Below are 46,555 nucleotides of genomic sequence, written 5' to 3'. Positions count from 1 at the left end.
ATACTCCGCAAGGGGATCGTGAAGCTGCTGGAAAACCCGGACCAGCCGGTCAAGGTGGGCGTGTCGGATCTGCAGAGTTATCTGGGGCGGCCTTCGTTCAAGAAAGAGAAATCCCTGAAAGGCACCGGCGTTGTCACTGGCCTGGCCTGGACCGCCATGGGCGGAGCCACCCTGAGCATCGAGGCCTCCAGGATTCACAGCGCACAACGCGGCTTTAAACTGACGGGCCAGCTGGGTGATGTCATGAAAGAGTCCGCAGAAATCGCCTACAGCTATGTGTCCTCAAACCTCAAGCGCTTCAAAGGCGACCCGACGTTCTTCGACAAGTCCTTCGTGCACTTGCACGTGCCCGAAGGCGCCACGCCGAAGGATGGCCCCAGCGCCGGTGTCACGATGGCCACCGCCCTGCTGTCGATCGCACGCGGAGAGGCGCCACAACAAAACATCGCCATGACCGGAGAGCTCACCCTGACCGGACAGGTGCTGCCGGTAGGCGGCATTCGAGAGAAGGTCATTGCGGCGCGTCGGCAGAAAATCAGTAACCTGATCCTGCCGGAAGCCAATCGGGGGGATTATGAGGAGCTGCCGCAGTACCTGAAGGAAGGCCTGGCGGTGAACTTTGCCAAGCATTACAGCGATGTTTTCCAGGTGTGCTTCGCCAATAAGCCGAGGAAAGGGTCTTCGGTGCACTAATGGCAGGAGAAAGCCTGGCTCATTGAGGTCAGGCTTTCTCCTTCCACCCGTCATCCTTCAGAACCGACCCAACGGTTAGCACCGGTGATGCATCAATATCATCGGCATCCATCATGTTGGCCACCCGCTGAAGCGAGGCCAGAATCATGGTTTGCTCCCACTCCGCCAGGCTCTGGAATTTCTGAATGAAATCCTCTTGCAACGGATTGGGCGCCCGGGCCAGAAGATCTGCACCTTCCTCGGTCAGGTGCGCGTGAACCTTACGTTTGTCCTGGGTGCTGCGTACCCGATAAACCAGTTTCCGATGCTCGAGGCGATCCAGGATGGTGGTTACCGTCGCCTGGCTGAGACTGACCTTTTCCGCAATGGTGCCGATAGTCACCTCGCCCAGATCCCGAATCGTTCTCATGATCAGCAGCTGGGGCCCCGTGAGCCCGGCATGCTTGCTGAGACGCTTCGAATGAAGGTCCGTCGCCCGGATAACCCGCCTGAGAGCTACCAGTACATCTTCATAACTGTTCACAGCAATACTCCGATTCGGTCATGGGAATTTCTTTATACCCCTAACTATTAGAGGTCTTTGCACCCATGATTGCAAGTCAGGGAGATTCCCGGCATTTCTTCGGCCTTCCACTATGCTAAGGTTTCCCACTTGTTCCACTTACGACAGACGGACGGAATGCGCCCGATGATCAAGTATTTCCTGCCTTTTCTTTTGATGACGACGTTCGCCGGTACCCTCTTCGCCCAGGATAAACTGGGGCCAGAGGGAGAACTCACCTCAGAAGACCTGAGAGAGAGCATCAAGACGCTGGAAAAGCCGATGTATACCCCTTTCATCGAGCTTTACCTGTTAGAAGAGAGCAAAGCGTTGCGCAAAGAAATGCAGAACACCCGCGCAGAACTGATCGAAAAGGTGGTAGACAAGGAACTGTCCGTTGCCGACAAAACCATGTCCTATGCCACCGATACCGTTACCTACTTCTTTTACTTGATCGCCGGCGCCACCTCCATTCTCGTGGTGATCGGCTGGAACTCCATCCGGGACATGCGCAATCAGCTGACCAGTCTGGCCGAAAAACGGGTCAACGAGCTGGTGATCGAGTATGAGCAACGGCTCGAGTTCATCGAGGACCAGCTCAAGCAGAAATCCGACATCATTCACCAGAACCAGGCCGAGATCGAGCGCACCAACGAAGTGCATTCCCTGTGGCTGAAAGCCAGCCAGGAAACCTCACAGCAGAACAAGATTTCCGCCTACGACCAGATTCTGGATCTTCGCCCGGATGATGTGGAAGCTCTGAGTTACAAGGCCGACGCTGTCCTGGAAATGCAGGAACCGTTGTGGGCCATCAGTCTCTGCCAACGCGCGCTGAAGCTTGCACCGGATAATGGCCACGCGCACTATCAGCTGGCATGCGCCTATGCGGAAATCGGCCGCTGGGAGGACGCAGTAAGCACCTTGAAGAAAGCTATTGAAATTTCCGAGGCATACCGCGACGATGCTTCCGTAGACGTTAGTTTTGATCAGCTGCGCGAACATGAGAGCTTCCGCGAGCTGGTCTACCAGGATGAAGAAAACAGCACGGATGCGTGACACCGCTCAGAGCGGCACGGGATTTGCCTCTGCAGACAGGCCCGTGTTCCGGACCAAACCCCAGACTCATCCAGTTGACAAGCAGCGGGGTGTGGTGCTTGTTTAACTCTCTGAGAACACAAGAATAACCCTGAAATAAAACAGGACAGACTCAATGAGAACTTCAGTAAAAAAACTCGTAACTGCTGTTAGCACTTCCGTAGCCCTGATGGGCGCCGGCCATGCCGCTGCTGAAATCCAGATCGGTATCGCCGGACCCATGACTGGCCCCGTTGCCCAGTATGGTGACATGCAATTCTCCGGTGCCCGCATGGCGATCGAACAGATCAACGCCAATGGCGGTGTCATGGGTGAAGAACTTGTTGCCGTCGAGTACGACGACGTGTGTGACCCGAAGCAGGCGGTAACCGTTGCCAACAGCCTGGTCAACGATGGCGTACGCTTCGTTATCGGTCACCTGTGTTCCAGCTCCACCCAGCCCGCTTCTGACATCTACGAAGACGAAGGCATCCTGATGGTGACCCCGGCTTCTACCAGCCCGGAAATCACCGAGCGTGGCTATGAACTGGTGTTCCGTACCATCGGCCTCGACAGCATGCAGGGCCCGGTTGCAGCCAACTACATTGCTTCCCAGAATCCCGAGCGCGTCGCTATTGTTCACGACAAGCAGCAGTACGGTGAAGGCATTGCGACTGCGGTTCGTGACACCCTGAAAGACGCCGGCGTTGAAATTGCCATGTTTGAAGGCATCACGGCCGGCGACAAGGACTTCTCATCGCTGGTAACCAAACTCAAACAGGCTGATGTGGACTACGTCTACTACGGCGGTTACCACCCGGAACTGGGTCTGATCCTGCGCCAGGCTGACTCCGCTGGCCTGGACGCCCGCTTCATGGGCCCCGAGGGCGTGGGTAACAAGGACATCAACACCATCGCCGGCGAAGCCGCTGAAGGCCTGCTGGTAACCCTGCCACCGGCATTCGACCAGAAAGCCGAAAACCAGGCGCTGGTTGAAGCGTTCGAAGAGAAAGGTGAGGATCCCTCCGGTCCGTTCGTTCTGACCTCCTACACCGCTGTCCAGCTGGTTGCCGAAGGCATTGAAGCCGCCGGCTCCACCGATCCGTTCGACGTTGCTGCCGCCCTGCGCGAAGGCACCTTCCAGACTCCGATCGGCACCGTTGAGTACGACAAGTCCGGCGACATGAAGTCGTTCGAGTTTGTTGTGTACGAATGGCATTCAGATGGAAGCAAAACTCCGGTAAACTGAGCCAAAATCGTTAACAAACGGTAATCATGAGAGCACCTTCTCACCGCGATCCGGGAGAAGGTGTTTTTCTAGGCTCCTGTTGATCCTCCCCACCTCCTGCCCGGATATCCCGGGCACGGGGTGTGGTCGTGGAGGGGGCAGGCTTTCGGAGTCCCATAACAATGCAAGACCTCCTGTATTTTTCTCAGCAGCTCATTAACGGGCTGACGATCGGGAGCACCTATGCCCTGATCGCCATCGGCTACACGATGGTTTACGGCATCATTGGCATGATCAACTTTGCCCATGGTGAAATCTACATGATCGGTGCCTACACGGCGCTGATTGCCATTACCGGCCTCACCGCCCTCGGCCTTGCCTGGCTGCCGCTGATACTGATCGTCGCCCTGCTGTGTGCCATGATCGTTTCCAGCTCCATGGGCTGGGCAGTGGAACGGGTGGCTTACCGGCCAGTGCGGGGGCGTCACCGCCTGATCCCGCTGATCTCCGCCATCGGCATGTCCATCTTCCTGCAGAACTACGTTCACCTGGCACAGGGATCCCGCAACATTGGTTTCCCGGCCCTGATTGACGGTGGTTTCAACTTCGGTTCCGGTGACGGTTTCCAGATGTCCCTGTCCTATATGCAGATCACCATCTTCATCACCACACTGATCTGTATGACAGCCCTGTCCCTGTTTATTTCCCGTTCACGGACTGGCCGCGCCTGCCGGGCCGTGTCACAGGACCTGGGTATGGCCAACCTGCTGGGCATCGACACCAACCGGATCATCTCGGCAACCTTTGTGATCGGTGCGGCACTGGCAGCCGTTGCCGGCCTGCTTCTGGGCATGTACTACGGTTCGGTTGATCCTCTGTTCGGCTTCATTGCCGGCTTGAAAGCCTTTACCGCAGCGGTACTTGGCGGCATTGGCAGCATACCCGGCGCGATGCTGGGAGGACTGATATTGGGCGTGGCAGAGAGCATGACCTCCGGCTACCTCAGCGGTGAGTACAAGGATGTGATCTCATTCAGCCTGCTGATTCTGATTCTGCTGTTCAAACCCACCGGCCTGCTCGGCAAACCGGAGGTTGAGAAGATCTGATGGCTGCTAACAATTTCAGACACGCACTTTTCTGCGCGTTCATTACACTGATCATTTCCTACCCGATCATTGGGTTCAATCTTGAGGCCCAGGGCATCAACGTGACCCTGACCGGCGCCGATGCCACCACCATCGTGATGGTATTGCTCGCGGCAGTGATCGTATTCCTGTTCCAGATGTTCCGGGAACAGATCATGGGAGGCCTGAAGAGCATTCCCCATCCTCTGCCCCAATCCAACAAAGAGCCGATGGCGGAAAACCGTCGGGCAAAGATTGAGTCCTGGGTACTGACCGGCATCGTGGTTCTTGCACTATTCTGGCCCTTCTTCGTGTCCCGCGGTTCCGTGGATCTGGCCACACTGGTGCTGATCTATGTGATGCTGGCCCTTGGCCTGAACGTCGTGGTCGGTCTGGCCGGACTTCTGGATCTTGGCTACGTGGCATTCTACGCCGTGGGCGCCTACACCTTTGCCCTGCTCTCCCAGTACACCGGCATTTCGTTCTGGCTGGCACTGCCTATCGGTGCTCTGCTTGCCGCCCTGTTCGGTCTGGTGCTGGGCTTTCCGGTACTCCGGTTGCGGGGGGATTATCTGGCCATCGTAACCCTCGGGTTTGGCGAGATCATCCGGATACTCCTGAACAACTGGACGACGCTGACTGGCGGCCCCAACGGCATTGGTGGCATCCCCGATCCAACCCTGTTCGGCATGGAATTCGGGCGCCGGGTGAAGGAAGAGGGCAACACCTCGTTCCACGAAACCTTCGGCATCGCCTACAGCGGTGAGCACAAGGTTATCTTCCTGTACCTCATTGCCCTGGTTCTGGCGGTATTCACCGCGCTCGTAATCCGTCGATTCATGCGGATGCCCGTGGGCCGGGCCTGGGAAGCACTGCGGGAAGACGAGATCGCTGCCCGCTCCCTGGGTCTCAGCCGCACCGCAGTGAAGCTGTCCGCCTTTACCATTGGCGCCTTCTTTGCCGGTTTTGCCGGCACTGTGTTCGCCTCCAAGCAGGGCTTCATCAGCCCGGAATCGTTTGTTTTCCTGGAGTCTGCCATCATCCTGGCGATCGTGGTTCTCGGCGGCATGGGTTCCCAGATCGGTGTGGTACTGGCGGCAATCGCTGTCACCATCCTGCCGGAACTGGCCCGTGAGTTCTCCGAATACCGCATGCTGATCTTCGGTGCCGCTATGGTGCTGATGATGGTCTGGCGTCCGCAGGGCCTGATGCCCATGCGCCGCATTCATATTGAACTCAAAAGGCAGGAGTGACAGACGATGCTTGAAGTACAGAATCTGTCCATGCGCTTTGGCGGCCTGCTGGCGGTAGACGAAGTGTCTCTGGACGTTCAGGAACACGAGATTGTGTCCATCATCGGCCCCAACGGGGCTGGAAAAACCACTGTATTCAACTGCATGAGCGGTTTTTACAAGCCCACGGGCGGCAAGATCCTGTTCGAGGGCAAGGAAGTACAGGGTAAACCCGACTACAAGATCTCCCGACTGGGTATGGTGCGCACTTTCCAGCATGTGCGGCTGTTCAGCCAGATGACGGTGGTGGAAAACCTGCTGGTGGCTCAACACCGCCACCTGAACACCAACCTGATTTCGGGCCTGATCAAAACCCCCAGTTACCGGACCAAAGAGCAGAAATCCCTGGATCGGGCCGCCTACTGGCTGGATCGGGTTGGCCTGCTGGATCTGGCCAACCGGGAAGCCGGCAACCTCGCCTACGGTCAGCAACGGCGTCTGGAGATTGCCCGCTGCATGGTCACCGAGCCCAAGCTGTTAATGCTCGACGAGCCGGCAGCCGGCCTCAACCCGGCGGAAACCAAGGAACTCAACCAGCTGATCATCAGCCTGAAAGAGGACTACAACGTTTCCGTAGTGCTGATTGAGCACGACATGAGCCTGGTAATGGATATTTCCGACCGCATCAACGTCATCAACCAGGGCCGCCCCCTGGCCAGTGGCACACCGGAAGAAATCCGCCAGAACGACGACGTGATCAAAGCCTATCTGGGCGAGGCCTGAGGTAAACACATGTTAGTACTAGAAGATGTCCATACCCACTACGGCAAGATCGAGGCCTTGCACGGGGTGTCTGTCGAAGTCAAAAAGGGTGAGATCGTCTCGCTGATCGGCGCCAACGGCGCCGGCAAGACCACGCTGCTGATGACCGTCTGCGGTAACCCCCGGGCCAGTTCAGGACGCATTTTCCTGGAGGGCCGGGAAATCACCAACGAATCCACGGCGCAGATCATGCGCTCCGGCATCGCCATTGTTCCGGAGGGGCGTCGGGTGTTCTCGGGCCTGACCGTGGAGGAAAACCTCCACATGGGTGGTTTCTTCAACACCAAGGCCGAAATCCGCAAGAGCCAGGAGCACGTCTACGAGCTCTTCCCGCGCCTCAAGGAACGTGAACATCAGCGTGCCGGCACCATGTCCGGCGGCGAGCAGCAAATGCTGGCTATCGGGCGGGCCCTGATGAGCAGGCCAGAGATGATCATCCTTGATGAACCATCACTGGGCCTGGCACCGCTGATTATCAAGCAGATCTTCGAGATCATCGGCCAGCTTCGCGAGGAAGGCATTACGGTTTTCCTCGTCGAGCAGAACGCCCACCAGGCCCTCAACCTGGCAGACCGGGGTTACGTGCTGGAAACCGGAAAGATTCGCCTGCACGACACGGGCAAGAATCTGCTCAACAACCCGGATGTCCAGAACGCCTATCTGGGCGGCTGATCCTGGATCCTTGCCTCGAAGCATAAAACCGGAGCATGCACGCTGCTCCGGTTTTTTTTTGGGCTAAATCAAATACTCACCAATCTTTAAACTTGCGTTGGCTGGATTTCAACTATACTCAGATCAACGGTCAACCTGTCTCCACAAGACCAGTCAGGGCCGTTTTCGCAATGCTGCTCCACGTCAGGAGCAGCATTGTGTATTGCGACGACAGCTTTAAACCACAGGAAGGAGTGGATAATGAAAAAACTGATCGCAGGTGCAATTCTTCTTGGTGCCTCTTCCATGGCCTTTGCCCAACCGGGCTGTGGCGTCGGTGCCATGATCTGGAAAGGACAATCCGGCATTGCCCCCCACGTACTCGCTGCAACCACCAACGGTACCTTTGGTAACCAGACGTTTGGTATGACCACAGGTACCCTTGGCTGCCAGACCAACCAGTCTGTTCAGTCCATGGCCATGTACATGGACAGCAACATCGACAAGGTGGCCCGGGACATGTCCCGCGGTTCCGGCGAGAACCTGGACACCCTGGCAGTACTTCTGGGTGTTGACGAAGCGGATCGCGATGCGTTCCGCAAGGTGCTGCAGGACAACTTTGCCACCATTTTCCCGGACTCTGACACCACCTCCGGCGAAGCCGTGGACGCCATCGTCGCGCTCCTGGAGCAAAACGAGTCACTCAGCAAATACGTAGCAGCCTGATCCAGGCTCCTTGAAGGGACTCTCATGCGCCAGGGACGGCGCATCGTTCCATTCTCTACCCTGTTCAACCCCGGATGCAGCACCAACCCATGGGCAACATGCTTCGCATTGGGCCAGCCCTGATCTGGCTTGCAGTCAGCCTGCCGACCCAGGCCAATTCGCCTGAACACGCAACCGAGCTCCATCTCGACCCTGCCTGGCTCACACTCATTCATTATCAACCCGACAGGTTTGGTAGCGGATATACCAGCCAGGCCGATGATCCGGCCTTTTTCCTGAGCGAAAATGGCAAGCACTCCCCCCGGGCAGAGCTCAAAGCCACCCTGGATGCTATCCAGATAGACGGGGAAGGCGACGACCACGCCCTCTGCCGCTTCCCGGCACGGGCGACCTGGCTCAGTCAGCAACTCGATCTGTCGCTACCGGAAATCGAGTGTCCCGGCTTCCAGGAATGGTCGGAAACATTGAACACCGAGACGGTGACCCTGGTGTTTGCCGCCTCTTACCTCAACAGCCCGTCTTCCATGTTCGGCCACACGTTTCTGCGCCTGGACCCACCCCAGGATGACGACGAAACCAACCTGCTGCTGGCCAACACAATCTCCTATGCCGCTGATGCCGCCGCCCACGACAGTGAACTGCTGTTCGCGTACAAGGGCATTTTCGGCGGCTATCCCGGCATCACTACGGTCCAGCCGTACTACGAGAAAATTCGGCTTTACTCCGACATCGAACATCGTGACCTGTGGGAGTACAAACTGAACCTTACCCAGGATGAAGTGGACCTGATGATTGCCCACGCCTGGGAAATACGGGATCGGAATTTTGATTATTACTTCTTCGATGAAAACTGCGCCTATCGCCTGTTGGCGCTGATAGACATTGCCCGCCCGGGCACGGACCTTTTGGGGGAAGTAAGCACTCACGCCATTCCGTCGGACACGGTTCGCTGGGTGGTCGACAAGGATCTGGTCAGCGAAGTCTACTACCGCCCCTCGGCTGCCACGTCGGTGGCCTACAGTCTCTCTAGCCTGCCCGACGATCAACAGACCCTTGCGGCAGCCGTCGCCAACGGATATGTAGCCGCTGATGGTAGCGAAGTGAAGTCACTGCCAGCCGAGCAAAGAGCACATGTTCTGGACGCCACCTACGATTATGTTCGATACAAGAGCGAGGCCGACGGCTGGCCCCGTGAAATCGCCGCACCACTCTCCCATGACCTGTTGAGAGAGCGCAGCCAGATCAGCGACGTCGCACCGCCCGAGGAACCACCCGAACCGGTAGTTCGGGATGATCAGGGCCACGACACCTTCCGACTGAGCCTCGGAGCAGGCCAGCAGGCACACAGGGAATTCACCCAGTTGACCCTGCGCCCGGCCTACCACGATGTGCTGGACCCGCCGGCCGGCTACCGTACCGGTGCCCAGCTGCAGTTCCTCCGACTCGACGCGCGCCTGTATACCGACAACGACGAACTTCAACTGGAACAGCTTACCGGCGTGGAAATCCGCTCCCTGAGCCCGCGGAACGCCTTTTTCTCGCCACTGTCCTGGCAGGTAGGTTTTGGTGGCCGCCGCACGGATACTGGCAACGATCGGGTCCTGACGCCCTATCTCGAGGGCGGAGCTGGCGGCAGCTGGCGCCTTGGCAACCAGACCCAGGCCTTTGCCATCGCCACCGCCGACCTTGAAATCGACGACGACCTGCGCCGAGGCTACGATGCTGCCCCCGGCGCCGACATCGGCCTGCTCCATCAGAACAACCAGTTCAGCCTGCTCGCCGGTGCCAAAACCAAGGCCTGGATCGTTAGCAGCCAACACCGCCAGGATCAGCTTTACGCCAAAGCCAACTGGCACATCGGCCGCGAGTTCAGTCTGTTTGCCGAGTTCACCCGGGAAGACCACTACGACAGGTATCAAAGCCTATGGCACGCCGGAATCCACGCGTATTTCTGACTGCCACCACGGCCCGGTTAAGCGGGCTTCTGGTTGCGCTTCTGCTGCTATCCGGTTGCAGCAGCGTTTTCTTTTACCCGGATCGGGTGACTTACATCACCCCGGACCGACTGAACCTCGAATACGAAGACATCTACCTCGACACGGCCGACGGCGAAACCCTCCATGGCTGGTGGCTGCCCGCAGAAGCCCCTGAGAACAACGCCAGGGGCACAGTCTATTTCCTGCATGGCAACGCCCAGAACGTCAGCAGCCACATCCTCAACGTAGCGTGGCTGCCCGAGAGAGGCTACAACGTCTTTACCATCGACTACCGGGGCTACGGCAAATCCACCGGTGACCCGGACATCGAAGGCGCGCTGCACGACGTGGAAACCGGCCTGCGCTGGCTGGCCAAAAAACCTGACGTGACCGACCGCCCCCTATACATCCTCGGCCAGAGCCTCGGCGGCGGTCTCGGAATCGCCCTGGCCAGTGAATGGACTCAGAGGGAGGAACAGCCCCGGCTGGACGGTGTAATCCTGGATGGTACCTTCTCCGGCTTTCGCAAGATCGCCCGGGAGAAATTAGGTGGGTTCTGGCTTACCTGGCCGTTGCAGATCCCGCTAAGCTGGACCATACCCGACGACTACGAAGGTGTGGATCATATTCCTAGGATCAGTCCGGTGCAGGTGATGGTAATCCACAGCGTTCGAGACGGGATTATTCCCTTTCATCATGGAGAGGCGCTGTTTGAGGCAGCACAGGAGCCCAAAGAGTTCTTGCAGACGGATACGCCTCACGGGGCGACGTTTGTTATTCCCGGGTACCGGAGAGAGGTGCTTCGCTTCATGAATGCTGGGCGATAGAGTGTGGGCGGCTGTTGGGTTTCCCTTTTCAAAAGTGTTGAGGGCCAAGGACGGCCCGAAACAAGCGCACATGGATGTGCTCGTAGCGTCTTTTGAAAAGGGAAACCCAACAGCCGCTTGCAACCAAGCCAAGCGCAAGAAAAAACCCGCCAATCCAGAGGAAAGGCGGGTTTTTATCAAGCCCGAAAACGATCAGGCAGAGAAATCGGTCGGCTGATCGCCTTCCTTGATTTCCTTCATGGACAGCTTCACGCGACCACGGTTGTCCACATCCAGCACCTTCACCAGAACTTCCTGACCTTCGCTCAGCTCGTCAGTCACGTTCTCGATGCGGCGATCAGAGATCTGGGAGATATGCACCAGACCATCCTTACCAGGCAGGATGTTAACGAAGGCACCGAAGTCTACAATGCGCTCTACGCGGCCCTTGTAGATAGCACCCACTTCGATCTCGGCCGTGATTTCCTTGACCCGGTTAACCGCCGCCTGGGCAGCTTCCTGGTTGTCGGCGTAGATCTTCACGTTGCCATCATCATCCAGATCGATGGAGGCGCCGGTCTCGTCACAGATCGCGCGGATAACAGAACCGCCCTTACCGATAACGTCGCGGATTTTCTCCGGATTGATCTTGATGGTGGTGATGCTCGGCGCACGGGCAGACAGCTCGGCACGCGGCTCGGAGATCACCTTGTTCATCTCGCCCAGGATATGCAGACGCGCAGCGTGAGCCTGCTCGAGAGCGATTTCCATGATCTCGTCGGTGATGCCGTTGATCTTGATATCCATCTGCAGGGCGGTCACGCCCTCCTGGGTACCGGCCACCTTGAAGTCCATGTCGCCCAGGTGATCTTCGTCACCCAGGATATCAGTCAGGACCGCGAACTTGTCGCCTTCCTTGACCAGACCCATGGCGATACCGGCAACCGGTGCCTTGATGGGTACACCCGCGTCCATCAGCGCCAGGCTGGAACCACAGACAGAGGCCATGGAACTGGAACCGTTGGACTCGGTGATCTCGGAAACCGCACGGATAGCGTACGGGAATTCTTCCAGTGTCGGCATAACAGCCAGAACACCACGCTTGGCCAGACGACCGTGACCAACTTCGCGGCGGCCCGGGGTGCCTACACGGCCAGCTTCACCCACGGAGTACGGAGGGAAGTTGTAGTGGAACAGGAACGGATCCTTGCGCTCACCTTCCAGTGCATCAATGATTTGCACATCACGGGACGTACCCAGAGTAGTGGTCACGATGGCCTGGGTCTCGCCACGGGTAAACAGGGCGGAACCGTGAACGCTGGGCAGAACACCCACTTCAATTTCGATCGGACGGACAGTCTTGTTGTCACGACCATCGATTCGCGGCTTGCCATCAATGACCTGCTGGCGAACCACACTCTTCTCGATCTTGCCGAAGTACTTTTTGACTTCGTCTTCGGAAGGTTGGCCTTCCTCTTCACCGGCCAGTTTCTCAACGGCAGCGGCTTTTACTTCGCCAAGCCGCTCGTAGCGGGCCATCTTGTCACGGATGCCGTAGGCTTCCTCGATAGCACCGGCAAAGTCGGCCTTGATGGCATTCAGCAGCTCGGTGTTCTCGGCGGCCGGCTGCCAGTCCCAACGGGGCTTGCCGATTTCAGCAGCAAATTCCTTGATGGCGGTAACCGCTGTCTGCATTTCCTGATGACCATAAAGCACGCCGCCCAGCATCTGGTCTTCGGTCAGGCCTTTGGCTTCGGATTCAACCATCAGAACCGCGTCTTCAGTACCGGCAACGACCATATCCAGCAGGGAGGTCTGCAGTTCTTCAAACGTCGGGTTCAGGAAGTAACCGCGCTCGTTGGTGTAACCCACGCGGGACGCACCGATGGGGCCATCGAACGGAATACCGGAGATGGACAGAGCGGCAGACGCCGCCAGCATCGCGGCAATATCCGGGTCCTGGTTCTTACTGGAGGACATGACCGTGGTGATGACCTGAACTTCGTTCATGAAGCCGTTCGGGAACAGCGGACGAATCGGACGGTCGATCAGGCGTGAGGTCAGCGTTTCCTTTTCGGAAGGACGACCTTCGCGCTTGAAGAAGCCACCGGGGATTTTGCCCACGGCGTAGGTCTTCTCGAAGTAGTTCACGGTCAGCGGGAAGAACGGCTGGCCGGGCTTGGCTTCTTTGGCGCCAACAACGGTGCCGAGAACGGAAATATCATCCACGGTTACCAGTACGGAACCGGTTGCCTGACGGGCAATACGGCCGGTCTCCAGAGTGACGGTTTTGCCGCCAAGCTCAAATGATTTCTTGAAAGGTTTCAGATCCACAAAAAACTCCTGGTCTATCTGTTCCAGATTGATTCGTTCCGGGCGCCCCTGCGCTCGAAACCATAGTTCTGCAGATGATGTGCTGTGGTCTGAAGAGCAACCCGTCTGAAAGCTAACAGGCTGTTGCAAAACCCCGGTCTGGGAGGCGGCAGTTCCGGAGGCCGCCAGGCCCGGGCTTTTCAACAACCTGCTATCAATTTCGGCTTTCCATTACGACAGGGAATCCTTCGAACACACAGACAATCCAACTGCAGTGGGAAAAAACACAACCAGCAGTCCCCGCGAGGAGGACTGCTGGTTGACGACTGCCGCCGGACGTACCGGCACAGCCCTCAGGTCGTAAAGACCCGGATTAGCGACGCAGACCCAGGCGCTGGATGAGCTCCAGGTAACGATCGGCGTTCTTGCGCTTGAGGTAGTCCAGCAGCTTACGACGCTGGTTTACCATCCGGATCAGGCCGCGGCGGGAATGGTGATCCTGCTTGTTGGCCTTGAAGTGATCCTGCAGCTTGTTGATGTTCGCGCTCAGCAGTGCCACCTGAACTTCAGGGGAACCGGTATCGCCATCACCTTGCTGAAAATCCTTAACGATCTGTGCTTTCTCGTTGGCAGAAAGTGCCATAACTCACCTCATTGTTTGCGATGCTTTCGAATACGGCCGAACCGCGCATCTCTACAGCCCGGCTAGACAGCGACGCGCCTAACGCTTTCCGCTGCTTTTCACCAGTCGGCGTGGGACCAGATTGGTCTGCTCGCCTTCCGGGAATGCTTCTGCAAGCCCGACGAAGCTTTCGTTAGCGCTCTCATTCGCATAGAGACGCACGAACCCGTCGTAAGCCTGACCCGGTATTCTAACCGGTTGTCCGTTCAAGATCGATACCAGCGCCTGCCCCGCCAGACGGTGCTCGGGGAACATGGACAGCGCGGCATCCGGTGCCACGAGGAGACCATCAAGGCTTTCACCCCGCTCACGCATCGCCTCCAGATCACTCACGGCATGGGCATCGGCCAGAGTGAACCCGGAAGCCATGGTACGGCGCAGCGCCGTTACATGGGCTCCGCAGCCCAGGGCTTCACCGATATCCTCAACCAGTGAGCGAATGTACGTACCCTTGGTGCAGCTGACCGCGATATCCAGTTCATTCTCGCGAATATCCAGGAGCGTCAGTTCGTAAATGGTCACCGGTCTTGCCGGACGTTCCACCTCGATACCTTCGCGAGCATATTCGTAGAGCGGACGCCCTTTGTGCTTGAGCGCCGAGTACATGGAGGGAACCTGTTGGATATCACCCCGGAAACCGTCAAGTACCGGCTCCAGGACCTCGGCGGTGAGACCGGCCGGTACCGGTTTCTCGGCAACGACGGCGCCCTCACTGTCACCGGTTTCGGTTTGGACTCCGAGCCGGGCGGTGGCAATGTAGGCCTTGTCGCTGTCGAGCATCATCTGGGAGAACTTGGTGGCCTCACCGAAGCACAGCGGCAGCACGCCCGTGGCCAGGGGATCAAGAGCACCGGTGTGGCCCGCCTTGGCGGCCCCGAACAGGCGCTTCACCTGCTGCAGGATGCCGTTGGAGGTAACACCTGCCGGCTTGTCGATAACGAGGATACCGTTAACGTCACGGCCTTTGCGTCTGCGGCTCAAGCGTTACGCTCCGGGTCATCCTGATCATCGTCGGTGCGGTCAACGGCCGGCTTGTCGCCGACCGCTTCCCGAATGAGGCTATCCATTTTGCGGCTGTATCCCTGCAGCGTATCGAAGTGGAAACGCAGCTGTGGCACAACCCGCAGCTTCATTGCGCGACCTACCTGGCCCCGCAGAAAGCCCGAGGCTTTGTTGAGCACCGCAATCGATTCCCGGACCTCCGGAGACTCTTCCGTCAGTTCTTCGGTGGAAAGCAGGGAAACATAGATATCGGCGTAGCCAAGATCACGACTGACCTTGACTGCGTTGACCGTGACCATACCCACCCGCGGGTCTTTGACTTCCCGCTGGATGAGCTGGGCCAGTTCCCGTTGCATCTGATCGCCGATGCGATCAATACGACTGAACTCTCTTGGCATTAGGCTTCCTTCAAAATCGGGCGCATCACGCGCCGGTGGACTCAAGCTTGCGCTCGACCCGGACGCGATCGAAAACCTCGATCTGGTCGCCGACTTTCACGTCGTAACCCTTAACGCCAATACCGCATTCCATACCGTTACGGACTTCAGGTACGTCGTCCTTGAAGCGACGCAGGGATTCCAGCTCGCCTTCAAAGATAACCACATTGTCCCGCAGAACCCGGATCGGCTTGTTACGGTAAACCGTGCCTTCAGTAACCATGCAACCGGCCACCTGACCAAACTTCGGCGAACGGAACACATCACGCACGTCGGCGATGCCAACAATATCTTCGCGGAATTCCGGTGCCAGCATGCCAGTCAGGGCTGCTTTCACATCATCAATCAGGTTATAGATGATGCTGTAGTAGCGCAGATCCAGACCTTCCTGCTCAACCAGGCGCTTGGACGCTGTGTCGGCACGGACGTTGAAACCGAAGATAACCGCATTGGTTGCCATGGCCAGACTGACGTCGGTCTCGGCAATACCGCCAACACCGGACGACACGATCTTGACCTGGACCTCATCGTTACCCAGGTCCTGCAAGGCCTTGGTGATGGCTTCCAGCGAACCCCGAACGTCGGTCTTGAGCACAACATTGAGGGTTTTGACCTCGTCCTTGCCCATGTTCTCGAACAGGTTCTCAAGCTTGGCGGCCTGCTGACGCTGGAGACGCTGCTCCCGCTCGCGGCTCTGACGGAACTCGGCCAGCTCTTTGGCCTTCTTCTCGTCAGCAACGGCGAAGAACTCGTCACCGGCATCCGGTGTTCCGTTCAGACCGAGGATCTCGACCGGAATAGACGGGCCTGCTTCCTTGACCTGCTTACCGGCTTCATCGGTCATCGCACGGACCTTACCGAAGTAGGAACCGGCCACAACCATGTCGCCCTGACGCAGGGTACCGTTCTGTACCAGGACAGTCGCAACGGAACCGCGGCCACGCTCAAGGCTGGATTCTACGACCACGCCCTTGGCAGGCGCATCGGTTGCCGCCTCAAGCTCGAGCACTTCTGCCTGAAGCAACAACGCCTCCAGCAGATCTTCAATGCCCTCACCGGTGTGTGCTGAAACAGGCACGAACTGAACGTCACCGCCCCAGTCTTCCGGAATGACTTCCATGCCCGCCAACTCGGTCTTGACGCGATCGGGATCGGCCTCTTCCTTGTCCATCTTGTTGATGGCAACAACGATCGGCACCCCGGCGGAGCGCGCGTGCTGGACGGCTTCCTTGGTCTGTGGCATCACGCCGTCATCGGCGGCAACAACCAGGACAACGATATCCGTGCACTGGGCACCGCGGGCACGCATGGCGGTAAAGGCCGCGTGGCCCGGGGTATCCAGGAAGGACACCATGCCGTGATCCGTTTCTACGTGATAAGCACCAATGTGCTGGGTAATACCACCAGACTCACCGGAGGCCACCTTGGTACGGCGGATGTAGTCCAGCAGGGAGGTCTTACCGTGGTCAACATGACCCATCACGCTCACAACCGGAGCCCGCTTGGTCTTTTCGCCGCCCTCGAAGGAGAATTCGCTCAGAACCTCTTCCTCGAACGCATCGTCGCTGACGGTCTTGGCTTTATGACCCAATTCCTCGGTCACCAGAACGGCAGTTTCCTGGTCCAGTGCCTGGTTGATGGTGGCCATGACGCCCATGCCCATCAGGGTCTTGATAACATCAGCCGATTTGACTGCCATACGCTGGGCAAGGTCACCGACAGATATCGTTTCCGGAATCTCTACTTCTCTGACCATTGGTTTGGTCGGCCTCTCGAAAGCATGACGCTTCTCTTTGGGTTTCTTTTTCGCACGCAGCGGCTTGCGCAGCGTGGTCTCTTCCTCATCCTCGGAGATAACCAGCGGCTCTTCCACCGGACGACTGCGAGGACCACGATGGCCTGCCTGCTTCTTCTTCGGCTTGCCCTCTTCGATCTCGTCGCCGCGCTCGCGAACTTTCTCTTTCTTTTTCTTCGGCTTCCGATCCTTGCCCTCGCCCTCGGGCGGCGGCATAGGCATATCTTCCGGAGCGGGAACCGGCTCGGGCTCAGGCTCTTTCTTGGGCTCGGCCTTCTCTGTCGGTTCCGGCTGCTCTGATGTCGCTGCCTCGGCCGGCTTCTCTGCCTCTTTCTGCGGCGCCTGCTCGGCGGCCACCTTCGGCGCTTCTTCCACCGGCGCTTGCTCAGGCTGCTGCTCTGCTACCGGCTCTTCCGGTTTCGGCGCTTCGGCCTCAGGCTGCAATTCAGCCCGCTTGATGTAGGTACGGCGCTTGCGAACCTCAACGTTGACGGTCTTTGCCTTGCCGGCCTTGAGCGTGGTGGTGGTCTTACGCTTCAGGGTAATCTTGCGCGGCTCGGCGTCAGCCTCACCGTGGGTCTTTCTCAAATAGGCCAGCAACTGCTGCTTCTCATCGCTGGAGACAGAGTCATTCTCGGAGCGGGCTTTCAGGCCAGCCTCCACAATCTGCTTCAGCAAACGATCCACGGGAGCGCCTACATCTTCGGCCAGTTGTTTTACCGTTACTTCAGCCATACTGGTCCTCCTCCCGAATTAAGCCTGGTCTTCAAACCAGGGGGCACGTGCGGTCATGATAAGCTGACCAGCACGCTCTTCATCCATACCTTCAATCTCAAGCAGGTCGCCAACCGACTGCTCTGCCAGATCTTCCATGGTGCGCACACCCATGCCGGCCAGTTTGAAGGCCAGGCTGCGGTCCATGCCGGCCATTCCCAGAAGATCGTCTGCCGGCTCGGCGCCCTCGAGCGCTTCCTCGCTTGCCAGGGCCTGATTCAACAGGACATCCTTGGCACGGCGGCGCAGCTCGGTGACGGTCTCTTCGTCAAAGCCCTCGATCGCCAACATCTCTTCCATCGGCACATAGGCCACCTCTTCAATAGAGGTAAAGCCTTCCTCGATCAGCACACCGGCAAATTCTTCATCAACATCCAGATTGCCAATGAAATGCTCGACAAGCCGGCTGTATTCCTGTTCCTGACGCTCACCGGCTTCTTCCTCGGTCATCACGTTCAGGGTCCAACCTGTCAGGTCGGTGGCCAGGCGGACATTCTGGCCGTTACGGCCGATTGCCTGTGCCAGGTTGTCTTCCGCCACTGCCACTTCCATGGTGTGCCCGTCTTCGTCCATCACGATGGACGCCACTTCTGCGGGGGCCATGGCGTTGATCACCAGCTGTGCCGGGTTGTCGTCCCACAACACGATATCAACGCGCTCACCGCCCAGCTCATTGGACACGGCCTGAACCCGGGAGCCACGCATACCAACACAGGCGACAACGGGATCAATACGGCGATCGTTGGTCTTCACCGCAATCTTGGCCCGGGAACCGGGATCACGGGCAGCGCCGCGGATCTCGATCAGATCTTCAGCAATCTCGGGCACTTCGATGCGGAACAGCTCGATCAGCATCTGCGGAGAGGTGCGGCTGAGAATCAACTGGGGACCGCGGTGATCCGTACGGATCTCCAGCAGCAGCGAACGCACCCTGTCACCCATCCGGAACGTCTCGCGGGGGATCAGGAATTCGCGGGGCAGCAGCGCCTCGGCATTGGCGCCCAGATCGACAATCACGTTGTCGCGAGTAACCTTCTTGACGGTACCCGACACCAGCTCACCAACGCGGTCGCGGTAGCTGTCCACAATCTTGGTGCGTTCAGCTTCACGAACCTTCTGGAAGATAATCTGCTTGGCAGCCTGGGCGCCAATGCGGCCAAAGGCTTCGGATTCGATTTTCTCCTCGTGGATATCGCCAGGCTTCAGGGCCGGGTCGATTTCCTCGGCTTCCTGCAGGGTGAGCTCAGTGCCCAGCGCAGGAACGGCATCGTTATCCACCACCAGCCAGCGGCGGAAGGTTTCGTATTCGCCGGTTTTCCGGTCGATTGATACGCGGATATCCGCCTCTTCGTCTTCAAAGCGTTTTTTGGCAGCGGTGGCCAGTGCCAGCTCGATCGCTTCAAAAATCACATCCTTCTCGACACCTTTCTCGTTCGAGACGGATTCAACCACCAGCAAGATCTCTTTACTCATTGGATTGCCCTGCCCTTAAAATCAACTGTGCGTCCACGGACTTTATTCAAATCGTTCACTCAAATACCGGCACGATGTGGGCTTTTTCAATGCTGTCGAATGGCAGCAGATACTCGTGATCATCAACGACCACAACCACATCATCACCTTCCACGCCTTTGATCAGCCCCTGAAACTTCCGGCGACCTTCAAATGCCATCCGGAGACGAATCTGAACCTGATGACCAACAAAGGCCTCGTATTGCTCTAGACGAAACAGCGGGCGATCCATCCCCGGGGATGAGACCTCCAGTGTGTATTCGGTCTGGATGGGATCTTCCACATCCATCACACCGCTGATCTGGCGACTGACTTTCTCACAGTCGTCGACTCCGATGCCGTTTTCGGCATCGTCAATAAACACCCGTAACAGGGAATGATGGCCCTGCGAGCGGAATTCAATGCCCCAGAACTCATACCCCAGACCTTCCACCACGGGCTGAAGAATGTCTTCCAGTTGCTTAAGCTTGGCTGACAAGTTGTGCCTTCTCCGTTATCAATTTACCGGCCCCAAAAACAAAAAAAGGGCTGTTTTATCAGCCCTTTTTATGCACCAGGGCCCTTTGCGCCAGGCCCCTTAATCAAAAAGCCCCTGACAATGGGGCCTTTTGTTGCAAGAACTCGCAGGAAGCAAACCGGTGTACCGCTTCCTGCTGACAGACACCTGGCCTGCCAGAAACCCGCCAGCACCAAGCGGCAGGTCCCAATATCCGCCGGAGTATAGAGACGCCGGACAGACTGGTCAAGGACTAACCAAAAAAAACGGCCTGGAAACTCCAAGCCGTTTTTCTTCTAATATGGTGCCCGGGGCCGGACTCGAACCGGCACGGCTTTCGCCACTACCCCCTCAAGATAGCGTGTCTACCAGTTTCACCACCCGGGCAACATTCTTACTCGAGTTCAGGGAGATCAGACTCCCCACCCTCGGCTTCGCTGGCTGCGGCTTCGCCATTGTCAGCAGCGGTATCAGCAGGGGCTGCGCTGCTGGATTCCTGAACAACAGGAATACCGGCTTCGCCTGCCACTTCGGCACGCTGCTTGGCAAAAATCGCCAGCGAGAAACTTGTTACAAAAAATACCACTGCGAGCAGAGTCGTGAAGCGGGTGAGAAAGCTACCGCTACCCTGACTACCAAACACAGTCTGCGATGCACCACCACCAAAGGCAGCGCCGGCATCTGCGCCTTTGCCCTGCTGGATCAGCACCAGACCCACCAGCGCCACCGCGATCACCACGTGCACAACGACTACCAGCGTTTCTACCCAATCCATAACGACTCTCGCGAACCTTTAAATTCAGGTACCCGCCGGAACACTCCGGCAAATACTTACAAAATCTTCTGCTTTGAGCGACGCTCCGCCGATCAAACCGCCGTCAATATCCGGCTCGGCAAAAAGAGCGGCTGCATTATCCGCTTTTACACTGCCCCCGTAAAGGAGGGAAATCTCATTGGCCGGCGCGCCCATCTCTGAAAGCACCTGCCGAATCGACGCATGCATTGCCTGCGCGTCCTGTGCCGTAGCGGTTTTACCTGTTCCGATCGCCCAGACAGGCTCATAGGCAACCACTACACGCTGCCACTGCTCGCTTGTGACCGTCGCAAGGCCGGCCTTTACCTGGGCGGCAACAACGGTCTCGGCCTTACCAGCCTCACGCTCTTCCAGGGTTTCACCAACACAAACCATGGCCTGGAGCCCGGAAGCGAGAATGCGACCGACTTTTTCGGCCACTGCAGCGTCTGTCTCAGCGAAGAGCTGGCGACGTTCGGAATGACCGACCAAGACGTATTGACAGCCCTGATCCAACGCCATGTCCGCGGAAATCTCACCGGTGTAGGCTCCGGACGCCCATTGCGCCACGTTCTGAACACCGACCGACAGTACATCGCCTGCGCTGGCAACTACGTCCGGGACGTAAATAGCGGGAGGAATGATAACAACCTCAACGCCATTATCAAGAGAGGCCGCCTGGGATCGCACATCGCTTACCAGCGTTTGTGCCAGGTCTTTTGACCCGTTCATTTTCCAGTTTCCGGCTACAATCTTCCGACGCATAACAGTTCCCGAACGTTAGGGAGGGCGAACTATACAGCACTCCCTCCCGGCAGACAACCGCCTGAAAACACAAAATTAAGCGGTGGATTTCTCCACAACTTTTGCCAGTTCCTCGACTACCCGAAGAATCTCGCTGGCGTCCTGCCCCTCCGCCATCACACGGATCAGCGGCTCTGTGCCAGAAGCCCTCAACAGAATCCTGCCGGAACTGCCCAGCTCGGTTTCGGCCTTGCGCACCGCAGCTACGATATCATCACGACTGAACGGATCGAAACGCTGCGCCACCCGAACGTTGATCATTTTCTGGGGGAGCTTGCTCATCCCCTTCCGCAGATCCGCAAGGGTTTTCCCGGACTTCCACACCGAAAGAAGGACCTGCAGCGCCGAAACAATACCATCACCGGTACTGGTGCAGTCGCGGATAACCATGTGGCCAGAGCCTTCGCCACCGAGCACCCAGTTGTTGGCGAGCAGCCGCTCCATCACGTAACGGTCGCCGACTTTTGCACGCTCGAACTCGATTCCGATTTCATTCAAAGCAAGCTCGACACCCAGATTGGTCATCAGCGTACCGACCACACCGCCTTTCAGGCGATCCTCGGCAAAGCGTTGGGACGCGATGACGTAGAGCAGCTCATCGCCGTCGACCTCGGATCCGTCCCGATCCACCATCAGAACCCGATCGCCATCCCCATCGAATGCGATCCCCAGATCAGCGTTTTTTTCGATCACTGCTGCCTTGAGCGCCTGCAGATGAGTGGAGCCAACGTTAAGGTTGATATTGAGCCCATCGGGATCGCCACCGATAACCGAAACCTTGGCCCCAAGCTCCCGAAATACCTTGGGGGCCACGTGATAGGTGGCGCCATGGGCACAGTCCAATACGATATTCATGCCGTCGAGCGTAAACTCATTGGGCACAGTGCTCTTGCAGAATTCCACATACCGGCCCGGCGCGTCGTCAACGCGGGAGGCCTTGCCCAGCTCAGTCGGGCCACAAACCTCAATGGGCTTGTCCAGCCAGCGCTCGATCTCGGCTTCAAGAGCATCGTCCAGCTTGGTGCCGGCCGCTGAGAAGAACTTGATGCCGTTGTCGTGGTGGGGATTGTGGGAGGCGCTGATCACAATGCCGGCCGAAGCGCGGAAAGTGCGAGTCAGGTAAGCGATTGCCGGCGTTGGCATCGGACCAAGCAGCTTTACATCCACACCCGCCGCCGCAAGGCCAGCCTCAAGGGCCGACTCAAACATGTAACCGGACAGGCGAGTATCCTTGCCGATCAGTACGCTGTTGCGCTGACCATCGCGCTTGAAGGCCTGGCCCGCAGCCCAGCCAAGTTTCAGCATGAATTCCGGCGTTATCGGAAACTCACCCACGTGCCCGCGAATACCGTCCGTACCAAAGTACTTTCTCTCGGACATTAACCTGCCTCCTTCACTGCCGCCACCACACGGATAGCGTCCACTGTTTCCCTGACATCGTGCACACGAATAATACTGGCACCCTTCATGGCCGCTATTGTCGCGGCCGCAAGGCTCGCAGGCAACCTTTCATTCACCTCACGGCCAGTGATATGGCCCAACATGGACTTCCTGGAAACGCCAACCAGCAGGGGATGCCCGAGGATGTGCATCTGCTCAAGGGAGGCCAGCAACTGCAGGTTGTGCTCAAGGCTTTTCCCAAAACCGAAGCCGGGATCCAGCAGGATGTTTTCAGGGCGAATTCCGGCCTGCTCCGCAACGCGGATGCGCTCGGTCAGAAAAGCACTGACTTCCCGACGCACATTCCGGTACTCGGGACGATCCTGCATGGTATCCGGCTCCCCCTGGATGTGCATGATGCAAACCGGTATGCCCGCTTTTGCAGCCACTTCCGGAGCACCGTCACGCTGCAGGGCCCGCACATCATTGATCAGGCCGGCCCCGAGTTTTGCCGTTTCAGCCATCACTTCCGGCGCACTGGTGTCTACCGAGATAACCGCGTCGAGCTCCCGGGCTGCTGCCTCAACCACCGGGCAGACCCGGTCCAGCTCTTCCTGCAACGACACGGGCGTGGCACCCGGGCGCGTGGATTCACCACCGATGTCGATAAACGTGGCGCCATCGGCAACCATTTGCCTGGCCCGGACGAGAGCCGCATCCGGCCGGTTATATTGGCCACCATCGGAAAACGAATCCGGTGTTACATTCAGAACGCCCATCACGTGGCAGCGGGACATATCCAGTTCCCGCCCGGCAAAATTCATTTTCATGGCAAACCTTTTTCACAATGACAAAAACAAACGCCGCCCGGAATCCGGGCGGCGCAGGGAACTACACTCTTTTTATAACCAAAAGCTGCTAGCCGTCAGTGCTCTCCGGCCGGCCGGCCAACGCCGGGATGACGACCGTCATCGGAAGCCTTTGGCTCCGGCGCCGTCTCAGGCTCGTCGGCCTTGACACCACCAGCGGGACCACTGTCTCCCCAACCTTTCGGCGGGCGAGGTGTGCGGCCTTCCATGATGTCATCAATCTGGTGACGGTCGATGGTTTCGTACTTCATCAACGCGTCGGCCATCATGTCGAGCTTGTCCCGGTTATCGACCAGAATCTGCTTGGCTTTTTCGTAGCAGCTGTCGATGATGTTGCGAACTTCCTCATCAATGCGCTGGGCCGTTTCCGGTGAGTACACCGTCTGGGACTGACCCGCAGACCGGCCGAGGAACGGCTCTTCGCTGTCGGTATCATACTGCAACGGACCCAGCTTCTCGGACAGACCCCAACGGGTCACCATGTTGCGGGCCAGACTAGTCGCCCGCTCGATGTCGTTCGAAGCGCCGGTCGTCACACCATCAAAGCCCAGCGTCAGTTCTTCCGCGATGCGGCCACCGAACAGACTGCAAATCGAGCTGATCAGGAAGCGCTTGCTATGGCTGTACTTGTCTTCCTCGGGGAGGAACATGGTGACACCCAGAGCGCGGCCGCGCGGAATGATGCTCACCTTGTACACCGGATCATGCTCCGGCATCAGACGACCCACAATAGCGTGGCCAGACTCGTGATAAGCCGTATTCCGCTTTTCTTTCTCGCTCATCACCATGGACTTGCGCTCGGCGCCCATCATGATCTTGTCTTTGGCAAGCTCGAACTCTTCCATGGACACGAGACGCTGGTTGCGACGGGCCGCGAAGAGCGCCGCCTCGTTGACCAGGTTTGCGAGGTCCGCACCGGAGAATCCGGGCGTGCCACGAGCGATCAGAACCGGCTCGACGCCGTCCGCCAGGGGCACTTTCTTCATGTGCACCTTGAGGATCTGCTCACGACCAATGATGTCTGGCAGGCCAACAACAACCTGACGGTCGAAACGGCCCGGGCGCAACAGTGCCGGGTCGAGAACGTCGGGACGGTTGGTAGCGGCAATTACGATAACGCCTTCATTACCCTCAAAACCGTCCATCTCAACGAGCAGCTGGTTGAGCGTCTGTTCACGCTCGTCATGACCGCCACCCATGCCGGCGCCACGGTGGCGACCAACAGCATCGATCTCGTCGATGAAGATAATGCAGGGGCTTTGCTTCTTGGCCTGTTCGAACATGTCACGAACCCGGGAAGCACCCACGCCCACGAACATTTCGACAAAGTCAGAACCGGAGATGGAGAAGAAGGGCACCTTGGCTTCGCCGGCAATAGCCTTGGCGAGCAGGGTTTTACCCGTACCCGGCTGACCAACCATCAGGACACCTTTGGGGATGCTGCCGCCAAGACGCTGGAATTTGCTGGGATCTCGCAGGAAATCCACCAGTTCCTTAACATCTTCCTTGGCTTCATCAACACCGGCCACGTCCGCGAAGGTGGTCTTGATCTGGTCTTCGCTCATCAGACGCGCTTTACTCTTGCCGAACGACATGGGGCCTTTGCCGCCACCGCCCTGCATCTGGCGCATGAAGAACACAAACAGTGCGATGATGATCAGTATCGGAAACGCGGCTACCAGAAGCTGTGTCCACAGGCTCTGGCGCTCAGGCTCCTTACCGATAACCTCAACGTTGTTCGCGAGCAGATCGTCCATCAGCTTGTTGTCAGACACTTGAGGACGGATTGTCTGGAACTGGGAGCCGTCACCACGGGTACCCTGAACCTGCAACCCATCGATTGTGACCTGACGGACCTGGCCTTCCTGGACCATCTCCACAAACTGGGAATAGTTGACTTGTTGGCCGGTGGTGGTGGGAGAAAAGTTCTGAAACACCATCAGCAGCACGGCGGCTATAATTAGCCAGAGAACCAGATTTTTTGCCATATCGTTCAAGGATCATCACCTGTGAATTGTAGGGTTAACCTTTCTCAAAGCACCCTTTTCTGACACCTTACACCAATTGTACGCCCGTCCACCAGAAACGGCCCATCCGTATCGGCCACACGCAGCACACAGTTTTTTAATGAAAAGTCGCCTTAACCTTCATATTGGGCGCCATATCTGAAATTACAACAGCAACCCTCAATACGCCCCCAATTCCGCGAACCTTTTGACCCTTGCCACCCGGATTGGTTCCTTCTGCTTGCTGCCCCCACGTCGATACGTGTTAACGGCCATTCTTACAGCGGAACGATCTGTTACAATTCGTCGATTATACGTTCAAGTCAGCCTTTCCGCCGCTGACCTTTTGTTAATTGCACCAATAAAGAGATTACATCATGAGTCTTTCACCGGAACAGCGCCGGGAATACCGGGCGATTGCCCACAACCTCAAGCCCGTCATCATTGTTGGCGACAAAGGCCTTTCCGAGGGACTGCAGGAAGAACTCGAGCGCGCACTGAATGATCATGAGCTGATCAAGATCAAGGTGGCGAGCCAAGACCGGGAAACCCGGCACGAGGCGATCACCGCGCTGTGCGAATCCTCTGGCGCCGAGCTCGTCCAGACCATCGGCAAGATCGCCGTAATACTGCGCCGGGCCAAAAAGCCGAATCCCAAGCTCTCCAACCTGTTGCGCCACAAACACTGATCCGCCCGGAACACAGAAACAAAAAAGCCGGCTCGGGAAAACCCCAGCCGGCTTTTTTCGTTCAGCACAGACGAGATCAGATGTACTCGACCTGCTCAATCTCGTATTCCACGGTACCGGAAGGCACGCGAATGGCGACCACATCGCCCTCGCTCTTGCCTACCAGCGCCCGCGCAATCGGTGAGGAAATCGACAGCTTGCCTGCCTTGATATCCGCCTCATCCTCACCAACGATCTTGTAGATCACCTGTTCGTCCGTATCCATGTTAAGCAGGTGTACCGTGGTGCCGAAGATCACCTTGCCGGTATTCTCGATGGTGGTCACATCGATTACCTGAGCGGCTGAAAGCTTGCCCTCGATTTCCTGGATACGGCCTTCAATAAAGCTCTGCTGCTCGCGGGCAGCATGATATTCAGCGTTCTCTTTCAGGTCGCCGTGCTCCCGGGCATCGGCAATCGCCGCAATAACCCGGGGACGATCCTCGGACTTCAGCTTCTGAAGCTCCTCGCGGAGGCGGGTCTCGCCCGCCTTTGTCATCGGTACTCTGTCAGCCATAGTCTCACTTTCCTGCGTGAAGATCCTGGAGGCGGCGTACAGTGCGCTCCGGGCCGAACTTGATGGCCCGGCAGAAGGCTTCGCCGCCCGCCAGTGTTGTTGTGTAGGTTACCTTGGTCTGCAACGCCGACTGGCGGATCTGGGCCGAGTCGGAAATGGCCTTGCGACCTTCAGTGGTATTGATGATCAGCTGAACCTGTCCGTTCTTGATGGCGTCCACAATATGCGGACGGCCTTCACGGACCTTGTTCACCCGATCAACCTTGATTCCGGCCTCTTTCAGGGCCTTGGCGGTGCCGGTGGTAGCCACAAGCTTGAAGCCGGCTTCGACCAGATCCCGGGCCACTTTTGCGGCGCCGGGCTTGTCAACATCCCGCACAGACATGAACGCAGTGCCCTTGGCCGGCAGACGCTCACCAACAGCCAACGCGGCTTTGGCGAAGGCTTCGTCGAAGCTGTCACCCAGGCCCATGACCTCACCGGTCGATTTCATTTCCGGCCCAAGGATCGGATCCACCGCCGGGAACTTGTTGAACGGGAACACCGACTCTTTCACCGCATAATAGCTGGGGATGATTTCCTGGGTGAACTCCAGCTCTTTGAGGGTCTTGCCAGCCATCACCCGGGCCGCCACCTTGGCCAGGGACACACCGATGGCCTTGGACACGAACGGCACGGTACGCGAGGCCCGCGGGTTTACCTCGATCACGTAGATCTCGCCGTCCTGCCAGGCCAGCTGCACGTTCATCAGACCGACCACATCCAGCTCGATGGCCATCTTCTTGACGGCATCGCGCATTTCGTCCTGAACCTGCTGGGACAGGGTGTACGGCGGCAGCGAGCAGGCGGAGTCACCGGAGTGAACGCCGGCCTGCTCGATATGCTGCATGATGCCACCAATGACCACGTCTTTACCGTCGGAGATGGCGTCGATGTCCACCTCAATGGCGGCGTTCAGGAAGTGGTCGAGCAGCACCGGGCTGTCGTTCGAGACCAGCACTGCGTTGCGCATGTAGCGAACCAGTTCTTCCTCGTCGTAGACGATTTCCATGGCACGACCGCCCAGCACGTAAGACGGACGCACAACCAGCGGGTAGCCGATCTCTCTGGCTGCCAGGATGCCTTCCTCGTGGCTGCGCACGGTAGCGTTTTCCGGCTGCTTCAGGCCCAGGCGGGTGATCATCTGCTGGAACCGTTCCCGGTCCTCGGCACGGTCAATGGCGTCCGGGCTGGTGCCGATGATCGGCACACCGGCCGCTTCCAGGCCACGGGCCAGTTTCAGCGGGGTCTGGCCGCCGTACTGCACAATCACGCCCTTGGGCTTCTCGACGTGAATGATTTCCAGCACGTCTTCCAGGGTGATCGGCTCGAAGTACAACCGGTCGGAGGTGTCGTAGTCGGTGGACACGGTCTCCGGGTTGCAGTTGATCATGATGGTTTCGTAGCCGTCTTCACGCATGGCCAGGGCCGCATGCACACAGCAGTAATCGAACTCAATGCCCTGGCCGATCCGGTTGGGGCCACCACCGATCACCACGATCTTCTCGCGGTCGCTGGCGTCCGACTCGCACTCTTCCTCATAGGTGGAGTACATGTACGCGGTGTCGGAGGCAAACTCGGCGGCGCAGGTATCCACGCGCTTGTACACCGGGCGGATATCCAGATCGTGGCGCAGCTTGCGCAGGCTTACCTCGGAGATGCCCAGCAGTTTCGCCAGGCGGGCATCGGAGAAGCCCTTGCGCTTGAGACGGAACAGGGTGGCCTGGTCAATGTCGGCCTTGCCGGCACTCTTCAGCGCCTGCTCTTCCCTGATCAGGTCCTCGATCTGCACCAGGTACCAGGGATCCACGTGGGTATGCTCGTGCAGGTCCTCCACCGTCATGCCAGCCCGGAAAGCGTCGCCGATGTACCAGATGCGGTCGGCACCGGGCACGTTCAGTTCGCGGGTCAGGGTTTCCCGGGAATTCTCGGAATCCAGGTCTTCGAGTTTCTCGTCAAAGCCTTCGGAGCCCACTTCCAGGCCGCGCAGGGCTTTCTGCAGGGATTCCTGGAAGGTGCGGCCAATGGCCATGACCTCACCCACGGATTTCATCTGGGTGGTCAGGCGGGCATCGGCCTGGGGGAATTTCTCGAAGGTAAACCGGGGGATCTTGGTGACCACGTAGTCGATGGACGGCTCGAACGAGGCCGGGGTGACGCCACCGGTGATTTCGTTGCGCAGCTCATCCAGGGTGTAGCCTACCGCCAGCTTGGCCGCGACCTTGGCGATCGGGAAGCCGGTGGCCTTGGAGGCCAGCGCCGAGGAGCGGGACACACGGGGGTTCATCTCGATGACGACCATGCGGCCGGTGTCCGGATTCATCCCGAACTGCACGTTGGAGCCGCCGGTTTCCACACCGATTTCACGCAGGACTGCCAACGAGGCGTTCCGCATGATCTGGTATTCCTTGTCGGTGAGGGTCTGGGCCGGGGCCACGGTGATGGAGTCACCGGTGTGCACACCCATGGCATCGAAGTTCTCGATGGCGCAGACAATGATGCAGTTGTCGTTCTTGTCGCGGACAACTTCCATCTCGTACTCTTTCCAGCCGATCAGGGATTCGTCGATCAGCAGTTCGTTGGTCGGGGACAGATCCAGACCACGGGTACAGATTTCCTCGAATTCGTCGCGGTTGTAGGCGATACCGCCGCCGGAGCCGCCCATGGTGAAAGACGGGCGGATGATGCACGGGAAGCCGATGTCGTCAGCCACTTTCCAGGCTTCTTCCATGGAGTGGGCGATGGTGGCCCGCGGACACTCGAGGCCGATCTTCTTCATGGCCTTGTCGAAGCGGTCCCGGTCTTCGGCTTTATCAATGGTGTCGGCGTTGGCGCCGATCATTTCCACGCCGTGCTTTTCCAGAATGCCGTGGCGCTCGAGGTCCAGGGCGCAGTTCAGCGCGGTCTGGCCGCCCATGGTGGGCAACAGCGCATCCGGCTGCTCTTTCTCGATGATCTTCTCGACGGTCTTCCAGGTGATCGGCTCGATGTAGGTGGCATCGGCCATGACCGGGTCGGTCATGATGGTTGCCGGGTTGGAGTTAACCAGAATAACCCGGTAACCCTCTTCGCGCAGCGCCTTGCAGGCCTGGGCTCCGGAGTAATCAAACTCGCACGCCTGCCCGATCACGATGGGGCCGGCGCCCAGGATCAGGATGCTTTGGATGTCGGTACGTTTTGGCATGTCTTGGTAAACCTGTCAGCAACTTTTGAATTCTGGCAGCGCAACACGCGGCGCCCGTGAGCTTTCCGTAGCGATCGGTCTCAGGCCGATCGCGCCTCCATCAGGCGGATAAACTCGTCAAACAGCGGGGCCACATCATGGGGGCCGGGGCTGGCTTCCGGGTGGCCCTGGAAGCTGTAGGCCGGCTTGTCGGTCCGGCGAATGCCCTGCAGGGTGCCGTCAAACAGGGACTTGTGAGTCGCCTCGACATTGGCCGGCAGAGTTGCCTCATCCACGGCAAACCCGTGGTTCTGGCTGGTGATCATCACGGTGCCGGTGGCGATATCCTGAACCGGATGGTTGGCTCCGTGGTGGCCATGCCCCATCTTCATGGTCTTGGCACCGCTGGCCAGGGCCAGCAACTGGTGCCCCAGACAGATACCAAACACCGGAATCTCGGTTTCCAGCACTTCCTTGATGGCGGTGATGGCGTAATCACAGGGCTCGGGGTCCCCGGGACCATTGGACAGGAACACACCGTCCGGGTTCATCGCCAGAACCTCGGAGGCCGGAGTCTGCGCCGGCACCACGGTGATGTCGCAGCCCCGGGAGGCGAGCATGCGCAGGATGTTCAGCTTGACGCCGTAATCCCAGGCAACCACCTTGAACCGTGATTCCTCACGCTCACCGTAACCCTCGCCCAGGGTCCACTCCGTCTCTTTCCAGGACCAGATCTTGTCGGAGGTAACCTCTTTTGCCAGATCCATACCCTTGAGGCCCGGGAAGGCTTTTGCCAGTTCCAGAGCCCGCTCGGCAGTGGCGTTTTCACCGGCAACGATGGCACCGTTCTGGGAGCCCTTGTCCCGGAGGATGCGGGTCAGACGGCGGGTATCGATGTCGGCGATCCCAACAATGTTGTTGCTTCGCAGGTAATCGTCCAGAGTTCCCTTGCTACGCCAGCTGCTGGCCAGCAGAGGCAGATCGCGGATAATCAGGCCGGCGGCCTGGATGCGGTCTGACTCAATGTCTTCTTCGTTCACACCGGTGTTACCGATATGCGGGTAGGTCAGGGTCACGATCTGGCGGGAGTAGGACGGGTCGGTCAGGATTTCCTGGTAGCCGGTCATGGCGGTGTTGAACACCACTTCGCCGCTGGTTTCTCCGTCAGCGCCGATGGCTGTGCCGTAGAACAGGCTTCCGTCTGCGAGTGCAAGGATTGCTGGTGTGCTCAAGGCTTGTATCCTCATCGAGTGGCGTATCGGTTCGTCACGAACAGGAACGCAAGCGCAAATTCAGGTTGCAAAAAAGCGAGACGGAGTCTTAACTCGGTCCCGCTTTTTCAGAATCTTTGTGCAAAGGTACGCTTGGTGCAGTCAAACCGCCTTATTGTAAAAAATATGGCGCTTTGTGTCCACGAGAAATGGCCTCACTTGAGGTCCAGCACGTCCTGCATATCATAAAGCCCGGCCGGCTTATCCTTCAGCCATAAAGCGGCCCGCATGGCACCCTTGGCAAAGGTCATCCGGCTGCTGGCCTTGTGGGTCACCTCGATACGCTCACCCTCGGTGGCGAACAAGACGGTGTGATCACCCACCACATCCCCCGCCCGAATCGTTTCGAAACCGATTTCCTTGCGGGTTCGCTCGCCGGTGAAGCCCTCACGACCATAGACGGCACACTCTTTCAGGTCACGACCGAGGGCATCGGCGACGACTTCACCCATGCGCAGGGCCGTTCCCGAGGGCGCGTCTTTCTTGTGGCGGTGATGGGCTTCGATAATCTCCACGTCGTAGTCGTCACCCAGGGTTGCGGCGGCGGTGCGCAGCAGGTTGAGGACGACGTTAACGCCCACGCTCATGTTGGGCGCAAACACTACGGGCGTGGACTCGGCGGCCAGAGCCAGTTGCTGCTTTTCGGCGTCGGACATGCCGGTAGTGCCGATCACGAGCATCTTGCCGTTGGCCTTGCAGAACTCGGCGTTTTCCAGAGTCAGGTCCGGGAAGGTGAAGTCGATAAGCACATCGAAATCATCCTTCACATCGGCCAGGCTGCCGGCCATTTTGACGCCGGTTTTGCCGATCCCGGTCATTTCGCCGGCATCGGCGCCGATCAGGCTACTGCCGGGCTCGACCACGGCGGCACCCAGCTCGAGACCCTCGGTGCCGTCAACGGCTTCAATCAGGACTTTTCCCATGCGCCCGGCGGCGCCGATGATTGCTACCCTCATGCTCGCGTTCCTTCTTGTCGCGCCGATCAGAATTTCATTTCGTCGAAGAAGCTTTTCACGCCTTCAAACCAGGAGGTCTTCTTCGGGCCGTGCTCTGTGCCGTTACTGGCGTCCAGAGTTTTCTGGAACTCTTCCAGCAGCTCTCTCTGGCGCTTGGTCAGATTCACCGGCGTTTCCACGATCACACGGCACAGCAAGTCACCAGCAGGACCACCACGAACCGGGCTGACACCCTTGTTACGAAGGCGGAACAGCTTGCCGGTCTGGGTCTCCGGTGGAATCTTCAGTTTCACCCGGCCATCCAGTGTCGGCACCTCGAGCTCTCCACCCAGAGAGGCATCAACGATGCTGATGGGAACTTCGCAATAGAGGTTGCGGCCATCGCGGGTAAAGATGGAATGTTCCCGCACGGCTATCTGCACATACAGATCTCCGGGAGGACCACCATCGACGCCCATCTCGCCTTCACCGGAAAGGCGAATGCGGTCGCCGGTGTCAACGCCGGGCGGCACCTTGACCGACAGTGTTTTCTCTTCCTGAACCCTGCCCTGACCGTGACAGGCCTTACAGGGGTTCTTGATGATCTGGCCGGAGCCCCGACAGGTCGGACAGGCCTGCTGTACGGTAAAGAAGCCCTGCTGCATGCGCACCTGCCCCATACCCTTACAGGTACTGCAGGTTTCCGGGCGGGAGCCTTTCTCGGCGCCGCTGCCGTCGCATACTTCACATTCGCGATGCCCCGGGATCTTGATCTGGACCGTCTTGCCTTTCACGGCCTCTTCCAGATCCAGCTCCAGGGTGTAGCGCAGGTCCGCACCCCGGGTGTTGCGGCCACGACCGCCGCCACCAAAGATGTCGCCGAATACATCGCCGAAGATATCCGAGAAGCTGGCACCGCCGCCTCCGAATCCGCCGCCTCCGGCCTGGCCGTCAACGCCCGCGTGGCCGAACTGGTCGTAGGCAGCCCGCTTGGACGGCTCTGCCAGTACTTCGTAGGCTTCGCTGGCCTCCTTGAACTTGTTCTCGGCTTCGGTGTCGTCCGGGTTACGGTCGGGGTGGTACTTCATGGCGAGCTTTCGGTAGGCTCGCTTGATTTCCTTCTCGTCCGCGTCCCGGGAAATCCCGAGAATCTCGTAATAATCGCGCTTGGCCATGCTTTTAAAACCCTGTTTTTAAACGCGGAAAACGCGGGGATCTCCCCGCGTTTTCCAACTACCTGATGTACGTCAGATTTATCGCTTGTCGTCGTCTTTGACTTCTTCGAACTCAGCGTCGACAGCATCGTCAGACTTCTGGCCCTGGGCTTCTTCCTGCCCACCGGCTTGCTGGGTCTGATCCGCCTGATCTGCATACATCTTCTGGGCCAGCTCGGAAGAGACCTCGGTCAGCTTCTGAGTCTTGGCTTCGATGTCTTCCTTGTCGGAACCTTCCAGAGCGGTTTCGAGCTCCTTGATGGACGCTTCGATGGACTCTTTCTCGCTGTCGCTGACCTTGTCACCGGCTTCGTTCAATGTCTTGCGAACGGCGTGAACCATCGCGTCGCCCTGGTTGCGAACCTGGACAAGCTCTTCGAACTTGCGATCTTCCTCGGCGTTGGCCTCGGCGTCCTGCACCATCTTCTCGATTTCGTCATCGTTCAGACCGGAAGAGGCCTTGATCACGATTGACTGCTCTTTACCGGTCGCCTTGTCTTTGGCGGACACGTTCAGGATACCGTTGGCGTCGATATCGAAGGTAACTTCAATCTGCGGCACACCACGCGCTGCCGGCGGAATATCAGCCAGATCGAAACGGCCCAGCGATTTGTTCTGGGCAGCCTGCTTACGCTCACCCTGAACCACGTGAATGGTTACCGCGGTCTGGTTGTCGTCCGCTGTGGAGAACGTCTGCGACTTCTTGGTCGGAATCGTGGTGTTCTTGTCGATCAGCGGAGTTGCCACACCGCCCATGGTTTCAATACCCAGGGTCAGCGGGGTTACGTCCAGCAGCAGAACGTCCTTCACATCACCGGAGAGAACGGCCGCCTGGATGGCAGCACCCATCGCCACAGCTTCGTCCGGGTTAACGTCCTTGCGAGCTTCTTTGCCGAAGAACTCTTTCACTTTTTCCTGCACCAGCGGCATGCGGGTCTGACCGCCGACCAGGATAACCTCGTCGACTTCGCCTGCCTTCATGCCTGCGTCCTGCAGCGCTACTTTACACGGCTCGAGGCTGCGCTGAACCAGGTCTTCTACCAGAGATTCCAGCTTGGCACGGGTCAGTTTCACGTTCATGTGCCTGGGACCAGACGCGTCTGCGGTGATGTACGGCAGGTTAACGTCGGTCTGCTGGCTGCTGGAAAGCTCGATCTTGGCTTTCTCGCCCGCTTCTTTCAGACGCTGCATCGCCAGGGAATCGCCGCGCAGGTCGATACCGCTGTCTTTCTTGAACTGGTCTGCCAGGTACTCGATGATCTTGAGGTCGAAGTCTTCACCACCGAGGAAGGTGTCACCGTTGGTGGCCAGAACCTCGAACTGGTGCTCACCGTCAACATCGGCAATTTCGATGATGGACAGGTCAAAGGTACCACCCCCCAGGTCATATACCGCCACGGTACGATCGCCGCTCTTCTTGTCCAGGCCATAAGCCAGGGCTGCTGCGGTCGGCTCGTTGATGATGCGCTTCACTTCCAGCCCGGCGATCTTGCCTGCGTCCTTGGTGGCCTGACGCTGGCTGTCGTTGAAGTAGGCCGGAACAGTGATGACGGCTTCGGTCACTTTTTCGCCCAGGTAGTCTTCTGCAGTCTTCTTCATCTTCTTGAGAACTTCTGCAGACACCTGCGGCGGCGCCATTTTCTCGCCCTTCACTTCAACCCAGGCATCACCGTTGTCTGCCTTGGCAATCTTGTAGGGCACCATCTTGATGTCTTTCTGGACTACATCGTCTTCAAAACGACGACCGATCAGACGCTTGATGGCGTACAGGGTGTTGTTCGGGTTGGTAACCGCCTGGCGCTTGGCTGACTGGCCAACCAGGGTCTCACCATCGTCGGTGTAGGCGATGATGGACGGGGTGGTGCGATCACCCTCGGCGTTCTCGATTACCTTCACCTTGTCGCCATCCATGATGGCTACACAAGAGTTGGTCGTTCCCAGGTCGATACCGATAATCTTGCTCATTGAGTCACTCCAATTCTTCTGAATGCTTTCCAGGAGGCCATTTGCCTCCGCTTTCGCTATTTACTGGCTATATTGGCGCTTTAATCGGCTTTTCAAGCCTGCTCATCAATTTTTGGTGCATCTTCCGCTTTCGCGACCACCACCATGGCCGGCCGCACAACACGACCATTCAGCAGATACCCTTTCTGCACCACGGCTACCACGCTGTTCGGCTCGGCATCCGGCGCAGGCACCATGGACATGGCCTCGTGATGCTGGGGATCGAAGGGTGCGCCCACCGGGTTGATCTGCTCAACGTTGAATTTCTTCAGGCTGGACATGAAAAGACTCAGGGTCATTTCCACGCCTTCGCGAATTGAGGCAACCAGTTCGCCGGACTCATCGTGACCCTCGGTGCTCTCGACCGCCTTCTCAAGGCTGTCAGCTACCGGCAACAGCTCCTTGACGAACTTTTCCAGGGCAAACTTGTGCGCCTTCTCAACGTCGATCTCGGCCCGACGGCGCACGTTCTGCATTTCCGCCTGGGAGCGCAGCATCTGCTCCTGGAATTCCTGAACCTGAGCCTGGAGCGCTTCCACTTCGGAGGTTTCGTTGTCGCCGGCTTCGCCTTCAGCGGCCTGGGCCTCCTCTTTCGCAGCCTCGAGGGCTTCGTTCAGTTCCTCGTGCTCGTTGCGGTTCTCGTCAGTGCTCATGGCTACTCCTGCTTCATCTAAAGCGGCCCGCTGTCAGTGGCCGGTTAAACATGGGCTCCGGCCGCCTCGAGCCGGAAAATGTCGTTGCGAACGGATATGGGGCCCGCTCTCCAGGTTTCAACCACCAAAGCCTGCAATCCTGAAGAAAATACCTGCCTCAGGTTTGCAAACCACAAAAACCCTGTATATATTCACAGTCACTGTATACATCCACAGTGTTTTGCCGGTTTCAGGAACAACGCGGAGGTTATCTGCATGCTGACTCAACTTACGGTTTCCAATTACGCCATCGCTGAACGAGTGGAACTCCAGTTCAGCAAAGGCATGACCGCATTGACCGGCGAGACCGGCGCCGGAAAATCCATCGTTCTGGACGCCCTCGGCCTGGCCATGGGTGGCAGAGCCGATGCCGGCGCCGTCCGGCATGGTGCCAAACGCGCCGACATCACAGCGACCTTCGACGTATCCGGAATTCCTGAGGCAACCGAATGGTTGGCAGAACACGAGCTGGATGACGACAACGATTGCATCCTGCGCCGGGTCATCAGCAAGGATGGCCGCTCCCGCGCCTACATCAATGGCCAACCCTGCCCCCTGAACCACCTCAAGGAACTGGGCGGTGTGTTAATGGATATTCACAGCCAGCATCAGCACCAATCTCTTTTGCGCAAGGAAACCCACCGCAAGCTGGTGGACGAGTTCGCCGGCGTTGAGACCCTGGCCGCTGAAACACGGGAAGCCTGGAAATCCTGGAACCAGATCCGCCAGCGGCTGACCGAACGCCAGCAGAATGCCGATGAAGCAGAGGCCAAACTCCAGCTTTTGCGATATCAAGTGGAAGAACTGGATCGTCTTGCACTGGAAGCGGGCGAGCAGGAAAACCTGGAACAGGAACAGGCGCAGCTCAGCCAGGCGGATACGGTTCTGCACAACAGCCATCAGGCCGCCCTGCTTTGCACCGAAGATGAAACCAGCGCAGTGGATCTGGTGCGCCAGGCGTTACAGCAGCTGGAGCAGCTTCCGGTGGACGTTCCTGCACTGGCGGACACGATCCAGATGCTGAACGAAGCCCAGATCCAGATCAGTGAGGCCGGCGACAACCTTCGCCATTTCGTCGAGGACTACGAGGCCGACCCAGCTCGACTGGCGGAAGTGGAAGAACGGCTGAGCGCCATCTACCAGATGGCCCGCAAACACCGGATCACACCGGAAGAATTACCGGAACTGCATCAGCGCCTGAGTGCCGAGCTGGCCGAGCTGGACGGTGGCGAGGGCAGCCTGGAGCAGCTGGCCGCAGAGCTGGACAGCCAGCGCGGACGCTTCGATGAGCTGGCCGCGGAGCTGTCAGAGGCCCGTGCCAGGGCCGCCGCCGAACTGGATCAGCGGGTCGCAGCGGAGCTCACCCAGTTAAGCATGCCCAACATGCAGTTCATTACACACCTGAACCGCAGCAACGGTGGGGAGCCAGCGCCCCACGGACTGGAAGAGATTGAATTCCTGGTCAGCGCCAACCCGGGGCAACCTGCGCGGCCACTGGCCAAAGTAGCCTCCGGCGGCGAACTGTCGCGAATCAGCCTTGCCATCCAGGTGGTGGTTGCCCAGACATCAACCACACCCACACTGGTCTTCGATGAAGTGGATGTCGGCATTGGCGGCGGCACGGCCGAGGTGGTTGGCCGACTGTTACGGACTCTTGGCGGCAACGGACAGGTGCTCTGCGTCACCCACCTGCCGCAAGTGGCGGCCCAGTGTCATCAGCACCTGTTTGTCAGCAAGTTTACCGAGCAGGATGCCACCTTCTCGAAAATCGAGACGCTGGACGATCAGGGCAGAATCAGTGAAGTGGCGAGAATGCTGGGAGGCGTGGACATGACCGAACATACGATCGCTCATGCCAGGGAAATGTTTTCAAAGGGGCAGGCAACCCATCACTGAGCCGCGAGCAACTATCCACTACCCCTCTCGATCCTGAGAGCTGTTGGGGCGGGCCATAAACCCGCCCCTTTTTTCGTTCCTTGAGCCAACGGCCCGAGCCAGGCTCAGGACTTGATCGGCTTTACGTACAGAATCAGGCTGTGATCGACGATTTCGTAACCGTGCTCTTCGGCAATCTTCTTTTGTCGCTCTTCAATGACCTCGTCGACAAACTCGACTACCTCACCCGTCTGGGTGCACACCATATGGTCGTGGTGGTCGTCGCCAGCCATCTCGAACACGGCATGGCCGCCCTCAAAATTATGGCGCAGTACCAGCCCTGCTGCTTCAAACTGCGTCAGTACCCGGTAGACTGTTGCCAGCCCCACGTCATCGCCTTGCTCCAGAAGCTTCTTGTATACATCTTCGGCACTGAGGTGATGCTCCTCCGCGGTCTCCAGAATATTGAAGATTTTGACCCGCGGCAGAGTCACTTTCAGACCGACTTTTCGTAATTCGGCGTTTTCGGATGACATGTTACTATTCACTCTTTGGTGTGCCTCACGGCTTCCGGTATGATGAAGCCGCCATTGAACGGTTAACCCGTGTCACACCTGCCTCTGGCAGGCGATTTCAAGATAGAGGATTTCCCCCGGCGATGCAAAAGCTCACAGCTCTCATTCTCACTTTCGTTCTATCCGGTTGCGTTTTCCCGGGCGTCTACAAAATCAACGTCCAGCAGGGAAACATCGTTACCGATGAGGAGCTGACGCAACTGACCGAGGGCATGCCACGCAGCCAGGTGCACGCAGTGATGGGAACACCGCTCATGCTCAACCCGGTTGACCCCTCCCGCGAATACTACGTGTACACCTTCCAGAGAGAAGGCGGGGACATCCAGGAACAGCGAATCATCGTGTACTACGAAGAAGACCAGTACGCCTATTACGAGGCACAACTGCTGGAAGAAACGCCGGCCTACTGAGCCTGATCTTTCTTTTTCGCCCGATTCAGTCGCGCCTGCTTCGGATCGATCTTCAGCGGGCGATACAGTTCCACCCGGTCACCTTCACGCAGTTCGTGGGCGGCCGGGTCCTTGATCACCTTCCCGAACACGCCCATATCAATCGTATCCGGATCGATCTCCGGAAAAATATCGCTGATCCCGGACAGCTTGGCCGCTTCCAGCGCGGTCGTGCCCTCGGGCACATTTACCGGCACAATTTCCTGCCGGTCAGGCCGGGCATAGGCCACTTCCACCTGAATCATGCACCCTCCTTCCGGTAAAGCTCATCAGCGCGCCGGCAAAAGGCATCCACCATCGTATTGGCCGCCTGACTGAATACCGGCCCGAAGGTCATCCTTGAAAGCGATCCGGAGAACTCGAACTCCAGGGTCAGGATCACCTTGCAGGCGTTCTCATCCAGGGATTTGAAATGCCAGCGACCGGTCAGGTTGCGAAAAGGGCCATCCACCAGGTTCATCTCGATCGCCTCCGGCATCAGCAACTGATTCCGGGTCGTAAGCGTATGCCGCACCCCACCCTTGGCAATTTCAAGCGACGCTGTCACCTGCTCGGGCTGGCGCTCATGAATCTCCGCGCCAGCGCACCAGGGGAGAAACTCCGGGTAACGGGCGATGTCATTCACCAGGTGAAACATGCGCTCGGCGGAGTGCATAACCAAAGCTGTTTTATCAATCTGATGGGGCATTGGAACCGGTTGTCCTGCTTGCAAACACGCTGTGAAAAGGTTGCAGACTTCTGGAAAGGAAGAGAGCCTCAATCACACGCTATCATAAAGGATATCGTCCTGTTTTGGGGCTTTTTCGCCTGACTTACCACCATTTTCCTTCACCTCCGGCGACTTCTGATCTGACGCGGGCGCTGTCTTCTCGGCCTCGGCGGCTTTCTCCTCCGGCTCGGCCGGCGTAGCGGCAAAAGGCCGATCTCTCGCTGCCACTTCCCCGTCTTCCGAGACCATGGCAGCAGGCTGATCGCACCAGGCTGCAACATTGCCGTTGCTGCACAGGTTAGCCAGTGAAAAGGCCGTGTACTGGATCCCTATCCAGGCAACCACGAGGGGCAGCACCAGGCGCATCACCCAGAACCAGATGCCGGCGAACAATCTTGGCGTTGCGCCGAGCATGGTACCCGAAAGGTGCCGGGTCAGGCACCAGCCGGTAAACAGCGCAATCAAGATGGCCACGAGCGGGATCAGCAATCCACCGGTGATCAGCTCCAGCCAGCGGAACATGGTGGCGCCGCCCATCCGCTCCTCGGCCCAGACATTAAACGACAGCAGAGACGCGAGCCCCGCCAGCCACACCGACAGACCAATCAGCAGCACCGAAAGCGCCCTGGGCGCCCCGGTCCACTCACGGAACCAGCCCACGATGGGCTCCAGCAGATTCAGGGATGTGGTCCAGACAATCAGCACCACCAGCAGAAAAACAGCGGCGATCACGAACTGGCTCGCGGGCAACTGGGCCAGCGTGACCGGCATGGAAACAAAGAGCAGGCTGAAGCCCCGTTCACCATCAAAGCTGTTGCCGTCTGTTGCGATCGCGAAGATCATCAGGCCAGCCAGAATCGCCACCAGGGTATCCATCAGCACCACGGCCAGAATCGAACGCTTCAGACGGGTTTGAGGCGTGGTGTACGAGCCCAGTATCGCCCAGACACCCATACCGAGCCCGAGCGTAAAAAAGGCATGAAACAATGCGGCTTTCAGGCTTTCCCAGGAAAGGTCCTCGGGATGCATGGCCAGAATGTGGCTGATGGCCCCGTCGATCCGACCATGCCAGGCAGCCAGGGCGAACAGCACGAGCATCAGCACCAGGGCGCCCGGCACAACCACCCTCAGGGCCCTTTCCAGCCCCCTCACTACGCCCTGCGCTGAGACCCAGAGCACCAGTAGCAGAAAGAAGATATGCCAGCCCATGAATACCCGGTACTGCCTGGGGTCGGACACCAGCCCCGCCAGAATCCCGGTTGCCTCTGCCTCACCGGCGCCGGAGAAACGGCCAAGTGCGCCGAAGAACACGTAAGCCAGAGCAATGGATCCGAAGACTGCCGTAAACGAGAGCACCAGAAAGGCGGCCAGTATGCTGAGCCGGCCAACCGCCATCCAGGCCCGGGACTGCCTGGCACTGCGAATGAGCCCGTCCATAGCCAGCACAATGCCGTGGCGGGAATACCGACCAACAGCCGCTTCAGTAACCATCAGAGGCAGAGTCACCAGCAGCAGGCAGGCGAGGTAAAGCAGGATGAACAAGCCACCACCATGCAGACTGGCCAGATAAGGGAACTGCCACAGGTTGGCAAGACCCACGGTAGCGCCCACCGCGGCCCAGAAGAAGGTTGATTTTCGGGTAAAGGACCCGATATGTGTCTGATACGGCGTAGGCATTCGCTTCCCTGAGGCCACTCAACAGGTCGGGGAGAAAGTCTGGGCCAGTATTGTAGCTGAAGGATCCCGTCGCGCACGAACCGGACACCGCCACAACGCCGAATTCGTGACCGGTCCGCCACTGTTGGGCTACAATGCGCCTTTTTCCGGCTGCAGCAACGCCGGCCCGTTCATTCGTCCGACCCCGGATTCATTGATTCATGAGCAAGAAAAAACCCGGAACGCCGAGCAATACCATTGCGCTGAACAAAAAGGCGAAGCACGAGTATCACATTGAGGAACGCTTTGAAGCGGGTCTCTCCCTGCTGGGCTGGGAAGTGAAGTCCCTGCGTGCGGGCAAGGCCCAGCTGGTGGACGCCTATGTGCTGCTCAAGGACGGCGAAGCCTGGTTGCTCGGCTCTCACATTACCCCGTTGATTGCGGCGTCCACCCACGTGATCGCAGACCCCACGCGCACCCGCAAGCTGCTGCTGCACGCCAAGGAAATTGCCAAGATCGTGGGCAAGGTCAACCAGGCCGGCTACACCTGCATTCCGCTGGCGTTGTACTGGAAAAACAACAAGGTCAAATGCGAAATCGCCCTGGTAAAAGGCAAGAAGCTGTTCGACAAGCGCGCCACCGAGAAAGAACGCGACTGGAACCGCCAGAAGCAACGCATCCTGCGCGAAACCAACGTTTGATCCTGCCCGCCACCAATTAACAAATACCTGACGCCGGTCATGGCCGGCGTGAACGGGTATGTCGCATACTCACTCTCTTTGTTCAGAATTCCATCGGGCCTATACTCGGGAACTCTGGTGCATGGCAAAGGGAGCCGCTTATGTCACCCAAACAGACACCCATGTCCGCCGTAGACCGCGCGTGGCTACGCATGGACACCCCCCAGAACCCCATGATGATCTGCGGGGTTTGGACACTGGAACGGCCGGTTTCCATGAGCCGCCTCAGGCACACGCTTGAAGAGCGATTCCTGTGCTTCAACCGATTCCGGCAACGGGTCATAGACACCGGAGACCGGGCTTACTGGCAGGACGACCCGCTGTTCTACCTGGACAACCACCTGCACCGCATCGCCCTACCCGGCAAGGCAGACAAAGCCGAACTCCAGAAACTGGTCAGTGACATGAACAGCACCTCGCTGGATTTCCGGCAACCGCTCTGGCAAATGCACTACATCGACAATTACGGCGACGGCGGTGCGCTGCTGATCCGCATTCACCACTGCATCGCCGATGGCATCTCGCTGGTTCGTGTGATGCTGTCACTGACCGACAAAACGCCGGAACCCCGGCTGGGCAAAGTGGCCCGCAAGCGTCGCTCCAAACCCGGCAGGAAATCGGCCATCCAGAACTTTCTGCACCGTGCCGTGGATAGCGCGCAGACAGCCACCAACCAAGCCAGACTGTTTATCCAGTCCGTCCGTGAGGAGCCCAACTACCCGTTAAAACTGGCCACCACCGCCAGCGGTGTCGCCCTTGACCTCCTGAAACTGGGCCTGGCGCCCGGCGAACCCAAAACCGGACTGAAAGAGCCGTTATCCGGGCGCAAGCAAGTGGCCTGGGCCGATCCCCTCGACCTTGCCGAGGTAAAGGCCTGTGCCAAGGCTCTGGGGGGCACCATCAACGATGCCCTCCTTTGCACCGTTACAGGCGCCTTGCAGAGACATTTTGCCGCCCACAAAGAAACCATCCCCGAGTGCGGCATTCGGGTCGCCGTACCGTTCAATCTGCGGCCTCTTGATCAGCCCATCGAAACCCTCGGCAACAAGTTCGGGCTCGTACTGGTTACCCTGCCGGTGGAAGTGAGGGACCCGCTCATGTGCTTCCGCCAGGTGCAGGAGAACATGAACCGGCTCAAACAGTCCTATCAGGCCCAGGTTACCTACAGCCTGCTTGATATCTTCGGGCGCGGCCCCGATGTTATCGAACGAAGGGCCTTGGATCTGCTCAGCAACAAGGCCTCGGCGGTACTGACCAACGTGCCCGGCCCGAAAGAGCCCCTGTATCTGGCGGGCAGCAAGCTGACCCAGCCCATGTTCTGGGTTCCCCAGAGCGGCAGCATCGGTATCGGCATGAGTATTCTCAGTTATGCCGGCACCGTGCAATTCGGCATCACCGTGGACAAGGCGATTCACGCGGATCCGGACGCCGTGATGGGCTACTTCCGGGAAAGCTTCGAGGCCCTGAGCCACGAGGCCCTGGCAGGCCGACATGACGCCATTGAGCGCAAGGCCAGCTAGGGTTCTAGGTACATCTACAGCCCCGAAAGCACAAAACTGCAACAAAGAAACCTTGAAGTCCGGCAAACCGGACACATATACTGAAGGTAAGGGGACGACATGGCTTCGACGCCGGTGGCGAACCCTTGAGTGCATGTCGAGATGGCAGCCAATCTCGTTAATCCAAAGCTGCAACGCAATAGTCGCAAACGACGAAAACTACGCACTAGCAGCGTAAGCTGCTAGTCGTCCTGACCGGGTCGCCCGTAGCCCGGAAGCAACATCTCAGGACGTCATCGCTTACGGGATGCTCCGTTACCCAGAGTTCACTGGTTAACGGCTAAGATTTAAAGAACTCGGTTCTTGCACCCTGACTCTCGGGTCGCTTGAACTTAAATCAATAGAGAGACGCTAAACATGTAGACCTCAAGGCTGAGTACTGGCGGACGCGGGTTCAATTCCCGCCGTCTCCACCAAACAAAGATACAAATCAAGCACCTAAGGGTGCTTTTTTTGTTTTACCATCCAAAACCCCATCCAAAAGAATTTGGTAGCTTTCAGCTCCGATGTGATCTGACGACAGTCCCTTCAGACCTGCAACACTCCGTCGATCTCCAACTCTTCCAGGCCAGGTTTATACTTGTGACAAAATCATCACTTTATCCAAAGCGGCAGGCAATACCGTCTTGAGCGCGGTGGTTTGAAAAGAGTACGCTCTTGTCCATCTTTACTCGGATATTTGGCCTCGGATCTCCAGTTCTTGGATGAGCAACTCTAACTGAAGTCGTAGTGATTTCACTTCGCTCTTGAGCTCTTCGTCATCGGGCGTGGATATTTGCTGTTGAAGCAGTGCGGTGATGGCCTGCTGGGTTGCGATTTGAGCAGCACTGTTCGAAATACTCGCTTCGTAACCAGACAGGTTCTGTTGAGCCTGAACAAGACCTAGCTGAGATTGCAGTATGGCAGTGTCAATATTCGCTTCTGCGGTTCCAGCGGTTTTCCCAAATTCAATCTCTTTCGAAAGAAGCCTTTGCTGGCTTTCAAGTAAGTCGAGCTCTTGTTCAACAGCTTGAAGCTCGAGATATGCGTCGCTATTGAATCCTCTTAAATCAAGCTCGCTCTGCAAAACTTCTTTCTTTTTCGTAAGAATCTCCGCCTGGTCTTTCAGGTAGGTTTTCGCGAAGGTCTGTCGCTGCTGCACTAAATCAAGCCGCGCCTTCTCAGCTGTTGCTACGGTTTCAATATAGTTGGAGCTTGCGACATCAAGCGCCGACGATATCTCATTGCCAGATGACGTGAAATCATACTTCGCTGTAGTAATAAAACCGTCATCGTTAATGGTCAGTTGTAGATCTCTTTTTGACCAAGCATTTTCCTCATATGCGATTCTTCCGATTGGTGAGTCTGGAGCAATAACATTCACAACTTCAGATAAGCTAGCTTTCCATTGGACGGGTGTTTTTTCCGAGGAAGAAGATCCATTGAATGGACGCTCTGGGGGTTGTGCAGCGAAGAGCTTAAATACAAAAGGCTCTGGATCGCGATAGGCGATAAAGGCTTCGTCTGTGGTGTCAGCGCGAGTAAGGGATGTCGCCACTGACTGATTAATTCTTTCTAGAACGGGCGCTACACCAATTTCTTCAAACTCGGCCAAGTCGAGAGTGCCATCCGAAGTTGTGTCGACGATGATATCTGAAATCGCATAGCTTCGATTAAGCGTTTCAGCTTCTGGCGGTTTGACTCCGTAGTTTGATTTGATTTTCTTATCCGACGCATTGATGTAGCCGGTATAACGCGAAAGTTGACGCTCTAGTTTTGTTTTAAGCTGTTCTTCGAGGGCGATGCTTTCAAGCAAGCTTTTCTTTTCTTTTGCGCTCTCAGAACTCGCTGCTTTTTTGGTCATTTCCTCGATATTCTGCTGAGAGGCCGTAACTCCCTTTTTCAAGCGGTCGACCGCTTGGAACCACTCAGGTTTAATCCGGCCTGTTAGCAAGCCGATAACCTGGGTTTCTGGCATCAGCGGGGTGACAATTTCGTTAAGCCCAGCTGCAGAAATCAATTTTGCTCTAACCGCTTCACAGCTTTCGTCGATAGGCACCCCGAAAAGATTAAACTTTTCGTTTTGGGGTAAGAGACTAGTATCTGTTGGGAGCACGGACGGGACTGAAGTCGTGTAGCCGATGACCCTTGCTAAAAACTTAGCGCTAGTCTTTAGTGCTTCTCCTGCCTTTCCCGTTAGTTTGGCGTTCACGGATTTCAGAAGCCCACGTTCGTTTCTTATCAGCGTAACGGATCCATCGGCAAAAGTGCCCGGTTCAATCTGGATTGAATACACTTGGCTGGTATCTGCGATGGTCTCAAATTCTGAATCTAATACTCTTGAGACTGAATAAGCAACGCCGGTGGAATAACAGGTTTCAAGGAATCCCTGAGTAATAATGGAGAGGCGTTCGTTCGCCTTCATAGTCACGACCGCTGTTTGATTGAAAACAGCGTCAGAGGGGAAGGTTGTCGTTTTCTCCACCTCAAGGTTAAGGCGACTGACTGGGAGAGAATAGCGAAACCCGTTGGCAGCGGTATCGAGGGGTGTTGTTATTGTGGTACCTGCACAGCCAACTAGAAAAAATAAACCAACCGAAAGTATCGCTTTTTGCACGGATAAATCCTCCATGATGTCGATGTCCCCAACCCACTCCCTATTGAGGTGAAGTTTTTATAATGGCACATAATTGTAATTTGTGTAGGCGCGCAGT

The 46,555-nt window shown here is 57.7% G+C and carries 41 protein-coding genes, 1 tRNA gene and 1 other RNA gene; 17 read left to right on the top strand and 26 right to left on the bottom strand.

Annotated elements, in window-relative coordinates; translation table 11 throughout:
• A partial coding sequence (locus tag KYE_RS06335) for a S16 family serine protease (protein ID WP_008171564.1) occupies positions 1-693 on the top strand: 693 nt, incomplete at its 5' end.
• A 28-nt stretch (positions 694-721) separates the two neighbouring features.
• Here the strand turns inward: KYE_RS06335 and KYE_RS06330 are convergent.
• Positions 722-1,216, bottom strand: a complete 495-nt coding sequence (locus KYE_RS06330) for a MarR family winged helix-turn-helix transcriptional regulator (RefSeq protein WP_008171562.1) — start codon at positions 1,214-1,216, stop codon at positions 722-724.
• Positions 1,217-1,381: 165 nt separating this feature from the next.
• On the opposite strand from KYE_RS06330, the gene KYE_RS06325 reads away from it, so the two are divergent.
• The 10 genes from KYE_RS06325 (at position 1,382) to KYE_RS06280 (ending at position 11,111) form a co-directional block, all read left to right on the top strand.
• Positions 1,382-2,290 carry a TPR end-of-group domain-containing protein gene (locus KYE_RS06325; protein WP_008171560.1) on the top strand — a complete coding sequence of 303 codons (909 nt, stop codon included), beginning with the start codon at positions 1,382-1,384 and terminating at the stop codon, positions 2,288-2,290.
• A gap of 154 nt (positions 2,291-2,444) precedes the next feature.
• On the top strand, positions 2,445-3,557 hold the full coding sequence (locus KYE_RS06320; protein ID WP_008171558.1) for a branched-chain amino acid ABC transporter substrate-binding protein: 1,113 nt from the start codon (positions 2,445-2,447) through the stop codon (positions 3,555-3,557).
• Positions 3,558-3,718: 161 nt separating this feature from the next.
• A complete protein-coding gene (livH, locus tag KYE_RS06315; RefSeq protein ID WP_008171556.1) occupies positions 3,719-4,642 on the top strand; it encodes a high-affinity branched-chain amino acid ABC transporter permease LivH in 924 nt (307 codons plus the stop codon).
• Positions 4,642-5,913 (top strand): high-affinity branched-chain amino acid ABC transporter permease LivM, encoded by a 1,272-nt coding sequence (locus KYE_RS06310; protein ID WP_008171555.1) that lies wholly within the window; start codon positions 4,642-4,644, stop codon positions 5,911-5,913. Before livH ends, KYE_RS06310 begins: the two co-directional genes overlap by 1 nt.
• Before the next feature lie 6 nt (positions 5,914-5,919).
• Positions 5,920-6,675 (top strand): high-affinity branched-chain amino acid ABC transporter ATP-binding protein LivG, encoded by a 756-nt coding sequence (gene livG / locus KYE_RS06305; protein ID WP_008171552.1) that lies wholly within the window; start codon positions 5,920-5,922, stop codon positions 6,673-6,675.
• A 9-nt stretch (positions 6,676-6,684) separates the two neighbouring features.
• Positions 6,685-7,386 carry an ABC transporter ATP-binding protein gene (locus KYE_RS06300; protein WP_008171549.1) on the top strand — a complete coding sequence of 234 codons (702 nt, stop codon included), beginning with the start codon at positions 6,685-6,687 and terminating at the stop codon, positions 7,384-7,386.
• Positions 7,387-7,626: 240 nt separating this feature from the next.
• A complete protein-coding gene (locus KYE_RS06295; protein ID WP_008171548.1) occupies positions 7,627-8,091 on the top strand; it encodes a DUF3015 domain-containing protein in 465 nt (154 codons plus the stop codon).
• 89 nt (positions 8,092-8,180) lie between these two features.
• Positions 8,181-10,046 carry a DUF4105 domain-containing protein gene (locus KYE_RS06290; protein WP_008171546.1) on the top strand — a complete coding sequence of 622 codons (1,866 nt, stop codon included), beginning with the start codon at positions 8,181-8,183 and terminating at the stop codon, positions 10,044-10,046.
• The gene (locus tag KYE_RS06285; RefSeq protein ID WP_008171545.1) at positions 10,016-10,894 is read left to right on the top strand and encodes an alpha/beta hydrolase; all 879 of its coding nucleotides are present in this window, start codon (positions 10,016-10,018) and stop codon (positions 10,892-10,894) included. Before KYE_RS06290 ends, KYE_RS06285 begins: the two co-directional genes overlap by 31 nt.
• Positions 10,881-11,111: a hypothetical protein gene (locus KYE_RS06280; RefSeq protein ID WP_008171543.1), complete on the top strand. Its 231-nt coding sequence runs from the start codon at positions 10,881-10,883 to the stop codon at positions 11,109-11,111. The genes KYE_RS06285 and KYE_RS06280 overlap by 14 nt, the downstream gene beginning before the upstream one ends.
• On the opposite strand, the gene pnp is transcribed toward KYE_RS06280, so the two are convergent.
• From pnp to ftsH, 13 genes are all read right to left on the bottom strand, one after another.
• Positions 11,087-13,201, bottom strand: coding sequence for a polyribonucleotide nucleotidyltransferase (pnp, locus tag KYE_RS06275; RefSeq protein WP_227497770.1), 2,115 nt, complete (start codon positions 13,199-13,201; stop codon positions 11,087-11,089). The genes KYE_RS06280 and pnp overlap by 25 nt on opposite strands.
• 358 nt (positions 13,202-13,559) lie before the next feature.
• Complete coding sequence (gene rpsO, locus KYE_RS06270; protein ID WP_008171539.1) at positions 13,560-13,829, bottom strand: 30S ribosomal protein S15; 270 nt, start codon at positions 13,827-13,829, stop codon at positions 13,560-13,562.
• 78 nt (positions 13,830-13,907) lie between these two features.
• Complete coding sequence (gene truB, locus KYE_RS06265; protein WP_008171537.1) at positions 13,908-14,849, bottom strand: tRNA pseudouridine(55) synthase TruB; 942 nt, start codon at positions 14,847-14,849, stop codon at positions 13,908-13,910.
• Positions 14,846-15,268, bottom strand: coding sequence for a 30S ribosome-binding factor RbfA (rbfA, locus tag KYE_RS06260; RefSeq protein WP_008171536.1), 423 nt, complete (start codon positions 15,266-15,268; stop codon positions 14,846-14,848). Before rbfA ends, truB begins: the two co-directional genes overlap by 4 nt.
• Positions 15,269-15,293: 25 nt before the next feature.
• The gene (gene infB, locus KYE_RS06255) at positions 15,294-17,837 is read right to left on the bottom strand and encodes a translation initiation factor IF-2 (RefSeq protein WP_008171535.1); all 2,544 of its coding nucleotides are present in this window, start codon (positions 17,835-17,837) and stop codon (positions 15,294-15,296) included.
• A gap of 18 nt (positions 17,838-17,855) precedes the next feature.
• Positions 17,856-19,349 carry a transcription termination factor NusA gene (gene nusA / locus KYE_RS06250; protein ID WP_008171534.1) on the bottom strand — a complete coding sequence of 498 codons (1,494 nt, stop codon included), beginning with the start codon at positions 19,347-19,349 and terminating at the stop codon, positions 17,856-17,858.
• 55 nt (positions 19,350-19,404) lie between these two features.
• Positions 19,405-19,866 (bottom strand): ribosome maturation factor RimP, encoded by a 462-nt coding sequence (gene rimP / locus KYE_RS06245; RefSeq protein ID WP_008171533.1) that lies wholly within the window; start codon positions 19,864-19,866, stop codon positions 19,405-19,407.
• 320 nt (positions 19,867-20,186) lie between these two features.
• Positions 20,187-20,271: transfer RNA gene (locus KYE_RS06240), tRNA-Leu, on the bottom strand.
• Between the two features lie 7 nt (positions 20,272-20,278).
• Complete coding sequence (gene secG / locus KYE_RS06235) at positions 20,279-20,659, bottom strand: preprotein translocase subunit SecG (RefSeq protein WP_008171532.1); 381 nt, start codon at positions 20,657-20,659, stop codon at positions 20,279-20,281.
• 24 nt (positions 20,660-20,683) lie between these two features.
• Positions 20,684-21,442, bottom strand: coding sequence for a triose-phosphate isomerase (gene tpiA / locus KYE_RS06230; protein ID WP_081467510.1), 759 nt, complete (start codon positions 21,440-21,442; stop codon positions 20,684-20,686).
• A gap of 75 nt (positions 21,443-21,517) precedes the next feature.
• Positions 21,518-22,861 (bottom strand): phosphoglucosamine mutase, encoded by a 1,344-nt coding sequence (glmM, locus tag KYE_RS06225; protein ID WP_008171529.1) that lies wholly within the window; start codon positions 22,859-22,861, stop codon positions 21,518-21,520.
• Positions 22,861-23,691, bottom strand: a complete 831-nt coding sequence (folP, locus tag KYE_RS06220; protein ID WP_008171527.1) for a dihydropteroate synthase — start codon at positions 23,689-23,691, stop codon at positions 22,861-22,863. The genes glmM and folP overlap by 1 nt, the downstream gene beginning before the upstream one ends.
• 95 nt (positions 23,692-23,786) lie before the next feature.
• Positions 23,787-25,727, bottom strand: coding sequence for an ATP-dependent zinc metalloprotease FtsH (gene ftsH / locus KYE_RS06215; protein WP_264622558.1), 1,941 nt, complete (start codon positions 25,725-25,727; stop codon positions 23,787-23,789).
• A gap of 386 nt (positions 25,728-26,113) precedes the next feature.
• Here ftsH and yhbY point away from each other — a divergent pair, with 386 nt between their 5' ends.
• Positions 26,114-26,425, top strand: a complete 312-nt coding sequence (gene yhbY, locus KYE_RS06210; protein WP_008171523.1) for a ribosome assembly RNA-binding protein YhbY — start codon at positions 26,114-26,116, stop codon at positions 26,423-26,425.
• Between the two features lie 76 nt (positions 26,426-26,501).
• Here the strand turns inward: yhbY and greA are convergent, their stop codons facing one another.
• The 7 genes from greA to grpE all read right to left on the bottom strand — a co-directional run bounded on the left by greA (position 26,502) and on the right by grpE (position 36,260).
• A complete protein-coding gene (gene greA, locus KYE_RS06205; protein ID WP_075267597.1) occupies positions 26,502-26,981 on the bottom strand; it encodes a transcription elongation factor GreA in 480 nt (159 codons plus the stop codon).
• A 4-nt stretch (positions 26,982-26,985) separates the two neighbouring features.
• The gene (gene carB / locus KYE_RS06200) at positions 26,986-30,204 is read right to left on the bottom strand and encodes a carbamoyl-phosphate synthase large subunit (protein WP_008171521.1); all 3,219 of its coding nucleotides are present in this window, start codon (positions 30,202-30,204) and stop codon (positions 26,986-26,988) included.
• A gap of 80 nt (positions 30,205-30,284) precedes the next feature.
• The gene (gene carA, locus KYE_RS06195; RefSeq protein ID WP_008171520.1) at positions 30,285-31,415 is read right to left on the bottom strand and encodes a glutamine-hydrolyzing carbamoyl-phosphate synthase small subunit; all 1,131 of its coding nucleotides are present in this window, start codon (positions 31,413-31,415) and stop codon (positions 30,285-30,287) included.
• Positions 31,416-31,609: 194 nt separating this feature from the next.
• A complete protein-coding gene (dapB, locus tag KYE_RS06190) occupies positions 31,610-32,410 on the bottom strand; it encodes a 4-hydroxy-tetrahydrodipicolinate reductase (protein WP_008171519.1) in 801 nt (266 codons plus the stop codon).
• Between the two features lie 26 nt (positions 32,411-32,436).
• Complete coding sequence (dnaJ, locus tag KYE_RS06185; protein WP_008171518.1) at positions 32,437-33,564, bottom strand: molecular chaperone DnaJ; 1,128 nt, start codon at positions 33,562-33,564, stop codon at positions 32,437-32,439.
• Positions 33,565-33,642: 78 nt separating this feature from the next.
• A complete protein-coding gene (dnaK, locus tag KYE_RS06180; RefSeq protein ID WP_008171517.1) occupies positions 33,643-35,568 on the bottom strand; it encodes a molecular chaperone DnaK in 1,926 nt (641 codons plus the stop codon).
• A 92-nt stretch (positions 35,569-35,660) separates the two neighbouring features.
• Complete coding sequence (gene grpE, locus KYE_RS06175; RefSeq protein WP_008171515.1) at positions 35,661-36,260, bottom strand: nucleotide exchange factor GrpE; 600 nt, start codon at positions 36,258-36,260, stop codon at positions 35,661-35,663.
• Positions 36,261-36,515: 255 nt separating this feature from the next.
• Here grpE and recN point away from each other — a divergent pair, with 255 nt between their 5' ends.
• On the top strand, positions 36,516-38,195 hold the full coding sequence (recN, locus tag KYE_RS06170) for a DNA repair protein RecN (protein WP_014578304.1): 1,680 nt from the start codon (positions 36,516-36,518) through the stop codon (positions 38,193-38,195).
• Positions 38,196-38,299: 104 nt separating this feature from the next.
• On the opposite strand, the gene fur is transcribed toward recN, so the two are convergent.
• The gene (gene fur, locus KYE_RS06165; RefSeq protein ID WP_008171512.1) at positions 38,300-38,710 is read right to left on the bottom strand and encodes a ferric iron uptake transcriptional regulator; all 411 of its coding nucleotides are present in this window, start codon (positions 38,708-38,710) and stop codon (positions 38,300-38,302) included.
• Positions 38,711-38,832: 122 nt separating this feature from the next.
• Here fur and KYE_RS06160 point away from each other — a divergent pair, with 122 nt between their 5' ends.
• Positions 38,833-39,159 carry an outer membrane protein assembly factor BamE gene (locus KYE_RS06160; RefSeq protein ID WP_008171511.1) on the top strand — a complete coding sequence of 109 codons (327 nt, stop codon included), beginning with the start codon at positions 38,833-38,835 and terminating at the stop codon, positions 39,157-39,159.
• On the opposite strand, the gene KYE_RS06155 is transcribed toward KYE_RS06160, so the two are convergent.
• The 3 genes from KYE_RS06155 to KYE_RS06145 form a co-directional block, all read right to left on the bottom strand.
• Complete coding sequence (locus KYE_RS06155) at positions 39,153-39,443, bottom strand: RnfH family protein (protein ID WP_008171510.1); 291 nt, start codon at positions 39,441-39,443, stop codon at positions 39,153-39,155. The genes KYE_RS06160 and KYE_RS06155 overlap by 7 nt on opposite strands.
• Positions 39,440-39,886, bottom strand: coding sequence for a type II toxin-antitoxin system RatA family toxin (locus KYE_RS06150; protein ID WP_008171509.1), 447 nt, complete (start codon positions 39,884-39,886; stop codon positions 39,440-39,442). The genes KYE_RS06155 and KYE_RS06150 overlap by 4 nt, the downstream gene beginning before the upstream one ends.
• A gap of 72 nt (positions 39,887-39,958) precedes the next feature.
• The gene (locus KYE_RS06145; protein WP_008171508.1) at positions 39,959-41,584 is read right to left on the bottom strand and encodes a sodium-dependent transporter; all 1,626 of its coding nucleotides are present in this window, start codon (positions 41,582-41,584) and stop codon (positions 39,959-39,961) included.
• A 200-nt stretch (positions 41,585-41,784) separates the two neighbouring features.
• Between KYE_RS06145 and smpB the strand changes: the two genes are divergently transcribed.
• The 3 genes from smpB (at position 41,785) to ssrA (ending at position 44,278) form a co-directional block, all read left to right on the top strand.
• A complete protein-coding gene (gene smpB, locus KYE_RS06140) occupies positions 41,785-42,264 on the top strand; it encodes an SsrA-binding protein SmpB (protein ID WP_008171507.1) in 480 nt (159 codons plus the stop codon).
• Between the two features lie 140 nt (positions 42,265-42,404).
• Positions 42,405-43,823: a wax ester/triacylglycerol synthase family O-acyltransferase gene (locus KYE_RS06135; RefSeq protein WP_008171504.1), complete on the top strand. Its 1,419-nt coding sequence runs from the start codon at positions 42,405-42,407 to the stop codon at positions 43,821-43,823.
• Positions 43,824-43,913: 90 nt separating this feature from the next.
• Positions 43,914-44,278: a transfer-messenger RNA gene (gene ssrA, locus KYE_RS21070) on the top strand.
• A gap of 251 nt (positions 44,279-44,529) precedes the next feature.
• Here ssrA and KYE_RS06130 read toward each other — a convergent pair.
• Positions 44,530-46,473, bottom strand: coding sequence for a hypothetical protein (locus KYE_RS06130; RefSeq protein WP_008171503.1), 1,944 nt, complete (start codon positions 46,471-46,473; stop codon positions 44,530-44,532).
• Between the last annotated feature and the right edge of the window lie 82 nt (positions 46,474-46,555).

This window comes from Marinobacter manganoxydans MnI7-9 (genome assembly GCF_000235625.1).
Taxonomy (GTDB): Bacteria; Pseudomonadota; Gammaproteobacteria; order Pseudomonadales; family Oleiphilaceae; genus Marinobacter; species Marinobacter manganoxydans.
The sequence above is the reverse complement of the archived record's forward strand: the minus strand, read 5'-3'. Positions and strand labels throughout refer to the sequence as shown.

Excerpts from the sequence above, each read along its gene's own strand:
- KYE_RS06325 (WP_008171560.1), top strand. The coding sequence starts at position 1,382 with ATGATCAAGTATTTCCTGCCTTTTCTTTTGATGACGACGTTCGCCGGT.
- KYE_RS06320 (WP_008171558.1), top strand. The coding sequence starts at position 2,445 with ATGAGAACTTCAGTAAAAAAACTCGTAACTGCTGTTAGCACTTCCGTA.
- livH (WP_008171556.1), top strand. The coding sequence starts at position 3,719 with ATGCAAGACCTCCTGTATTTTTCTCAGCAGCTCATTAACGGGCTGACG.
- KYE_RS06310 (WP_008171555.1), top strand. The coding sequence starts at position 4,642 with ATGGCTGCTAACAATTTCAGACACGCACTTTTCTGCGCGTTCATTACA.
- livG (WP_008171552.1), top strand. The coding sequence starts at position 5,920 with ATGCTTGAAGTACAGAATCTGTCCATGCGCTTTGGCGGCCTGCTGGCG.
- KYE_RS06300 (WP_008171549.1), top strand. The coding sequence starts at position 6,685 with ATGTTAGTACTAGAAGATGTCCATACCCACTACGGCAAGATCGAGGCC.
- KYE_RS06295 (WP_008171548.1), top strand. The coding sequence starts at position 7,627 with ATGAAAAAACTGATCGCAGGTGCAATTCTTCTTGGTGCCTCTTCCATG.
- KYE_RS06290 (WP_008171546.1), top strand. The coding sequence starts at position 8,181 with ATGGGCAACATGCTTCGCATTGGGCCAGCCCTGATCTGGCTTGCAGTC.
- KYE_RS06285 (WP_008171545.1), top strand. The coding sequence starts at position 10,016 with ATGGCACGCCGGAATCCACGCGTATTTCTGACTGCCACCACGGCCCGG.
- KYE_RS06280 (WP_008171543.1), top strand. The coding sequence starts at position 10,881 with ATGCTGGGCGATAGAGTGTGGGCGGCTGTTGGGTTTCCCTTTTCAAAA.
- rpsO (WP_008171539.1), bottom strand. The coding sequence starts at position 13,829 with ATGGCACTTTCTGCCAACGAGAAAGCACAGATCGTTAAGGATTTTCAG.
- rbfA (WP_008171536.1), bottom strand. The coding sequence starts at position 15,268 with ATGCCAAGAGAGTTCAGTCGTATTGATCGCATCGGCGATCAGATGCAA.
- infB (WP_008171535.1), bottom strand. The coding sequence starts at position 17,837 with ATGGCTGAAGTAACGGTAAAACAACTGGCCGAAGATGTAGGCGCTCCC.
- nusA (WP_008171534.1), bottom strand. The coding sequence starts at position 19,349 with ATGAGTAAAGAGATCTTGCTGGTGGTTGAATCCGTCTCGAACGAGAAA.
- secG (WP_008171532.1), bottom strand. The coding sequence starts at position 20,659 with ATGGATTGGGTAGAAACGCTGGTAGTCGTTGTGCACGTGGTGATCGCG.
- tpiA (WP_081467510.1), bottom strand. The coding sequence starts at position 21,442 with ATGCGTCGGAAGATTGTAGCCGGAAACTGGAAAATGAACGGGTCAAAA.
- glmM (WP_008171529.1), bottom strand. The coding sequence starts at position 22,861 with ATGTCCGAGAGAAAGTACTTTGGTACGGACGGTATTCGCGGGCACGTG.
- folP (WP_008171527.1), bottom strand. The coding sequence starts at position 23,691 with ATGAAAATGAATTTTGCCGGGCGGGAACTGGATATGTCCCGCTGCCAC.
- yhbY (WP_008171523.1), top strand. The coding sequence starts at position 26,114 with ATGAGTCTTTCACCGGAACAGCGCCGGGAATACCGGGCGATTGCCCAC.
- greA (WP_075267597.1), bottom strand. The coding sequence starts at position 26,981 with ATGGCTGACAGAGTACCGATGACAAAGGCGGGCGAGACCCGCCTCCGC.
- carB (WP_008171521.1), bottom strand. The coding sequence starts at position 30,204 with ATGCCAAAACGTACCGACATCCAAAGCATCCTGATCCTGGGCGCCGGC.
- dapB (WP_008171519.1), bottom strand. The coding sequence starts at position 32,410 with ATGAGGGTAGCAATCATCGGCGCCGCCGGGCGCATGGGAAAAGTCCTG.
- dnaJ (WP_008171518.1), bottom strand. The coding sequence starts at position 33,564 with ATGGCCAAGCGCGATTATTACGAGATTCTCGGGATTTCCCGGGACGCG.
- dnaK (WP_008171517.1), bottom strand. The coding sequence starts at position 35,568 with ATGAGCAAGATTATCGGTATCGACCTGGGAACGACCAACTCTTGTGTA.
- grpE (WP_008171515.1), bottom strand. The coding sequence starts at position 36,260 with ATGAGCACTGACGAGAACCGCAACGAGCACGAGGAACTGAACGAAGCC.
- recN (WP_014578304.1), top strand. The coding sequence starts at position 36,516 with ATGCTGACTCAACTTACGGTTTCCAATTACGCCATCGCTGAACGAGTG.
- fur (WP_008171512.1), bottom strand. The coding sequence starts at position 38,710 with ATGTCATCCGAAAACGCCGAATTACGAAAAGTCGGTCTGAAAGTGACT.
- KYE_RS06160 (WP_008171511.1), top strand. The coding sequence starts at position 38,833 with ATGCAAAAGCTCACAGCTCTCATTCTCACTTTCGTTCTATCCGGTTGC.
- KYE_RS06155 (WP_008171510.1), bottom strand. The coding sequence starts at position 39,443 with ATGATTCAGGTGGAAGTGGCCTATGCCCGGCCTGACCGGCAGGAAATT.
- KYE_RS06150 (WP_008171509.1), bottom strand. The coding sequence starts at position 39,886 with ATGCCCCATCAGATTGATAAAACAGCTTTGGTTATGCACTCCGCCGAG.
- KYE_RS06145 (WP_008171508.1), bottom strand. The coding sequence starts at position 41,584 with ATGCCTACGCCGTATCAGACACATATCGGGTCCTTTACCCGAAAATCA.
- smpB (WP_008171507.1), top strand. The coding sequence starts at position 41,785 with ATGAGCAAGAAAAAACCCGGAACGCCGAGCAATACCATTGCGCTGAAC.
- KYE_RS06135 (WP_008171504.1), top strand. The coding sequence starts at position 42,405 with ATGTCACCCAAACAGACACCCATGTCCGCCGTAGACCGCGCGTGGCTA.
- KYE_RS06130 (WP_008171503.1), bottom strand. The coding sequence starts at position 46,473 with ATGGAGGATTTATCCGTGCAAAAAGCGATACTTTCGGTTGGTTTATTT.